This window comes from Zestomonas insulae (assembly GCF_016901015.1).
Lineage (GTDB): Bacteria > Pseudomonadota > Gammaproteobacteria > Pseudomonadales > Pseudomonadaceae > Aquipseudomonas > Aquipseudomonas insulae.
In genome coordinates this window covers 280,603-338,273 of record NZ_JAFEUP010000006.1, presented here as the reverse complement: position 1 = coordinate 338,273, position 57,671 = coordinate 280,603, and the positions used below count along the sequence as shown (strand labels likewise).

41 protein-coding genes (2 of these 41 only partly in view) are annotated in these 57,671 nt (G+C 66.3%); 7 read left to right on the top strand and 34 right to left on the bottom strand.

Going from position 1 to position 57,671, the window contains the following annotated elements:
- The 6 genes from JQX08_RS22435 to JQX08_RS20000 all read right to left on the bottom strand — a co-directional run.
- Positions 1-1,395, bottom strand: the 5' portion of a protein-coding gene (locus JQX08_RS22435) for an SDR family NAD(P)-dependent oxidoreductase (protein WP_205350186.1). Its footprint begins 423 nt before the window's first position; only the first 1,395 of its 1,818 coding nucleotides appear in the window; its start codon is at positions 1,393-1,395; the stop codon falls past the left edge of the window.
- A 40-nt stretch (positions 1,396-1,435) separates the two neighbouring features.
- Entirely contained in the window at positions 1,436-2,587 is a 1,152-nt protein-coding gene (locus tag JQX08_RS20020) for an acyl-CoA dehydrogenase family protein (protein WP_205350185.1), read from the bottom strand.
- 25 nt (positions 2,588-2,612) lie between these two features.
- Positions 2,613-3,758: an acyl-CoA dehydrogenase family protein gene (locus JQX08_RS20015; protein ID WP_205350184.1), complete on the bottom strand. Its 1,146-nt coding sequence runs from the start codon at positions 3,756-3,758 to the stop codon at positions 2,613-2,615.
- Positions 3,759-4,030: 272 nt separating this feature from the next.
- On the bottom strand, positions 4,031-6,700 hold the full coding sequence (locus tag JQX08_RS20010) for a winged helix-turn-helix domain-containing protein (RefSeq protein ID WP_205350328.1): 2,670 nt from the start codon (positions 6,698-6,700) through the stop codon (positions 4,031-4,033).
- A gap of 209 nt (positions 6,701-6,909) precedes the next feature.
- Complete coding sequence (locus JQX08_RS20005; protein WP_205350183.1) at positions 6,910-8,052, bottom strand: acyl-CoA dehydrogenase family protein; 1,143 nt, start codon at positions 8,050-8,052, stop codon at positions 6,910-6,912.
- 185 nt (positions 8,053-8,237) lie between these two features.
- Positions 8,238-8,966 carry a hypothetical protein gene (locus tag JQX08_RS20000; protein ID WP_205350182.1) on the bottom strand — a complete coding sequence of 243 codons (729 nt, stop codon included), beginning with the start codon at positions 8,964-8,966 and terminating at the stop codon, positions 8,238-8,240.
- 467 nt (positions 8,967-9,433) lie between these two features.
- On the opposite strand from JQX08_RS20000, the gene JQX08_RS19995 reads away from it, so the two are divergent.
- The gene (locus tag JQX08_RS19995; RefSeq protein ID WP_205350181.1) at positions 9,434-10,759 is read left to right on the top strand and encodes an MFS transporter; all 1,326 of its coding nucleotides are present in this window, start codon (positions 9,434-9,436) and stop codon (positions 10,757-10,759) included.
- A gap of 33 nt (positions 10,760-10,792) precedes the next feature.
- Here the strand turns inward: JQX08_RS19995 and JQX08_RS19990 are convergent, their stop codons facing one another.
- The 9 genes from JQX08_RS19990 to JQX08_RS19950 form a co-directional block, all read right to left on the bottom strand.
- Positions 10,793-13,456 (bottom strand): winged helix-turn-helix domain-containing protein, encoded by a 2,664-nt coding sequence (locus tag JQX08_RS19990; protein ID WP_205350180.1) that lies wholly within the window; start codon positions 13,454-13,456, stop codon positions 10,793-10,795.
- 273 nt (positions 13,457-13,729) lie between these two features.
- Entirely contained in the window at positions 13,730-15,088 is a 1,359-nt protein-coding gene (locus JQX08_RS19985) for a DUF1329 domain-containing protein (RefSeq protein WP_205350179.1), read from the bottom strand.
- A gap of 352 nt (positions 15,089-15,440) precedes the next feature.
- On the bottom strand, positions 15,441-15,896 hold the full coding sequence (locus JQX08_RS19980; RefSeq protein ID WP_205350178.1) for a MaoC family dehydratase: 456 nt from the start codon (positions 15,894-15,896) through the stop codon (positions 15,441-15,443).
- 142 nt (positions 15,897-16,038) lie between these two features.
- Entirely contained in the window at positions 16,039-17,178 is a 1,140-nt protein-coding gene (locus JQX08_RS19975; protein WP_205350177.1) for an acyl-CoA dehydrogenase family protein, read from the bottom strand.
- Positions 17,179-17,191: 13 nt separating this feature from the next.
- Positions 17,192-18,385 (bottom strand): acyl-CoA dehydrogenase family protein, encoded by a 1,194-nt coding sequence (locus tag JQX08_RS19970; RefSeq protein ID WP_205350176.1) that lies wholly within the window; start codon positions 18,383-18,385, stop codon positions 17,192-17,194.
- A 12-nt stretch (positions 18,386-18,397) separates the two neighbouring features.
- Positions 18,398-19,585 carry a lipid-transfer protein gene (locus JQX08_RS19965; RefSeq protein WP_205350175.1) on the bottom strand — a complete coding sequence of 396 codons (1,188 nt, stop codon included), beginning with the start codon at positions 19,583-19,585 and terminating at the stop codon, positions 18,398-18,400.
- 165 nt (positions 19,586-19,750) lie between these two features.
- Positions 19,751-20,557, bottom strand: coding sequence for an enoyl-CoA hydratase/isomerase family protein (locus JQX08_RS19960; RefSeq protein ID WP_205350174.1), 807 nt, complete (start codon positions 20,555-20,557; stop codon positions 19,751-19,753).
- A 59-nt stretch (positions 20,558-20,616) separates the two neighbouring features.
- Positions 20,617-21,759: an acyl-CoA dehydrogenase family protein gene (locus JQX08_RS19955; protein WP_205350173.1), complete on the bottom strand. Its 1,143-nt coding sequence runs from the start codon at positions 21,757-21,759 to the stop codon at positions 20,617-20,619.
- 307 nt (positions 21,760-22,066) lie between these two features.
- Positions 22,067-24,769, bottom strand: coding sequence for a winged helix-turn-helix domain-containing protein (locus JQX08_RS19950; RefSeq protein ID WP_205350172.1), 2,703 nt, complete (start codon positions 24,767-24,769; stop codon positions 22,067-22,069).
- A gap of 360 nt (positions 24,770-25,129) precedes the next feature.
- On the opposite strand from JQX08_RS19950, the gene JQX08_RS19945 reads away from it, so the two are divergent.
- The 4 genes from JQX08_RS19945 (at position 25,130) to JQX08_RS19930 (ending at position 30,027) form a co-directional block, all read left to right on the top strand.
- Positions 25,130-25,903 carry an enoyl-CoA hydratase/isomerase family protein gene (locus JQX08_RS19945; protein ID WP_205350171.1) on the top strand — a complete coding sequence of 258 codons (774 nt, stop codon included), beginning with the start codon at positions 25,130-25,132 and terminating at the stop codon, positions 25,901-25,903.
- A gap of 98 nt (positions 25,904-26,001) precedes the next feature.
- Complete coding sequence (locus JQX08_RS19940) at positions 26,002-27,246, top strand: thiolase family protein (RefSeq protein ID WP_205350170.1); 1,245 nt, start codon at positions 26,002-26,004, stop codon at positions 27,244-27,246.
- Between the two features lie 69 nt (positions 27,247-27,315).
- A complete protein-coding gene (locus JQX08_RS19935; protein WP_205350169.1) occupies positions 27,316-28,224 on the top strand; it encodes an SDR family NAD(P)-dependent oxidoreductase in 909 nt (302 codons plus the stop codon).
- 231 nt (positions 28,225-28,455) lie between these two features.
- Positions 28,456-30,027, top strand: a complete 1,572-nt coding sequence (locus JQX08_RS19930; RefSeq protein ID WP_205350168.1) for an AMP-binding protein — start codon at positions 28,456-28,458, stop codon at positions 30,025-30,027.
- A 134-nt stretch (positions 30,028-30,161) separates the two neighbouring features.
- On the opposite strand, the gene JQX08_RS19925 is transcribed toward JQX08_RS19930, so the two are convergent.
- The 10 genes from JQX08_RS19925 to JQX08_RS19880 form a co-directional block, all read right to left on the bottom strand.
- The gene (locus JQX08_RS19925) at positions 30,162-31,508 is read right to left on the bottom strand and encodes a DUF1214 domain-containing protein (protein WP_205350167.1); all 1,347 of its coding nucleotides are present in this window, start codon (positions 31,506-31,508) and stop codon (positions 30,162-30,164) included.
- 146 nt (positions 31,509-31,654) lie between these two features.
- Entirely contained in the window at positions 31,655-32,716 is a 1,062-nt protein-coding gene (locus JQX08_RS19920) for an NAD(P)-dependent alcohol dehydrogenase (RefSeq protein WP_205350166.1), read from the bottom strand.
- A gap of 71 nt (positions 32,717-32,787) precedes the next feature.
- Complete coding sequence (locus tag JQX08_RS19915) at positions 32,788-34,245, bottom strand: acyl-CoA reductase (RefSeq protein WP_205350165.1); 1,458 nt, start codon at positions 34,243-34,245, stop codon at positions 32,788-32,790.
- A gap of 3 nt (positions 34,246-34,248) precedes the next feature.
- Positions 34,249-35,679: a phenylacetate--CoA ligase family protein gene (locus JQX08_RS19910; RefSeq protein WP_205350164.1), complete on the bottom strand. Its 1,431-nt coding sequence runs from the start codon at positions 35,677-35,679 to the stop codon at positions 34,249-34,251.
- Positions 35,680-35,849: 170 nt separating this feature from the next.
- Positions 35,850-36,572 (bottom strand): TetR/AcrR family transcriptional regulator, encoded by a 723-nt coding sequence (locus tag JQX08_RS19905; RefSeq protein ID WP_205350163.1) that lies wholly within the window; start codon positions 36,570-36,572, stop codon positions 35,850-35,852.
- A 60-nt stretch (positions 36,573-36,632) separates the two neighbouring features.
- Entirely contained in the window at positions 36,633-37,745 is a 1,113-nt protein-coding gene (locus JQX08_RS19900; protein WP_205350162.1) for an acyl-CoA dehydrogenase family protein, read from the bottom strand.
- A 117-nt stretch (positions 37,746-37,862) separates the two neighbouring features.
- Entirely contained in the window at positions 37,863-39,011 is a 1,149-nt protein-coding gene (locus tag JQX08_RS19895; RefSeq protein ID WP_205350161.1) for an acyl-CoA dehydrogenase family protein, read from the bottom strand.
- An 81-nt stretch (positions 39,012-39,092) separates the two neighbouring features.
- Positions 39,093-41,549 carry an efflux RND transporter permease subunit gene (locus tag JQX08_RS19890; protein WP_205350160.1) on the bottom strand — a complete coding sequence of 819 codons (2,457 nt, stop codon included), beginning with the start codon at positions 41,547-41,549 and terminating at the stop codon, positions 39,093-39,095.
- Positions 41,550-41,573: 24 nt separating this feature from the next.
- A complete protein-coding gene (locus JQX08_RS19885) occupies positions 41,574-42,632 on the bottom strand; it encodes a WD40/YVTN/BNR-like repeat-containing protein (RefSeq protein WP_346727618.1) in 1,059 nt (352 codons plus the stop codon).
- Positions 42,633-42,830: 198 nt separating this feature from the next.
- Complete coding sequence (locus JQX08_RS19880; protein WP_205350159.1) at positions 42,831-44,549, bottom strand: DUF1302 domain-containing protein; 1,719 nt, start codon at positions 44,547-44,549, stop codon at positions 42,831-42,833.
- 314 nt (positions 44,550-44,863) lie between these two features.
- Between JQX08_RS19880 and JQX08_RS19875 the strand changes: the two genes are divergently transcribed.
- Entirely contained in the window at positions 44,864-45,610 is a 747-nt protein-coding gene (locus JQX08_RS19875) for an SDR family NAD(P)-dependent oxidoreductase (RefSeq protein ID WP_205350158.1), read from the top strand.
- Positions 45,611-45,759: 149 nt separating this feature from the next.
- Here JQX08_RS19875 and JQX08_RS19870 read toward each other — a convergent pair whose 3' ends face one another.
- From JQX08_RS19870 to JQX08_RS19830, 9 genes are all read right to left on the bottom strand, one after another.
- The gene (locus tag JQX08_RS19870) at positions 45,760-46,623 is read right to left on the bottom strand and encodes an MBL fold metallo-hydrolase (RefSeq protein WP_205350157.1); all 864 of its coding nucleotides are present in this window, start codon (positions 46,621-46,623) and stop codon (positions 45,760-45,762) included.
- Between the two features lie 135 nt (positions 46,624-46,758).
- Positions 46,759-48,342 (bottom strand): aldehyde dehydrogenase (NADP(+)), encoded by a 1,584-nt coding sequence (locus tag JQX08_RS19865; protein ID WP_205350156.1) that lies wholly within the window; start codon positions 48,340-48,342, stop codon positions 46,759-46,761.
- 215 nt (positions 48,343-48,557) lie between these two features.
- On the bottom strand, positions 48,558-48,995 hold the full coding sequence (locus JQX08_RS19860; protein WP_205350155.1) for an acyl-CoA thioesterase: 438 nt from the start codon (positions 48,993-48,995) through the stop codon (positions 48,558-48,560).
- A complete protein-coding gene (locus JQX08_RS19855) occupies positions 48,992-50,143 on the bottom strand; it encodes an iron-containing alcohol dehydrogenase (protein ID WP_205350154.1) in 1,152 nt (383 codons plus the stop codon). Before JQX08_RS19855 ends, JQX08_RS19860 begins: the two co-directional genes overlap by 4 nt.
- 207 nt (positions 50,144-50,350) lie before the next feature.
- Entirely contained in the window at positions 50,351-51,904 is a 1,554-nt protein-coding gene (locus JQX08_RS19850) for an arylsulfatase (RefSeq protein ID WP_205350153.1), read from the bottom strand.
- 231 nt (positions 51,905-52,135) lie between these two features.
- On the bottom strand, positions 52,136-53,503 hold the full coding sequence (locus JQX08_RS19845) for a DUF1329 domain-containing protein (RefSeq protein WP_205350152.1): 1,368 nt from the start codon (positions 53,501-53,503) through the stop codon (positions 52,136-52,138).
- Between the two features lie 20 nt (positions 53,504-53,523).
- Positions 53,524-55,263 (bottom strand): DUF1302 domain-containing protein, encoded by a 1,740-nt coding sequence (locus JQX08_RS19840; RefSeq protein ID WP_239482286.1) that lies wholly within the window; start codon positions 55,261-55,263, stop codon positions 53,524-53,526.
- 119 nt (positions 55,264-55,382) lie between these two features.
- Positions 55,383-55,754 carry a c-type cytochrome gene (locus tag JQX08_RS19835; protein WP_205350150.1) on the bottom strand — a complete coding sequence of 124 codons (372 nt, stop codon included), beginning with the start codon at positions 55,752-55,754 and terminating at the stop codon, positions 55,383-55,385.
- A 131-nt stretch (positions 55,755-55,885) separates the two neighbouring features.
- Positions 55,886-57,334, bottom strand: a complete 1,449-nt coding sequence (locus JQX08_RS19830) for an arylsulfatase (protein ID WP_205350149.1) — start codon at positions 57,332-57,334, stop codon at positions 55,886-55,888.
- A gap of 266 nt (positions 57,335-57,600) precedes the next feature.
- Between JQX08_RS19830 and qhpR the strand changes: the two genes are divergently transcribed.
- Positions 57,601-57,671: the 5' portion of an AraC-like transcriptional regulator QhpR gene (gene qhpR, locus JQX08_RS19825; RefSeq protein ID WP_205350148.1), read on the top strand. 940 nt of this gene lie beyond the right edge of the window; the window shows 71 of its 1,011 coding nt (coding positions 1-71); it begins with the start codon at positions 57,601-57,603; its stop codon lies off the right edge, out of view.

Sequence of the window (57,671 nt, the reverse complement as noted above, 5' to 3'; positions counted from 1 at the left end):
GCCAGCGCCCGGGGTGCCGGTGTAGAAGCTGGTGAACTCGTTGTAGTACAGCGGGGTGCCGTTCTCGTCGGTGGTGTGGATTTCCAGCACGCTGACCGAGCTCTTGCCTTTGTCCAGCGCTTCTTTCAGGCGCATGGTGTGCTTCAGCTTGGCCTTCGGCGGCAGCGGACGGTACATCTCGGTGTACTGCTCGCCATGCAGCCCCTTGGCGAACGGCAGCTCCAGGCCTTCCAGGGTCGGCTTGCCGGCGAGGACCGCCTTGAGGAACACCTGGGTGGCCGGCAGCACCGCCATGGTCGGCAGCACGCGGAACTCTTCGCCCTTGAACTCGTTGATGTACAGCAGTTCGGTGCGGTCCAGCGGATCCTTGGCGGCGCCCACGGCCAGTGCGTAGAGCGCAGCGTCGGTCTGGGTGTATTCGGTTTCCAGGGTCGCCACGGCGTTGGCGGCCACTTCCATGTCGACGTACTGGTTACCGCCGATGGCGTTGCCGGCCATGCGCTCGAACAACTCCTTGAAGCCTTCGCCGCCGTTGGCGTGGTGCACAGCCTTGTCATCGAAGCGGGTGATGCGCTCCCAGTTCTCGCGCACCAGCTCCGGGCTCAGCGAGTCGGTGTGCAGGAAGCGACCGTAGGAACGCTCCCAACGGTACTTGGCGTGGAAGCCGCCACCCACTTCGAACAGACCGCCGGTGTCCTGGCATTCTTCGCTGCACAGCCAGCCGACCAGCGGCGCAACGTCTTCAACCTTGAGCTTGGCGTGCAGCTCTTCCGGGAAGATGCCGCTGGCGATCACCATGCGCGAGGCAGCGATCGGGGCGATGGTGTTGACGCGGATGTTCTTCGCCGCGCCTTCGATGGCCAGCGAGTTGGCGAAGCCGATCAGGCCGGACTTCGCAGTGGAGTAGTTGCACTGGCCGAAGTTGCCGAAGATGCCGGCGCCGGAGGCGGTCATCACGATGCGGCCGTAGCCCTTGTCGCGCATGATCGGCCAGACGGCGTGGGTCAGGCGGAAAGCGCCCTTGACGTGGACGTCCTGGATCAGGTCCCACTGCTCTTCGGTCATCTTGTGGAACGAGGTGTCACGCAGGATGCCGGCGTTGTTGATCAGGATGTCGACGGTGCCGAACGCGGCCAGGGCGGTGGCGACGATCTTCTCGCCCTCGGTAACCGAGTGGTAGTCGGCGACGGCTTCGCCGCCCATGGCCTTGATCTCGGCGACCACGGCATCGGCGGCCTCGGAGGAGGTACCCAGACCGGCAGTGGTCACGCCGAGGTCGTTGACCACGACTTTGGCACCGCGGGCGCCGAGCAGCAGGGCATGGGCACGGCCAAGACCGTTGCCGGCGCCGGTGACGATGGCGACTTTGCCGTCAAAACGAATTTCTTGCGACACGATTGCTTCCTCCCCGTAACGGGATAGTGGTTAGCCGCCCTTACAGGGTGCGGGCGATGATTTCTTTCATGATTTCGTTGGTGCCGCCCCAGATGCGGTTACCGCGGGTATCCAGGTACAGGCGGGCGATCGGGTATTCGGTCATGTAGCCGTTGCCGCCGTGCAGCTGCAGGCACGCGTCGACCACCCGGCTGCTCAGCTCGGCAGTCCAGTACTTGGCGATCGAGGCGGTCTCGGCGGTCAGCTGGTCCTTGAGCAGCAATTCCATGCAGCTGTCGACGAACGAGCGGCCGATCTGCACTTCGGTCTTCAGCTGCGCCAGGGTGAAGCGCGAGTTCTGGAAGTCGAGCACCGGCTTGCCGAACACCATGCGCGTGCGGGTGTATTCGATGGTGTGGTCCAGCGCGGCTTCGGCCTGGGCCTGGAAGCCGGCAGCACCGATGATGCGCTCCCAGGCCAGGTCGTGCATGAGCTGGTAGAAGCCCTTGCCTTCCACGCCGCCGAGCACGTTCTCCACCGGTACGCGGCAGTCATCGAAGAACAGCATCGAGGTGTCCTGGGCGTGCAGGCCGACCTTTTCCAGCGGCTGCGAACGGGTGAAGCCGGCGCGCTCCTTCTCGACGATGATCAGCGAGATGTCCTGGGCGCCCTTGCCGCTGGTGCCGGTCTTGCACACCACGATGGCGAGGTCGCAGGACGCGCCGTTGGAGATGAAGGTCTTCGAGCCGTTCAGCACGTACTCGTCACCATCGCGCACCGCACGGGTGCGGACCGCCTGCAGGTCGGAGCCGGTGTTCGGCTCGGTCATGGCGATCGAACCGACCGCCTCGCCGACCACCATCTTCGGCAGCCACTTCTGCTTTTGCGCCTCGGTGCCGTAGTTGAGCAGGTAGAAGGCGACCAGGCCGTGCACGCCGAAACCGATCAGGCCGGTGGCGCCGACGCGAAAGAATTCCTCGCCGAAGATCATGTCGAACAAGCGGTCGGCACCGGGGCCTTCATATTCTTCGGGGATCGACGGCAGCAACATGCCCAGCTCGCCGGCCTTGCGCCAGACTTCGCGCGGCACGCACTTGTCCTTTTCCCACTGGGCGTGGAACGGCGCGACTTCGCTTTCCATGAAGCGCCGCACGGCGCGGCGGAACTCGTCGTGCTCGGAGCTGAACAGGGTGCGGGGGATTAGATATTCCATGGCGTATTCCTCTCGGCGAGCGGGATCAGAGCGTGCGCCCGACCAGGTCTTTCATGATGTCGTTGGCGCCGCCGGCAATACGCAGGACGCGGTGATCGAGGTAGTGACGGGCTACCGGGTACTCGAGCATGTAGCCGTTGCCGCCGTGCAGCTGCAGGCACTCGTCGACCACCTTGGTGTACAGGTCCGAGCAGAACAGCTTGGCGGAGGCCGCCGCTTCCGGCGTCAGGGTCCGCGCCAGGCACTGCTCCATGCAGCGGTCGACGTAGTTCTGCGCCACGGCCAGCTGCATCTTCAGATCGGCAAGCTTGAAGCGGGTGTTCTGGAACTCGAAGATCGGTTTGCCGAACACGGTGCGGCCGCGGGTGTAGTCGAGGGTGTGCTCGAGCACGGCCAGCGAGCCGGCGACGCTGCTGATGGCGATCGACAGGCGCTCCCAGGCGAGTTCCTTCATTAGGTGGATGAAGCCCTGTCCCGGCACGCCGCCGAGGATGTTCTCCTTCGGCACGCGGCAGTCTTCGAAGAACAGCATGGTGGTGTCCTGCGCGTGCAGGCCGACCTTCTTCAGCGGCTTGGATTTGCTGAAGCCGGCGCGGCCGGCTTCGACCAGGATCAGCGAGATGTCCTGGGCGCCCTTGCCGCTGGTGCCGGTCTTGGCCACCACCACCACTACATCGCAGTTGGTGCCGTTGGAGATGAAGGTCTTGGCACCGTTGATCACGTACTCGTCACCGTCCAGCACCGCACGGGTCTTCACCGCCTGCAGGTCGGAACCGGTATCCGGCTCGGTCATCGCCACCGCGCCGATCGCCTCGCCGACGGCCAGCTTCGGCAGCCACTGCTGCTTCTGCGCCTCGGTGGCGAAGTTCACCAGGTAGCCGGCGACGATGTCGTGCACGCCGAAGCCGATCAGCCCGGAAGCCAGGCCTGCGCGGTAGATTTCCTCGGTGGCAATCATCGAGAACAGGCGATCGAGGCCCAGGCCGCCATAGGCTTCCGGGGTGGTGGCATTGAGCATGCCGAGCTCACCGGCGCGCTGCCAGATGGCCCGCGGTACCAGATGATCCGTCTCCCACTGCTCCAGATGCGGAGCGCATTCCTCGGCCAAGAAGCGCCGCACGGTGTTGCGGAACTCCTCATGCTCGTGATCAAACAGGGTGCGTGGAATCATCGGGGCCTCTCCTCGGATCTGGTCTACGTCGCGGCAATGCCGCGATGGGCTGATGCCAAGATTGGAGGAGGTCGCTGGCGGACGTCCCCCTCGCGGAGGGGGGGATCAGCTGCCCCGCCAGCAGCGGGCTGGAAAGGCCGCAGGCGGCGGCCCCCTTCACTCGGGGAGGGCGGCCAGCAGGTGCGCTGGCTATCCTCGCGGCGCGCTGTCAGTCGGCGCCCGTCATGCCGGCGTCCACGCAACCCGGCGCGGCGGGCGCCGGCTGGTGGCGCTCAGATCACGTTGTGCTTGCGCGCCCAGGAGATGGCGTCGTAGCGGCTGGAAACGCCGAGCTTCACGTAGATGTTCTTGAGGTTCCACTTCACCGTTTCCAGCGAAATGTTCAGCGTCAGGGCCACGCGCTTGTTGGACATGGCCTGGTTGATCAGCTGCAGGATCGCCAGCTCACGCGGCGTGAGCAGCGGCTGCGCCGTCGGTCCGGCCGCCTCACCACCATGCCCGGACGGGTCGCCGCCATTGAAGCGACCGAGCAGATTGCTCAGGTACTCGCTCGGCGCACGCTCCGAGAGCGGTACCAGCAGACGCTGCAGGGCCGGCCCCTCATCGAGGAAGGTGCGCACCAGGCCCAGCTCGGCGCCCAGGCGCAGCGCCGCGACCAGCAACGCCTCGACGCGCTCGCCCTCGCGCAGGTCGGCGCGCGCCTGGGCTTCCAGCAACAGCGCCAGCACCGTCAGCTGACCGCGCTGGTAACGCTGCGCGTAGTCACGCAAGCCGTGCAATGCCTCCAGCGCCCGATCCGGATAGTTGTCAGCCAGGCAGATGCGCACCCGCGCCAGCGAAGCAATGGCGGGAATCTCGGCAAAGAAACCACTGGCCTCCTGGAAGGCCGCGGCGACCTGATCGATCTGGGTCAGCCGCTCCGCAGCAGCGTTGCGATCATGCAGCAGCAAGGCGAGCCGCGACTGCTCCGCCAGGCACTGCACCAGCGGACGCTGCAGGCCAAGATGGCGAAAGTGGCGAACTTGCCGGTCGAGGAAGGCCATCGCCACTGCCGGCGACTCCTGCAACAGGTCGAGGCGCGCGCGGCAGATGCTCGCCCGCTGCATGGTGTCGGGCATCGCCCATTGCAGCAGGCCATGGCGGTTGGCCAGGGTCTCCCGGGCTTCGTCGAGACGATCCTGCTCGCGGTAGACCTCCGCCAATGACGCCGCACCCAGGTAGGCACTGGCCGAGCGGTGGCCATGCACCGCCACCGCGCGGGCCAGTTGCACGACGCCGCTCTGCTCGGCATCGACCATGCGCCCCGCCTGCAGGTGGCAGGTGGTTCGCGCCCCTTCGCCAATCAGCGCCATTTCCGAGTCGCGTTCGCTTTCCGGAATCGGGTTCTCATCCAGGCAGCGCAGCGCGTCGGCGTAACGCCCGGCCGCGCAATAGGCGATGGCGAGCAGTGCCGGCGCGCCAAAGCGGGTCACCGAATAGTCCTCGGCCAGGGGCTCGAAGCCTTCGAGCAGCCCGATGATCGGATCGGAGCGGTCGCGCTGCACCTCGATGGCGGCCTGCACCAGGGGCAGTCGATGGAGAATGTCGGCCGGCTGCGCGGCGCCGCTCTGGCGGAACTGCTCCAGCCACAGCTCGGCCTTGGCCGGCCGCGCGGTCAGCGCATACGCCAGGCAACCGAGGAAAAACAGCCGTGGACGGGAGAACAGAATGTCCTGCGGCAGCCGCTCGAGCAGGCGCAACAGCGGGCTGAGTTGGTCGAGACTCCAGCTCGCCGGGGTGGCGCGCTCGATCATCTCGGCAGCAAAGCCCAGGTCCTCGCCCAGCGTGGCGTGGCGCACCGCTTCGGCCAGCAAGCCATGCGCGTCCAGCCAGCGCGCGGCGCGGCGGTGCAGCTCGACCAGCTCGCGCTGATGCTGGCGGGTCAGTCGGGCGGCGAGGAAGTCGCCGAACAGCGCGTGGAAGCGGTACCAGGGCTGGCGATCGTCGGACTCGACGCGGACGATCATCAGATTTTCCTCGTCCATGCGCTTGAGCAGGGCCGCGGCGTCCTGACAACCGGTCACCGCCTCGGCGAGCGAGGCGTTGAAACGCCGGCAGATGCTGATCCGCTCCATGAAGCCGGCCAGTTCGACCGGCAGGTTGGCCAGCACCTCTTCGGCGAGGTAGGTCTGCAGGTCATCGGAGCGCCAGCCGAGGTCGCGCAGCGTGGCGCGTGCATCCGGGTCACTGCGCAGCAGAATCAGGATCAGCTGCAGACTGGCCGGCCAGCCGCTGGTCAGCTCCTGAACCAGATGGACTTCCTCGGTGCTCAGCTTGAGCGCCGTCAGGTTGAGGTCGAGAAAGGCGCGCGTCTCGCCGAGGTCGAACGGCAGCGCCGCGCAGTCGATGTCCACCACTTCGTCGAGCAGCCGCAGGCGGCCGAAGCTGAGCGGCGGCGCGACCCGCGAGACGATGATGAAATGCAGGTTGGCCGGGCTGTGGTCGAGCAGGCGCTGCATCAGCTGGTGCGAGCGCTGGTCGGTGACGTGCTGGTAGTCGTCCAGCACAAGGAACAGCTCCTTGTTGATGCCGGCCGCGCCCTCGACGATAGCGGCCACCACCTCATCGATGAATTCCGGACGCACGCCTTCCGGCGGTATCCCCGAATCGAACGGAATGCCCAGGCGCTGCAGCGCGCCACGCAGGTAGGCGAAGAAGATCGACAGGTGCTTGTCGTCGACGCTGAGCGACAGCCAGGCCACATCGGCGCCGGTACGCATTACTTCCTGGCGCCATTGCGCCAGCAGCGTGGTCTTGCCGAAGCCGGGACTCCCCGTTACCAGCCCTACCCGGCGTTGCGCCATGCCCTGGAAGGCATCCAGCAGGCGCTGGCGCGGAATCGATTGAGTGCCGATGCGCGGCGGCGAAAATTTCGTCGACACCAGCTGCCGGTCGGTATGCATTTCCACACGAAGTCTCCCATCACGGCCCGCTCAACTGCAGACGATATCGCAGGACCAGGCGTACCGTGCCAGGCCGAATAGCGAAAGCATAGCCGTTGCCAATGCCTGCCTTGCGGACAGGCATCGCGCAAAAACCTGATATCCGTCAGCGATGATGAGCACCGTAGCCGAAGCCCAGCCCCCTCGAACAGAGGGGGCTCGGCTGCAGCTCAGAGACTGCGGGCGACCAGCTCGCGCATGATGTCGTTGGCGCCGCCGTAGATGCGGTTGACCCGGTTATCCAAGTAGTGGCGAGCCACCGGGTACTCGAGCATGTAGCCGTTGCCGCCATGCAGCTGCACGCACTGGTCGACCGCCCGCGAGTACAGCTCGGTGCACCACAGCTTGGCCGCCGCCGCCGCTTCCGGACTCAGGGTGTGCTCCAGGCACAGCTCCATGCAGCGATCGACGTAGGTCTGGCCGAGCGCGATCTCGGTCTTCAGGTCGGCCAGTTTGAAGCGCGAGTTCTGGAAATCGATGATCGGCTTGCCGAACACGGTGCGCTCGCGGGTGTACTCGATGGTCAGATCGAGCACTGCCTGGCTGCCAGCCACACCGAGGATGCCGATGCTCAGGCGCTCCCAGGCCAGCTCCTTCATCAGCTGGTAGAAGCCCTGCCCCTCTACGCCGCCCAGCACGTTCTCCTTGGGTACACGGCAGTCCTCGAAGAACAGCATGGTGGTGTCCTGCGCGTGCAGGCCAACCTTCTTCAGCGGCTTGGACTTGCTCAGCCCGACGCGATCGGCCTCGACCAGGATCAGCGAGATGTCGCGCGAACCCTTGCCGCTGTTGCCGGTCTTGGCCACCACTACCACAACGTCGCAGTTGGTGCCGTTGGAGATGAAGGTCTTGGCGCCGTTGATCACGTACTCGTCACCATCCAGCACCGCGCGAGTCTTCACCGCCTGCAGGTCGGAGCCGGTGTTCGGCTCGGTCATCGCCACCGCGGCGATCACTTCGCCGCTGGCCATCTTCGGCAGCCACTGGAGCTTCTGCTCTTCGGTACCGAAGTTGATGAAATAGCCGGCACAGATGTCGTGGACGTTGAAGCCGTTCAGGCCGGACAGGTTGAGGCGGGCAATTTCCTCGAGGCAGATCATCGAGAAACGATGGTCCAGACCCAGGCCGCCATAGGCTTCCGGGGTCACGGCGTTGAGCATGCCCAGCTCGCCGGCGCGCCGCCAGATTTCACGCGGTACCCGGCGATCCTCTTCCCACTGCTCGTGGAACGGCGCGCATTCCTCGGTGAGGAAGCGGCGGACGGTGTTGCGGAATTCTTCGTGTTCGTGATCGAACAGGGTACGTGGAATCATCGGATGGGCCCTGAAAGCGGATGGATCGACGCGCCGGCCATGTCGCTGGCGCTTCGCCTCACGATAGGTGGCTTCGCCGCCAATCCGCCCCCTCGTTGCGAGTAGGTACAGGCGCAGGCGGCGCCGCTGGGCTCCAGGCCGGGTCAGCCGCCAGCACAGCCGTGACGCGGCATGCGCCGGTCAGCTCACTCACTGACCGTCGCCGCGAGATCATCCAGGTCGCTGATTGCGCGGTCCAGGTAGAACGTGGCGCCGCCGCTGAGGTGGCCGTTGCCCTGCAGCAGTTGGGTGCGGACGAAACGATAGGTGTTGTCGATCTTGCCGAGCGCCGCGGCGTGCTGCGGGTAGCCGGCTTGCAGCCGCTCGAAGCGCTGGCTGACCTCGGCATCGAACTGCCGGACCTGCTCGCTGCTCAGCGCGAAGGGCTGCGGATCGGGCATCGGGTAACCGCGCAGCTGGTAGTCCAGCAGCAGCGCCGCCAGCGCCTGGCTCTGCGCGCCCAGCCCCTGCGCCAGGGCATCACCGCCGACCGTGCTGGCGTCCACCCGGGCGGTCTGTTGCAGCTCGGCACTCGCCTCCAGCAGTTGCCGCACCAGCGCCGGAAACTGCGCCCCGTCCTGGCGCGGCATGGCCTCCAGGGTCTCGAACAGCGAACGCATGCTCAGCAGCGGACGCTGCATGGTCGCCGAGCCGCCCAGCTGCACCACCAGCGTGTCGAGCGCCATGAGGTTGTGGTACACCGAGGTCAGCCCACGTGCGTCGGGCTCATCCTCGCGCGGATCGAAGTAGGCCATGGCACTGGCACAGAGCAGCTTGCTGCGGCTGCCGATTTCGCTCAACCGCTGGGCATCGAGGGTGTTTCCGCTGGCCAGCAGCGGCTGCAGCAGGCAGAGCAGTAGCAGGGTCTTTCGCATCGTCCGGTGTCCTTCTTGTTGTTGTGGCAGATCGACGACGAAACCATTGCTGAGGCGGCACAACGCCAGCTCAACGCGCGTAGGAGAAACCGGAGCACGCCCGGCGCACACCTTCCCTTTGTGGGGGGCACTCTGGCGGTCGCGACTCGATGCGAGGGCCGGCTGAACAGCCCGGCGGGGGCGGCGTGCAGGCCGGCGGAACGAGCGCGCAACGCCTGAGCCGCGCCACGGCCGGCACGCCCAGGCGGCCTGACGGCCGAACACGGAAGGTCTGCCCAACGGCTCCGCCAAAAGCCTGATTTTTCTCACCAAATCAGCATGTTAGCGATCATGGCGATCCGGAAAGGCAGGCCACCGGTCGTCCTTATACTCGCCCTACGGCTTCAAAAATGTATTCCGTCAGCGCTGCGGACCGCCGTCACGCCCCAGCCCAAGAACAACAAGCGGGCCACCCGCAGGAGCGACACATGAGCGACACCCTCGAGCAATACCCGACCACCGCCACCGCGCCGCCGCTGGTGAAAAGCGTCTACGCCAAGGTGCTCTGGCGCCTGATGCCATTCCTGCTGCTGGCCTTCATCGTCAACGCCATCGACCGGGTCAACCTGTCCTTCGCCAAGCTGCGCATGGCCGAGGACATCCTGCTCAGCGATGCCGCCTACGGCATCGGCGCGGGAATCTTCTACCTCGGCTACATCCTCTTCGAGGTGCCGAGCAACCTGTACATGCAACGGGTCGGCGCGCGCGTCACCCTGACCCGCATCATGGTGCTGTGGGGACTGGTGACCGTGGCGACCGCCTTCGTCACCAGCGCCAACCAGCTGATCGCCGCGCGCTTTGTCCTCGGCATCGCGGAAGCCGGGTTCTTTCCCGGGGTGATCCTGTACATGACCTACTGGCTGCCGGCCTCGCTGCGTGGCCGGGTCACCGCCGGGTTCCTGATGTCGGCGATGGTCGCCGGGATCATCTGCGGGCCGCTGTCCGGGGTGATCATGACCCACCTGGACGGCTGGCTGGGCTTCAAGGACTGGCAGATGCTGTTCATCCTCACCGGCGCGCCGACCATCCTGCTCGGCGTGTTCGGCTGGTTCTGGCTGACCGACCGCCCCGAGCAGGCCACCTGGCTGAGCGATGACGAGAAGCGCCAGATCACCCAGGCGCTGGCCAGCGAACCGCACACCACGCACAGCCACTTCGGCGGCGTGCTGCGCGACCCGCGCCTGTACATCGCCGGGCTGGTGTACTTCTGCATCTATAGCGGCTCGAACACCGTGACCTACTGGATTCCAACGCTGATCCGCGGCTTCGGCCTGGAAGACCTGAAGCAGATCGGCGTGCTCGCCGCCCTGCCCTTCCTCGTCGCGTTGTGCGCCATGTACCTGCTGGGACGCAGTTCCGACCGGCACATGGAGCGCCGCTGGCACCTCGGCCTGACCATGCTGGTCGGCGCCGGCAGCTTCGCCCTGCTCGGCCTGGTGCAGGGCAATGTGGTGCTGTCGATCTTCCTGATGAGCCTGGGTGCCGCCGCCGCGCTGTCGGCGATCCCGCTGTTCTGGACGATCCCGCCAGCCCTGCTGAGCAGCGCCGGGGCGGCAGGCGGCATCGCGATCATCAGCAGCCTCGGCAACCTGGCCGGGGTGCTCAGCCAGGCGGCCGTCGGCGCGATCAAATCGGCGACCGGCAGCCTCTATCTGGCCTTCGATGTGATGGCCGCGGTGATGGTGCTGGGTGCGCTTTTGCTGCTGATCGGCATCCCGGCGCATCGCCTGCGCGACAGCCGCACCCCGCGCTGAGGGGCACACCGCCGGCCCCGCAGGGCCGGCGGCTCATTCGATCAGGTCGTGTTTGCGGGCCCAGGAAATCGCGTCATAACGGCTGGAAACGCCGAGCTTGGCGTAGATGTTCTTCAGGTTCCATTTCACTGTTTCCAGCGAGATGTTCAGGGTCAGCGCCACCAGCTTGTTCGACATGGCCTTGCCGATCAGCTGCAGGATCGCCAGCTCGCGGGGGGTCAGCACCGCCGGCGCGGCGGCACCATCCGCCTCGACGGCATGCGCCAGCTTGCCCTGGCCGAAGCGCGCCAGCAGCATCTGCACGTAGTCGCGCTGCCTATCCGACGGCAGCTGCTCGGCCACTGACGCCAGCAGGCGTTGCACTGCCGGGCCCTCGTCGAGGAAGGTGCGCACCAGCCCCAGCCGCTCGCCAGCCTCGATGGCCTGCAGCAACCACTGCGGTTCCTGCGCGCTGGTCTGCGCCAGCAGCAGCAAGGCGGTGACCTCCCATTGCCCACGGTGGTACTCGGTGGTGAACCGCCGCACGGTCGCCAGCGCTTCGAGCGCCTGCTGCGGTAGTTCGGTGGCCAGCAGCAAGCGGGCCCGCGTCAGCGCCGCCAGCGCCGGAATTTCGGCCTGAAAACCGCGCGCCTGCGTATAGCTTGCCGCCAGCGCATCGAGCCGCGCGGCATGCTCCTCGGCGAGCGCGCGGTCGTTGCCGAGCAGCGCGATACGCACCTGTTCAGCCAGGCAGTGCACCAGACCGCGGTCCAGCCCCAGGTTGCGGAAATGCCGTTCCTGCCGCTCGAGGAACGCCAGCGCGGCGGCAGCCGACTCCTGGACCAACACCAGGCGCGCCTGGCAGATGCTGGCCAGCAGCATGCTCTGCGGCATCGCCCACTGCAGCAAGCTCTCGCGGTTCGCCAGGATCTCCCGCGACTCGTCGAGGCGATCCTGCTCGCGGTACACCTCGGCGAGGTTGGCGGCGCTCAGGTAGGCGCTCACCGAGCGATAGCCATGCACCGCGATCGCCCGCTCCAGCAAGGCAACGCCCACCCGCTCGGCATCCGCCATGCGCCCCTCGAGCATGAGGCAGAGCATCCGCGAGCCTTCCGACACCAGCGACAACTCGCTGTCGCGATCGGCCTCGGTGATCGGGTTCTGATCCAGGCAGCGCAACGCCTCGGCGTGCCGCCCCGCCGCCGAATAGGCGATGGCCAGCAGGATCGGCGCGCCATAGCGGGTGACCGGGTAATCGTTGGACAGCGCCTGGAAGTGCTCCAGCAGACCGATCACCGGGTCGGTGCGATCACGCTGGATTTCGATAGCCGCCTGCACCAGTGGCAGGCGGAAATCCTCGTCGGCCGGCTGTGCGGCGCCGCTGCGGCGGAACTGCTTGAGCCAGTCCTCGGCCTTCGCCGGCCTGGCGGTCAAGGCGTACGCCATGCAGCCGAGAAAGACCAAGCGCGGCCGGGAGAACAGCACGTCCTGCGGCAGTCGATCGAGCAGGCGCAACAACGGGCCGAGTTGCTCCAGACTCCAGGATGCCGGGGCCGCGCGCTCGATCACCAGGGCGGCGAACTCCAGGTCACCGCCCTGGGTGGCGTGCCGCACCGCCTCGGCCAGCAAGCGATGCTCTGCCAGCCAGTACGCCGCGCGCCGATGCAGCTCGTTGACCTCGGCCGGATCGCGGCGCTCGAGGCGCGTGGCGAGGAACTCGCCGAACAGCGGGTGAAAACGGTACCAGGGCTGCCGCTCCTCGGACTCGACGCGGAAGATCAGCATGTTCTCTTCGTCGAGCCGCTTGAGCATGCCCTGGGCGTTCGCGCTGCCGGTCACCGCCTCGGCCAGCGAGGCATTGAAGCGCCGGCAGATGCTGATGCCCTCCATGAACGCGGCCATGTCGGCCGGCAGATGGACCATCACGTCCTCGGCCAGGTAGGTATGCAGGTCGTCGGAGCGCCAGACCAGTTCGCGCAGCGTGCCGCGCGCCTGGGCATTGCTGCGCAGCAGGATGACGATCAGCTGCAGACTGGCCGGCCAGCCGCTGGTCAGCTCATGAATGAGTTGCAGCTCTTCGGTGCTCAGTTTCAGCGCCGGCAGGTTCTGCTCGAGGAAGGTGCGGGTTTCCCCCGGCTCGAATGGCAGACCGCCGCAGTCCAGCTCCACCACCTGCCCCATCAGGCGCAGCCGGCTCAGGCTGAGCGGCGGTGCGACGCGCGAGGCGATGACGAAATGCAGGTTGTCCGGGCAATGGTCGAGCAGCTTCTGCATCAGCTGGTGGGCGCGCGGATCGGCGACGTGCTGGTAGTCGTCGATCACCAGGTAGAGCTCCTTGGTCAGACTGCCGGCGCCATCGACGATGGTGGCGACCATCGCATCGATGAACTCCTGGCGCGCCGACTCCAGCGGAATACGATTCTCGAGCGGAATCCCCAGGCGCTGCAGCGCACCGCGCAGGTAGGCGAAGAACACCGAAAGGTGCCGGTCGTCGGCACTCAGCGACAGCCAGGCCACCTCGGCGCCCTCGCGCATCATCGCCTGGCGCCACTGCGCCAGCAGGGTGGTCTTGCCGTAGCCCGGGCTGCCGATGACCAGGCCGACCCGGCACTGAGCCATCAGCTGCAACTCGTCGAGCAGCCGCTGCCGCGGGATGGTTTGCGTGCCGATGCGGGGCGGCGAAAACTTCGTCGACACCAGCTGCTTATCGATATGCATGTCCGATCCCACTCTTCACCCCTTCACTGACCCACTGCCCCCGGCACAGGGCGTCGGCCGCGCTCGAACCCGGCGAGTGCGGCGCCGCACGTTCCAGCATAGGCCAGCGCGCTTGCCGTCCTGCCGCGAATCGCGGCAGCTACCAAAATGGACGAAGAGCCAGCGCTGAAGATGGGCCGTTTGGGCGGCTCACCGAGCGATGGCTCGATCGTTGGGTTGCACAATGAACATGCGGAGCCGCTGGCGGCTCCGCATGAGTCACGCCTGTTGCGCTCAGCGAATACCGGTACCTGCCAGGTTATCCGGAGTCCACTTGCTGTCCGGCTCGAGGCTGTCGGTGACCTTCAGACCGTATTTACCCGGCCACAGGTTGAGGTAGTAGGTGCCGGCGATGACGTCGTAGTGACCGACCGGGGTGTTGTTGACGCCACCCTTGTCGTACAGCGAGGTGATGTAGGAGAAACCTGGGCGCCACAGTTGACCACGACCGTCGTACTGATCGACCGCCAGGGCAGCCCAGCTGTCCTCATCGACGTAGTAGGTGCGCTTCGCATAGATGTGGCGCTGGCCTTCCTTGAGCGTGCCCTCGACCACCCACACGCGGTGCAGCTCCCAGCGCACTACGTCGGGGTTGATGAACTTGGGACCGATCATCTCGTCCGGGTTTTCGTTATAGGTGAAGCGGTAGGTGTTGTAAGGAACGTACAACTCCTTCTTGCCCACCAGTTTCCAGTTGTAGCGATCCATCTTGCCGCTGAACAGGTTGGTGTCATCGACAGTAGACATACCCGAAGTGGTCGGGTTCGGCGTGTCGTAGGCCAGGTCCGGCGCGAGGCGCACGCGGCGCTGTCCGGGCAGATACTGATAGGCACGGCGACCGAGGTTGGTGTAGTCGACCGGTTCGGCAGTCTGCAGCGACTCGCCGGCGCGACGAGCCGGGCCGCTGTAGTTCGCGCGGGCACGGGTCAACAGGTTTTCATCGGCCGGGCGCGAGACATCGTAGAACGCTCCCTCGGTGGTCCACATGCCCTGGGTAGAGATCACCTTGCGGCCGCTGGCGTTGACGTTGTAGGCGGTGAACTTGGGCATCACGAAACGCAGGCCCTGGTAGCGGGCGACATGGTTGAGCATCACCTCGTTGCCGCTCTGCGGAATCGGGAACGGAATGCCGCCACGCGCGTTAAGCATGGAGGTGCCGTCGGCGGTCACCGTGGCCCCGGTGGCGTTTTTCAGGGTTTTGTCCAGCACGGACTGCGGATAGCTCACGGTGCGGTGCGTCGGATAGACGTCGATACGGTAGCCCGGCTGGTTTTTGAGCAGCGCCTTGGCGCCTTCGCTCAGCTTGGCTGTGTACTGATCCATGTTCTTGGCATCGATCGAGAACAGCGGCTTCTCGTTGGCGAACGGGTCGGGACGAATGCCCGAACTCGCATTGAAGCCAGCCGGCGCCGTGGTCAGGCCACCGGTGTACTCGGGAATCGAGCCATCCGCATTGCCCGCCTTTTCGGCGCCAAAAGAAGTCAGCGTGGTGCCCAGTTTCTGGGCCTCGGTTGCCGACACTGCCGCATGGAGCACGCCTGCATGCGCCGCCAGCAGGCTGGCCGCGATCAGGGTTCTTGTGAGTTTAGTCATGTCTCCACCTTTCTAGGGTCTGAAATCAAGTGATGCACGCCTGCCGAAACAGCGTTACTCGGCAGGCGGGAGCACCTTCATCGATTGAACGAATCACACGAGTGGGCCATCGATGCAGGGCCCTAGTCTCGATTTGAGGGTAATGAGGGAATCGGTGCGGCCGCCCCTCCCAAAGTGGAGTAATAGGGGGGGAGGTAGCCCCGCGAAGGGCGCGTTTTCGCCGTCGCCGCGCGGCCGGCAGGAACAAAAAAGGCCATGACGCGGTTAACCCGCCCCATGGCCTGAAAAACGCAAATGTTGGTCCGTCGAGAAACGCCTCAACCCTCGACGCGTGCGCGTCTGCGCAGCTGACTCAGCCGAACACCCGCAGGATGGCTTCGGCCACGCAGGCGGGCTTCGCCACGCCCTCGATCTCGACGGTCATCTCGTAGGTGATCTGCGCGCCGTTACCCGGCAAGGCTTCCCACGTCTGCACCTTGAAGTGCGCGCGCAGGCGGCTGTCGACCGGCACCGGTTGGACGAAGCGCACCTTGTTCAGGCCATAGTTGACGCCCATCTTCACGTTGCGGATTTCGAAGGCATCGGTCATGAAGGTTGGCAGCAGGCTCAAGGTCAGGAAGCCGTGCGCAATCGGCTTGCCGAACGGCCCTGCGGCGGCGCGCTGCGGATCGACGTGGATCCACTGTTGGTCGCCAGTGGCCTCGGCGAAGGTGTTGATGCGCTGCTGGTCGATGGTCAGCCAGTCGCTGGTGGCGATCACTTCGCCCACCTGGGGCTGCAGCTCGGTCAGAGTCTCAAAGCTTTTCATCGGTATGCACTCGAATGGATTGGATGCAAAGGGTGTTGGTTATGTCCCCGTTACGGTTCTGTAGGAGCGAATTTATTCGCGATGCAGGCAGCCCCCATCACGGATAAATCCGCTCCTACGAAAAGCACACAGGGAGGCGCGACTAGACGCCCAGCTCGACCTGCAGCGCCGCCGCGCACAGCGCCTCGTGGGTGTCGCTGCTGCCGAGCAGCAGTTCGGCGACCACGGCGCGCTTGTAGTAGTGGCCGACCAGATATTCCTCGGTCATGCCGATCCCGCCGTGCAGCTGGATACCCTGACCGCAGACGACCTTCGCCGCCCGGCCAATGAGCATCTTGGCCGCCGACAGGGTCTTCAGCCGCGCCGGCTCGGCGTCGTTGGCCAGCGAAGCGAGTGCCGCGTGCAGCATCGAACGCGCCAGCTCCAGCTCCGCCGCCATGTCGGCCATACGGTGCTGCAACGCCTGGAAGGCGCTGATCGGCACGCCGAACTGCTTGCGCACCTTGAGGTACTCGGCGGTGACTTCGAGGGTCTTTTCCATCGCGCCGATCAGCTCCGCGCACAGCACCAGCGTGCCGTTGGCCAGGCCCGCGCGCAGCGCGCCGAGGCCTTGCCCGGCTTCGCCGAGCAGCGCATCAGCGCTTACCCGCACGCCCGCGAAGGTCAGCTCCTCGACCCAGCTGCCGTCATGCAGCGGCAGCGCCTGACGGGTCAGCCCGGCGCTATCGCCATCGACCAGCAACAGGCTGATGCCTGCGGTGCCATCGATCCGCGCCGAAACGATGAACGCCTGTGCGTCGACCGCACCCAACACCAGCGACTTAGTGCCGTGCAGCAAGAAGCTATCGCCGCTGCGCTCGGCGCGCAGCGCGACGATGTCCGGCATGCCGCGCGACGCCGGCTCGCTGTAGGCCAGGGCGAGGCGATAGCTGCCGTCGGCCAGCTGCGGCAACAGCGCTGCCTGCTGGGCCGGCGAACCGGCGGCGACCAGGGTCTGTGCCGCCAGCACCGCGCAGCCCAGATAGGGCTCGAGCACCAGGCCGCGGCCCAGCTCCTGGGCGATGATCACGCTGTCCTCCAGCGTGCCGCCGAGGCCGCCGTACTCTTCGGGCAACGCGGCCATCAGCCAGCCGTTCTCGGCGAACAGCTGCCAGTTCGCCGCGCTGCCGTTGCGCCCGCTGTGCAGCAGGGCGGTGCGCGCCTCGAAGCCGTATGCCTTGTCGACGTAGCGGCGCACGCTGTCCTGCAGCAGCTGCTGCTCGGACGTCAGTTGGAAATCCATGCCTGCTCCCCTCTCAAAATTGGAACAGCATCTTGGCGATGATGCCCCGCTGTACCTCGCTGGTACCGCCGTAGATGGTCGATGCCCGGCGCAGGAACATGTCGTTGGCAATGCCGCGGGCCAGCGCCTGCAGCGGATAAGGCTGCGCCGGCGCCGCTTCGTGCGGATGCGGATAGGCGATGGCGCCGTAGTCGCCGAGCGCTTCGAGCTGCGCCTCGGTGATGCGCTGCTGCAACTCGGTGGCGCGCACCTTGAGCATCGAGCCGAGCACGTGCGAAGCCGGGTCGTGCAGTTGTTCCAGGCGCGCGACGCGCTGCACCAGCATGGTGATGGCCTGCAGCTCGGCATCCAGACGGGCCAGCTTGAGGGCGAACGCTGGCTGCGCACCGAGCGCCTGCTCACCGACGCGCAGCGCCGTGGCGAACTGGCGCAGCTCGCGCATGTAGCGCTTGAGCTCCGGCAGGTCGGCCGTGGTGGCGTGCTCGTTGTTGAGCAGGAATTTGGTGATGTTCCAGCCCTGCCCTTCGGCACCGATCAGGTTCTTCACCGGCACCCGCACGTTGTCGAAGAAGGTCTCGTTCAAGTGGTGCGCATCGTCGATGCTGCGGATCGGCCGCACCGTGACGCCCGGGGTCTTCATGTCCACCAGCAGGAAGCTGATCCCCGCCTGCTTCTTGCCTTCCGCGTTGGTACGCACCAGCAGGAAGATCCAGTCGGCGTCATGCGCGTAGCTGGTCCAGATTTTCTGACCGTTGATGATGTAGTCGTCGCCATCGCGCTCGGCGCGAGTGCGCAGCGAAGCCAGGTCGGAGCCGGAACCCGGCTCGGAAAAGCCCTGGCACCACAGGCGTTCGCCACGGAAGATCGCCGGCATGTGCTCAGCCTTCTGTTCCGGAGTGGCGAAGGCGTTCAGCACTGGGCCGAGCATCTTCTGCACGAAGCCGTCCTGGGTCGGCGTTCCGGCGGCGCTGCACTCGTCGTCGAAGACCAGGATCTGCGGCACCGACCAGCCGGTGCCGCCGTGTTCCGTGGCCCAGTACGGCGCGCCCCAGCCCTGCGCATCGAGCAGCTGCTGCCAGCGCTGGATCTGTTCACGGGTCGAGCGCACACAGCGTTGCAGGCCTTTCAGCTCGGCCGGCACCTGGGCGATGAACTGCCGGACGTCCTGGCGGAACGCCTCGAGGCCGGCATCGGGTTGAAAGTCCATAGCGGGCCCCCGTCAGTCTTTGCGGTACATGGTGACCACGGCCGCACCACCGATACCGATGTTGTGCTGCAGGGCGATACGCGCGCCTTCGACCTGGCGCTGCTCGGCCTGGCCGCGCAGCTGCTGGACCAGCTCGGTACATTGCGCGAGGCCGGTGGCGCCAATCGGGTGGCCCTTGCAGAGCAGGCCGCCGGACGGGTTGACCACGAATTTGCCGCCGTAGGTGTTGTCGCCGTCATCGACGAACTTCTGCGCACCGCCTTCCGGGCACAGGCCGAGCGATTCGTAGGTGAGCAGCTCGTTCTGCGCGAAGCAGTCGTGCAGCTCGACCACGTCGACGTCCTGGGCGCCGACGCCGGCGATCTCGTAGACCTTGTTGGCCGCCGCGCGCGACATCGAGTAGCCGGCCACGTCACGCATGTCGCCGGAATTGAAGGCTTCCGGGCCATCGGTGGTCAGCGCCTGACCGGCGATATACACGCTGGCATCCAGGCCGTGCTTCTTCGCGTAGGCCTCGCTGCACAACACCACCGCACCGGCGCCGCAAGTCGGCGGGCAGGCCATCGAACGGGTCATCACACCTTCCCACATCACCTGCTCGGCGAGCACGTCCTCGACGGTGACGATCTTGCGGAACACTGCCTTGGGGTTGTTGGCGGCATGGCGGCTGGCCTTGGCGCGAATCTTGGCAAAGGTTTCCAGCGGCGTGCCGAAGCGTTTCATGTGCTCATAGCCGGCGCTGCCGAAGATGCGCAGCGCCGAGGGGATGGCTGCCGCGCCCGGCACGTGGTTGTCGCACTGATCGAGGAACAGCTCCAGTGGGCTGGGACGGTCGGCGAAGGAGCTGGGGATGGCACCGGGGACCATCTGCTCGAAGCCGAAGGCCAGCACGATGTCGGCCATGCCGCTGGCGATCGCCTGGTTGGCGAGGAACAGCGCGGTCGAACCGCTGGCGCAGTTGTTGTTGACGTTGATCACCGGGATGCCGGTCATGCCTACGTTGTAGAGCACGCGCTGGCCGGCCGTGGAGTCGGCGAAGACATAGCTGGCGTAGGCCTGCTGGATCGACTCGTAGCCGACGCCGGCGTCGGCCAAGGCGATACGCACCGCCTGCTCGCCCATGATCGGGTAGGTTTCGCTCTGGCCCGGCTTGGTGAATGGAATCATGCCGACACCGGCGACCACGACTTTCTGCGTCATGTCTTTACTCCTCTCGTTTTTCTGTAAGCCACCAGCCCAGCGCCGGCCCTGGTGAGCAAGGCTGGCGGGCGGTGAGGCGACGAATTTCAGGGTAGGGCTGGAAAGCGCCAGCTGCCCCTCCCCCTCCAGGCAATCGAAGGGGGGGGGGAACCGTAGCGGCGCTACTCAGGACGGGCGCGGCACAGACGGCGGATAGAGCGCCGGTTCCTTGGCCATGAAGCGGCGCAGCGCCTCGGCGTGGTAATCGCTGGCCACGCACAGCGATTGCGCCGCCGCCTCCAGCTGGGTCATCGCCGCGCGGTCGGTCTCGAACGAGCGGTTCAGGATGGTCTTGGCCATGCCCAGCGCGCGGGGCGGGGCGTCATCGAAGCGGCGGGCGAACGACAGCGCCTCGTCCAGCAGACTCTCCGCCGGCACCACCGCCTGGGCGATGCCCAGCGCGACGGCCTCCTCGGCGGCGATTGGCCGCGCCGAGAAGATGATTTCCTTGGCCTTGGCCAGACCGACCAAACGCGGCAGGACGTACATCATCGCCAGGTCCGGGACCAGGCCAACGCCGATAAACGACGGCATCAGCCGCGCGCGCGGCGAGACGAAGACGAAGTCGGCGGCCAGCGCCATCGAGAAGCCGGCGCCCACGGCGACGCCGTCGACCGCCGAGATCACCGGCTTTTCCATATTGGCCAGTTCGGCGAACCAGTCCTGCGAGTCGAGCACGATGTCGCGACCGATAAAGGTCTTCTCGTTGTCGTTCGCCTCGCCCAGGTAGGCCCCGGAACAGAACGCGCCGCCGGCGCCGGTCAGCACCACCGAGGCCACCGAGCGGTCGCCGCGCGCGCGGCGTACCGCTTCGGGCAGCGCGGCCATGACCGCCTCTTCCAGGGCGTTGCGGGTCTGCGGCCGGTTGAGGGTGATCACCGCGGTCTTGCCGATCTTCTCGTACAGCACCGCGGCGTTTGTCGGGTTACTCATGATCCTGCTCCCTCACGGTTGGATCGACCCGGCCGCACGCGGGCGGCCGGGCGCGGCGATTACAGGTTGCGCGAGATGATCAGCTTCTGGATGTGGCTGGTGCCTTCGTAGATCTTGATCACCCGTGCATCGCGGTAGAAGCGCTCGACCGGGAAGTCGTTGAGGTAGCCATAGCCGCCGTGGACCTGGATCGCATCCGAGCAGACCTTCTCGACCATCTCGCTGGCGAACAGCTTGATCAGCGAGGCCTCCTTCGGGCAGCGCACTCCGGCCTGGCACAGACGGGCGGCGTGCAGCATGTACACGTGCGACACCTCCACCTGGGTCGCCATGTCGGCCAGATCGAACGCCACGCCCTGCAGATTGATGATCGGCGCGCCGTAGGCTTCGCGCTCCTTGGCGTACTTCACCGCGGCTTCCAGGGCCGCGCGCGCCACCCCGTTGGCCAGTGCAGCAATCGCCACCCGGCCTTCGTCCAGCCCGGCAATGATGTGCTTGTAGCCGGCCCCTTCGGCGCCCAGCAGGTTGCTCAGCGGCGCCCGGCAGTCTTCCATCTGGATCGCCGCCAGGTTGGCGGTGCGCTGGCCCATCTTTTCCTCGTTGCGGGTGACCGCGAAGCCCGGGGTGCTGGGGTCGACCATGATCAGGCTGACACCTTTCTTGCCGGCGTCCTTGTTGGTGACGGCCACCACGATGGCCACGCCGGCTTCGCCGCCGTTGGAGATGAACTGCTTGCTGCCATTCAACACATAGTGATCGCCATCGCGGCGCGCCGAGGTGCGGAACGCGGCGGTATCCGAACCGGCGTGCGGTTCACTGAGCAGGAAGCAGCCGATCTTTTCGCCACTAATCATCGCCGGCAGCCATTGCTGCCGCTGCTCCTCGGTACCGTCGCGGTAGATCGACAGGGCCACGGAGTTGTGTACATGCAGGGCGGTGGCAAAGCCGGCATCGACCGCGGCAAATTCCTCGATGGTCAGGCAGTACTCGACGAAGCTGAGGCCGACGCCGCCGTACTCTTCGGGGATGTGCATGCCGAGGAAGCCGAGTTCGGCGATCGCATTCAGCTCCGCCCGCGGCCAGGCGCCCGTGCGATCGCGCTCGGCGGCAGTCGGCGCGACCACCTCCTGGGCCACCTTGCGGGCGGAATCGCGGATCATGACTTCCTGCTCGCTCAGGAACGCTGCAGATGTATCGCTCATTGTCTTCCTCGTCTGTCTGGGGGCTCGTCCACCGACACAGCGCTTTGCTGCGCGGCCTGATCCGCGGCGGCGCCATAAGGCCACTGGCCACGGAAGGCCGTCGGTTCGTCCACACCTACAGAATGAGATGACTACCTTCAGCGTCGCTCCTTCCCTATTGGGAGGGGCGATAGCCCCCCCGGATAACTTCCCAGTTCAGGTTGAACACGGCTGCCTGGAAGAATCTGTAGGAGCGAATTTATTCGCGATGCAGACGTGCCCGCATCGCGGATAAATCCGCTCCTACAAAAAGCTCGGAGAGATGGGCCTACTTGATCAGGCCCTGCTGGCGGGCCGCGGTGATCGCGCCGTAGCGGCTCGACACGCCGAGCTTGGCGAGGATGTTCTTGACGTTCCACTTCACCGTGCCGAACGTCAGGTTGAGGGTCAGGGCGATGCGCTTGTTGGACATCGCCTGGGAGATCAGGCTGAGGATTTCCAGCTCGCGCGGGGTCAGCACCGCCGGCTGGCCGCTGCTGGCGTCGCGCGCCAGCGCCGCACCCGCCGCGCCCTCCTCCGCCGCCAGGTGCGCCAGCAGATCGGTCAGGTACTGGCTGGTGAAGGCGTCCAGCGGCAAGTCGGCGCGCAGCTGCTCGAGCAGCTCCATCGCTTCGCTCTCGTCGAGCAGGGTGCGCACCAGGCCGAGTGTGGCGCCGGTCTGCAGGGCCTCGGCCAGCTCGGCGGCGGCGGCTTCGCGGTCATCCTGCATGTCGTGGGCGATGGCCGCGAGCAGGTTGGTCTTGACCATGGCCCGGCCGCGCCCATGCAGCTCACCAAAGCTCCGCACCTCGGCCAGCGCCAGCAGCGCGGCAGCCGGGTCGCGGTCGGCAATCGCGGTGCGCGCGCGCACCGCCGCGGTGATCGCGGCGATCTCACCGTGGCCGCCGGCGCTGCTGCCCTGCTCCGCCAGGGCCTGCAGACGTGCCAGCAGCTCACCGGCCTGGCGCCGCTCACCCATCGCCAGCAGCAGGGCGGCCTGCTCGGCAATCATCGCCGCCTGCGGCCGGCTCAAGCCGAGCAGGTGAAAGTGCGCCGCCTGGTCTTCGAGGAAGCGCAGGGCATCCTGCGGCTCGCCGCGCAGCACTTCGATACGCGAGCGGCACAACGAGGCGCGCGCCATCACGTCCGGCATCGAGAACTGCAGAATGCCCGAGCGGTTGGCCAGCACCGCCAGCGCGTCATCAATGCGATCGAGCTCGTAATAAGCGTCGCTCAGCGTCGAGGCGCACAGGTTGGCGGCCACCGAGCCACGCCCATAGCCAGCCTCGGCGCGCGCCAGCACGCCGGCGCCGATGCGCTCGGCCTCGCGCACGCTGCCGCGGGTCAGGTAGGCCAGCGCGCGGTTGCTTTCGAAGACCATGGCCATGTCGTTGTCGCGGTCGTCCGGGTTGATCGGGTTGTCATCGAACAGCCGCCGCACGTCCTCGAAACGCCCCATCGCCAGGTAGGCCACCACCAGCGCCGACAGGCTGATGTAGCGCAGCGAGCGATTCTCCACCGGCGCCTTGAGCGCCGGCTCGAGCAGGTCGATGACCCGCTTGAGGTCGTCGAGCTGCATCGCCACGGCGGCGTCAGCCAGGGCGAAGCGCGAGGAAATCGCCGGGTTCTTCGCCGCCTCGGTGCGGCGGATCTGCTCCAGCCAGCGCTCGGCCTTCTCCGGCCGCGCCGTGAGCGCGTAGGTCAGGCAACCGAGGACGAACAGCCGCGGGTGGGCGAACAGGGTTTCCTGCGGCAGGCGGTCGAGCAGGTGCAGCATCGGCCCGATGTAGGCCATGCTCCAGGTGGTGGTCGCGGCCTCTTCGAGGGCGCTCACCGCGTAGTCGAGATCGCCGCTCAGGTTGGCGTGGCGGATCGATTCGGCGAGGAAGTCGTGCTCGGCGAACCACTGGCTGGCCCGCCCGTGCAGCGCCTCGACCACAGCCTGGCCCTGCTGCGCCAGGCGCTGCGCGAGGAACTCGCCGAACAGCGGATGGAAGCGATACCACGGCAGGCGGTCGTCCGACTCCACCCGGTAGATCAGCAGGTTCTCGTCCTCGGCCAGGCGGATCAGCTCGGCGGCGCGCGGGTCCTGGGCGACGAACTCGGCCAGCTCGGCGTTGAAGCGCCGGAAGATCGAGATCTTCTCCATCAGCTCGACCAGTTCCTCGGGCAGGCAGGCCACCACGTCCTCGGCGAGGTAGGCCTGCAGATCGGACGACTTCCACAGCAGCGAGCGCAGCTTGGCGCGCTTGGCCGGGCGCACGCGCAGCATGGTGGCGATCGGCTGCAGGCTGGCCGGCCAGCCGCCGGTCAGGTCATGAATCAGGCGGTCCTCGTCGGCGGTGAGGGTCAGGCTGCTGAGGTTCTGCTCGAAGAACGCCTTGGTCTCGTCCAGGTCGAACGGCAGCTCGGCAAAGTCGATTTCCGCGACATAGCCCTGCATGCGCAGCCGGCCGAGGCTGAGCGGCGGAATGGTGCGCGAGGCGATCACGATGTGCAGGTTGGCCGGGCAGTGGTCGAGCAGCTTCTGGATCAGCCGATGCGCCGACGGCGCCTCGATGTGCTGGTAGTCGTCGATCAGCAGGTACAGCTCGCGACCGATCTCCTCCGCCGCGCGGGTCACCACGGCGACCACCGCGTTCATCGACTGGTCGCCGCCGTCGGCATTGAGCATCTCGCCGTCGATCTGGATGCCCAGGTGCTGCAGGGCCGTCAGCAGGTAGGAGAAGAAGCTCTGGAACTCCTTGTCGTCATGGCTGAACGACAGCCAGGCGACCTCGACCCCGGCCTTCATCAGTTCCTGCCGCCATTGCGCGAGCAGGATGGTCTTGCCGAACCCCGCTCCGCCAGTAATCAGCGTGACGGTGCTGTCCTGCGCCTCGCGCAGGCGGCCGAGCAGGTGCGCGCGCGGGATGTGCCGCGTGTTCAGTCGCGGTGGCGAGAACTTGGTCGCGACCAGCAGATTCTCGGAATTCATTACCGTGGTTTGCATCGATTGACTGCTCCGCCTTGCCCATCGGCCGCGCCACGCAGAGCCGACCGTCAACACCATCATGGCAGGTCCGGGGCGAGTCGCCCCGCCCGGCATACCGATAAAGCCGCCTAGCCTGGCAGGCCTGCGCCGACCCGCCCATGGCAATTCCCGCCATCCGCGCCGCCGGCAGGACGCCCGCCGCCACCCCGTGGATAGCGGCCCCGGACCACGCCGCAGCCCGATGGTAAGCCCGCTGCGCACGCCTGACACCCACTCCCCTCCCCACCCGTCCATTAAGGGAGGGGTGGGTCCGAAAGCGCCTGACGTAACGTCACATCTGACCCAAAACGCCATTTGCAAGCTGAGCGAGGATAAGAAATGAGCGAGTCGGTTTCCTTTGAAGTGAAGGGCCAGGTGGGCTGGATCACCTTGACCCGGCCGAAGGCCATGAACGCCCTCAACCGCGACATGCTCGATGCGATGATCGAGTGTCTGAAAGGCTGGGAACATGACGCCAGCGTGCGCGTGGTCGCCCTGACCGCCACCGGCCGAGCGTTCTGCGCCGGCGCCGACCTGAAGGCCGGCGGCACCCCTCAGCCGGGCGAAATGGACCTGCTGGACACCATCGTGGCGTTCTTCGACCGCCTGCGCGTCTTCCCTAAACCGGTGATCGCCGCGGTCAACGGCATGGCCCTGGCCGGTGGTCTGGAAACCGTGCTGTGCTGCGACTTCGTGATCGCCGCCGAGAGCGCCAGCTTCGGCGACGCGCACTCCAACTTCGGCGTGTTCCCGGGTGGCGGTGGCGCTGCCGTACTGCCGCGCAAGATTCCGGAGAACATCGCCAAGTACATGTTGTTCACCGGCGACGCCCTGCCGGCTGCGGACATGAAGCAATACGGTCTGGTCAGTGAAGTGGTGGCCGACGATGAACTGGTCGCCCGCGTCCAGGCGATTGGCGACAAGCTCGCCGACAAGAGCCCGCTGGTGCTGCGCAAGATGAAGAAAGTCTGTGACGAAGCCACCGACAAGAGCCGCGCCGATGCGCTGCGCCACGAACTGCTGGCGCTGCGCGACCACCAGCGCTCCTACGACATGGCCGAAGGCGTGCGCGCCTTCGCTGAGAAGCGCAAGCCGGCTTTTAAAGGTTATTGATCGGCAAGGGCTACTGATCCCGTCACTCAACCAATAGCCATGATCTCGCGAGCCCAACGCAGCTATGCCGACGCGCAGCAGATCGTGCAGGAGTAGAAATGGAAAACGTCTATATCGTCGGCGTGGGCATGACCAAATTCGGTCGCCACGTGGACAAAACCGTCAAGCAACTCACCGCCTGGGCCGTCGAAGACGCCCTGAAAGACGCCGGTTGCGACCGCAAGTGGATTCAGGTTGGCTTCTTCGGCAACTGCACCCAGGGCCACTTCGACGGCCAGCACATGATCCGTGGCCAGGTCGCCCTGCTGCCGCTGGGCCTGGACGGCATCCCGATCTTCAACATCGAAGGCGCCTGCGCCTCCTCCAGCCACGCCTTCAGCTTGGCGGTCACCCAGCTGCAAGCCGGTGCCGCTGACGTTGCCATCGCCGTCGGCGCGGAGAAGATGTTCTACAGCGACAAGGCCAAGATGTTCTCCGCCTTCGAGTCGGCCTGGGACATCGAGACCTTCGAGGACAACAAGAACTACCTGGCAGCCATGGGCAAGAGCATCGTGCCGCCGGAAGGTTCGCAGTCGAAGAACCCCTACAGCCCGTTCATGGACGTCTACGCGGCCCTCGGCCGTGGCGGCCTGATGGAGCGCTACGGCATCACCCAGCGCCAGCTGGCTGCCGTGTCGTCGAAGAACCACGGCCATTCGGTGCACAACGAGCGCTCGCAGTACCGCAACGCCATGAGCATCGAGGAAATCCTCGCCGCGCCGCCGATCACCTACCCGATCACCCTGCCGATGTGCTCGCCGATCTCCGACGGCGCCGCCGCGGCGATCCTCTGCACCGAGTCGGCGCTGAAGAAGTACGGCTTCGACAAGAACCGCGCGATCAAGGTGCTGGCCTCGGTGGTGCGCTCGGCCTCGGCACGCGCCGCTGAAGACTTCGACAAGGGCTGCACGCACCTGGCTGGCAAGGCGGCGTTCGAGCAGGCCGGGATCAGCCCGTCCGACGTCGACGTGGCCGAAGTGCACGACGCCACCGCCATCGGCGAGCTGCTCGCCATCGAAGCCCTGGGTCTCTGCGAACCGGGCATGAGCGGCGTGGATGCCGAGCGCGGCGACAGCGCGCTGGGCGGCCGTCTGCCGGTCAACCCGTCGGGCGGCCTGGAATCCAAGGGCCACCCGATCGGCGCCACCGGCATCGGCCAGATCTTCGAGCTGGTCGAGCAGCTGCGCGGTAACTGCGGCCCGCGCCAGGTGGAAGGCGCACGCATCGCCCTGCAGGGCAACGGCGGCGGCCTGTGGCGCGTCGAGGAATCGACCGAGCACGTCGGCATCTTCAGCCGCGCCTGATGACCTGAGGCGCGGCCCTCCCCGGCCGCGCCGCACCCTTCGCTACTCACTGAATTTGAGGTTAACAAGATGACCATTCGCTTCGACGGCCAAGTGGCCATTGTCACCGGCGCCGGCAACGGCCTGGGCCGCATTCACGCACTGGAACTCGCCAAGCGTGGCGCCAAGCTGGTGATCAACGACTTCGGCGGCAGCCGTGACGGCACCGGTTCTTCCACCGAGTCCGCCCTGGCCGTGGTCGAAGAAATCCGCCAGGCCGGCGGCACCGCCATCGCCAACGGCGCCAACGTCGCCGACTTCGCGCAGGTCCAGGCCATGGTCGCCCAGACCGTCGCCGAGTTCGGCCGCGTCGACATCCTGATCAACAACGCCGGCATCCTGCGTGACAAGTCGTTCGCCAAGATGGATCTGGCCGACATCCACGCAGTGATCAACGTCCATCTGATGGGCGCGATGAACTGCTCCAAGGCCGTCTGGGACGTGATGAAGGAGCAGAACTACGGGCGCATCCTGATGACCACCTCCGCCGCCGGCCTGTTCGGCAACTTCGGCCAGGCCAACTACGGCGCGGCGAAGATGGCCGTGGTCGGCCTGATGAACATGCTGGCCATCGAAGGCCGCAAGAACAACATTCGCGTCAACACCCTGGCGCCGATGGCCGCCACGCGCATGACCGAAGACGTGATGCCGGAAGCCCTGCTCAAGGCCAGCCGTCCTGAGCAAGTGACTCCGGGCGCCCTGTACCTGGTCAGCGAAAACGCCCCGACCAAGCTGATCCTCGGCGCCGGTGCTGGCGTGTTCACCGCCGTGCGCATGGAAGAGACCGCGCCGGTGCACATCGCCGGTGACGTCGCTCCGGAAGACGTGGAAGCCGCGATCGAGCAGATCACCGACTGGAGCAGCGCCGGCCCGCGTGACGATGCCAACGCCCAGGTCGCGCTGTTCGTCGACACCGCGATGAAAGCCCTCAACGCTTGAGGCGAGTGCAGATTCGGCGTTAGCTAGAATCGACAGCAAAATCCGCAGCTGAACACGCTGCGGATGGACTGGACGCCTGGTACCGGCCCCGGAAGCCCCCGAGCAGACCGCTCGGAGGGTTCCGGGGCCATCGTCCACTACCAGCATTCACAGCGAACGACTGCCGCTGGCACCGACTGCCATCCGCATGCCCCCAGCGGGCGCGCCCCGGCATTCGGGAAGGAGAACAAGATGACCACGATGAATTTCGCACGCACGGTAAGAAACCTGGCCGTGCGCTTCGCTGACCGGGAAGCCCTGGTCAACATCGAGCGCAACCGTCGCTACACCTTCCGCGAACTGCACCTGCTCACCAACCGCATCGTCAACATGATGCGTGAGCGCCTGCAGTTGCAGCGTGGCGATATCTACCTGTGCATCCTCGATAACGACAACCTGTCGCTGCTGCACGCCTGGACCGCCATGAAAGGCGAGGCGGCAGGCGCCTACACTAATTTCCGCGACTCGCTCGAAGAGCACCGCGGGCAGATCGCACTGATTAAGCCCAAGGTGGTGTTCCTCGAAAACAGCCTGCTCGATCGCTACTTCGACCTGCTCCGCGAACAGGGCATCACGGTGGTCTGCATGGACCCGCCAGTGATCCAGCAGAACGGCCTGCGTTACTTCTGGGACCTGCTCGAAGGGGTCAGCGACGCCACCCCCGAAGTGGCGCAGGACACGCAGAACGACGTGGTCTCCTACCGCTTCACCGGCGGGACCACCGGGGTCAGCAAGTGCGTGCCCTACACCATGGACAACTGGCTGGCGCTGCGCGACTCCATGTACATGGAGAGCGAGCAGCCCTACCAGCCGGAGACGCGCTTCCTGCACATGGCGCCGATCAGCCACGGCTCCGGCCTCGGCCTGCTGCCGACGCTGTTCCGCGGCGGCTGCACGGTGACCCAGAACATCCCGGACATGGTCCAGCTGTGCCGCAACATCGAGGCCGAACGCATCACCATGACCCTGCTGGTGCCGACCATGATCTATCGGCTGCTGGAAATGCCCGAAGCCACCAGCTTCGACCTGTCGTCGCTGAACAGCCTGGCCTATGGCGCCGCGCCGATGAGCCCGACCAAGCTGCGCCAGGCCCAGGAACGCTTCGGCAACATCTTCATGCAGATCTACGGCGCCACCGAGTGCCTGCATGCGGTGGCGATGCTCAGCAAGGCCGACCACCTGAACGCCAGCGACGAGCAGATCGGCTCGGCCGGGCGCATCGCCGCCGGCGCCGAAGTGATCATCGTCGACGACGACGGCCGCGAAGTGCCACACGGCGAAACCGGCGAGCTGTGGGTGCGCTCGCGCGGCACGGTATCCGGCTATTTCGACAACCCGGAGGCGAGCGCCAGCGAATTCGTCGATGGCTTCTGGAAATCCGGCGACCTCTGCTACCTCGACCAGGAAGGCTTCCTGCATCTGGTCGACCGCAAGAAGGACATGATCATCACCGGCGGCTTCAACGTGTACGCCGTGGAAGTCGAGGCGGCGCTCAACTCGCACCCGGCGGTGTCCAACTCGGCGGTGGTCGGCATCCCCCATGAGGAATGGGGCGAGGCGCTGCATGCCGAGGTGATGGTCAAGGCCGGCGAGGAGGTTTCCGCCGAGGCGCTGATCGAGCACGTCAAGGGTCGCCTGGGCCGCTTCAAGGCGCCGAAGTCGATCCTGTTCGTCGACGCGCTGCCGGTCAGCGTGGTCGGCAAGGTGCTGCGCCGTCAGGTGCGCGAGAAGTACTGGAAGGACAAGGCGCGACGCGTGTCCTGATCCGCAAGCTTTACCCTTGCTGCCCCGGGCGGCACCGGCGTTTCCACGAACGACGGTGTTTGCCCGGGGCTTTTTTATTGTGCGCAAAAAAAACGGCAGTCCGGGAGACCCGAACTGCCGTTGGCATGGATGACTCAGGAGCGCTTGATCACCGGCGGGTAGTAATCACCGCTGACCGCGCCGTTCTTCGGCCCGTAGAAGCGGAAGATCATGCGGTAGTTGTGGCCCGGCTGGGTCGGCAGCCAGTTGCCTTGCGGCGCGTCCTTGGGCTGTTCCGGGGCGAAGTACAGGGTCAGCGAACCGTCCGGGTTGTACTTCAGATCCGCCTGGTCGTTGAGCGAGAAACGGTTCAGCGGGTTGGGTAGCACCAGGAAGGTCTTGGAATCGGTGACGGTGATCGACCAGTAGTAATTCGCCAGGGTGTCCGGCAGTTGGTCGGCGGGGAACGTCACCGAGTAGCTCTGGGTGCTCTGCAGCGGTTGGCCCTGGTCATCCAGGGTGCCGCGGTAGTAGACCACTTCCTTCTGGTTGTTGGCCCAGATGCCGCCGTAGTTGACCAGGGTACGGGTCAGGAAGTCATTGCCGTAGACCCCGGAGGTAGCCGGGCGAGCCCAGCCATTTTTGGCGGTGCCGTGGCCCATTAGCGGCGAGGCCTTGGCGATGTTGGCAAAGGCAACGGTGCGGATCGACTTGTCGATGCGCGCGCGCTCGGCCGGGTCGGCGATGGCCGCGGCAATGGCACGCACATTGGCCTGCTGGGTTTCCATACCGGGGTTGATGTCCGGCTCCTGCAGCGCCACGGTCGCCGAGTCGAAGGCTTCCACACCGGGCAGCTGGCCGGCGGCGAACATCAGGGTTTGCGGCACTTCCGGAAGTTTCGGTGAGCCGCTCGGGCGCATCGTGAACTGGTGCTGCAGACGCTCGGCCTCGCTCCAGTCCTTGCCCAGCTCGACCCGGCTCAGCACCCGCAGGGTGCGCGCCGGCACATCGATGCGCTGGGTACCGGCCGGCAGGCTGACCTTGGCGTCCTTCAGGCACACCGCGAACTCGCCGTCCGGATGCTTGGGAAACTCGCGCTCGTTGATGTTGGCCAGGGTCTCGCCCCAGCCGTTGAGAAACTGCACGGTGTAGTAGCGATCAACCACCTTCGGCACCGAGACCAGCGTGCAGCTGTTCTCGTCGATCCCGACCCAGGCCTCGGAATAGGCGACATCCAGGTTGGGGTTGGCCCAGGCCACCGCGCCGGGCTTGCGGTGATGCAGGGTGTTCCACTGCAGGCCGTCCTTGAAGTCCAGCTGTTGCTGGCGGGTCACCAGCAGGCGGCCGAACAGGTAGATGTAGGCGTCGCTGATGTCTTGATCGGTGATCGCCGCGGGGGCTGCTGGAGTGGTTTGCGCGAGGGCGAGCGGCGCCTGCAGGCAGGCTGCCACCAGCCAGGTTGCGGCGGCAGCGCCAAGGGCGGTAGGTAATCGCATGGACATGAACATTCTCCGTCGAAAGCAATCGGTACGACCTCTAGGATCATAGCCAGTTAGCCTGCATCGGATCGCTCTCGCCCCCCTCCCTTTGGAGTGGGCAGTGCACCGGGCAGCGGCGCTCGTCATGCGGCGCCCCTGCCCGGTCTGCGTCAGTCGACCTGCACGTCGGCCAGCGAGGCCATGTCGATGACGAAGCGGTACTTCACGTCGTTCTTCTCCATGCGCTCGAAGGCGGCGTTGATGTCCTGCATGCGGATCATCTCGCAGTTCGGCAGCACCTGATGCTCGGCGCAGAATTCCAGCAGCTCCTGGGTCTGCGCCAGGCCGCCGATCAGCGCGCCGGAGATCGAGCGGTTGTTGCGCGCCAGCAGGCCGCCGTGGATCGGCTCCAGCGGCTCCAGCGCACCGACCAGCACCAGCTTGCCGTTACGGGCCAGCAGCATCAGGTAGGGATTGACGTTGTGCTTGCTGGGGATGGTGTCGAGGATCAGGTCGAAGCGGTTGGCCGCGCCCTTCATCGCTTCCGGATCGCTGGACAGCAGCACGTGATGCGCGCCCAGCGCACGGGCATCGTCGGCCTTGCTCGGCGAAGTGGTGATCACCGTAACTTCCGCACCCAGCGCGGCCGCCAGTTTGACCGCCATGTGGCCGAGACCGCCGAGCCCGACCACTGCGATGCGGGTGCCCTGCTTGACGCCATGTTCGCGCAACGGCACCCACACGGTGATCCCGGCGCACAGCAGCGGGCCGGTGTAGCGCAGGTCGAGCGCCGCCGGCACGCTGAGGACGAACTCTTCGCGCACCACGATGTGCTGCGCGTAGCCGCCGAGGGTGACGTCGCCGGTATGGCGGTCGCGGCCGTTATAGGTCGCGGTCATGCCCTTCTCGCAGTGCGGCTCCTGATGCGCTTCGCAGGCCGCGCAGTGCTGGCAGCTGTCGACCAGGCAACCGACCGCCACGCGGTCGCCGACCTGGTAGCGGCTCACCTGGCTGCCGACCGCGGTGACGTGGCCGACGATCTCGTGACCGGGCACACAGGGGAACACGGTGCTGCCCCAGTGGTTGTGGGCGAAATGCAGGTCGGAGTGGCAGACGCCGCAATAGGCGATCTCGATGGCCACGTCATCGTCGCGCAGCACGCGGCGCGCGATGCGCATCGGCGCCAGCTGTGCGTGGGCTTCGTGGGCGCCATAGGCAAGACAATCAGTCATGACAGTTTTCCTCAGACAAAGAGTGCAAACGTAGAAAACGAAACGGCCCGGCATGCGCCGGGCCTGGGGCTTTAGATCGAAGGTCGGAGCCAGGGCGCCGCCGTGGTTTCCGGCGAGGCGATCTGGTTGGAGATCCACTTGCCCATGCGCCGCATCGGCTCGAGCGAGTCCTGCGGGGCGGCGAACTTCATCGCCGCCGCGTAGCCCAGCGAGACGATGCGCTGTGCGCCGTAGAGCGGCAGGACGTCCTTCAGCTGGTCCTTGATGCTCTCCGGGTAGACGCCGACGGTCTGGGTGTAGGAGTCCACCGCATCCATCATTTCGTCGAGCGAATCGACCGGCACCAGGTTGGCGGTGCGGTCGTCGAGGCTGGTGGAGAAGGACACCGGCTCGGGAATCTGCGAGCAGATCACTGCGCCTTCGCCGTCCTTGCCGCCGATGACCTTGTACCACTCGTCATCCAGGCGCAGCGCGTCGACTTCCGCCTTGAGGCGCTGGTCGTAGCGCTTGGGCGCGGTGGACAGGGTGTTCGGCAGGCCGAGCATGGCCTCGTAGACGTACTGGCCGAAGGTATTCAGGCGCGCCAGGCCATCCTCGTCGGTGCCGCTCTGCACGTAGATCACCCGGGCGCAGACGCAGCCCTTCTGGTTGATCGCGCCGATGTCGGCGGCCAGGCGCACGGCGGCCTCGCGCATGCTCGCTTCGCTGGCGAAGGTGGCCTCGCCAATGATCGATGCGCTGCGCTTCGGGTCGAGGGAGATCAGTTCGAGGCCTGGCTGGATGTACTGGGTGACGTGCTTGATCGAGGCGAAACCGCCCCAGGCGACGATCTTCTCCAGGTTCTGCGGCTGGTACAGGCGCTGTTCGAGGGCCTGGTCGCCACCTTTCCAGTAGGCCACGGTGAGGTGCTTGGTCAGCGGGTGGTCCGGTGCCATGTCGATCATGGTGCGGGCGATGGCCAGTGCGGTGAACGGGTCGTTGGACGGTGCCTTGATGATCGCGTCGCTGCGCAGGACCATGTTGCGGATGATGGTCCACAGCGACAGCGACACCGCGTTGCCGGCGACGATGTGCAGGGTGCGCGCGCCGAAGCAGCGCACTTCCAGTTCGGTGCCGTCGAGCAGGGTCTGCTTGACCCAGCCTTCCAGGTAATCGACGCCCACGGTGGTTTCCACCATCTCGCGGATGAACTCACGCGTCAGCATGTGCTGCAGGCCCATGTACGAGGCCCGGACGATGGTCGGGGTGGTCGGTGCGGTCAGGTAGGACAGCTCGCAGGCTTCCTGCAGGTAGCGGTTCTTGCTGTATTCCAGGCGTTCGCCGAGGGCCACGCAGTAGTCGAGGATGTCCTCGAAGCTCAGTTCGTACAGGTCGGCCAGCTTGGCCGGATTGCCCAGTGGCAGCTTGTCGATGTACTTGTGCGCATCGGGGGTGAGGAAGGCCAGGTCACCGCCACGGCCACCCACTTCGATCAGGTTGTCGGTGATGACTTCGCCGCGAATGATCAGCGGCGCGATGGGATGGGTCATGGATCAGCCCTCGAAGGTATTCAGGAAGTCCATCGCCTCGCGATGGGACTGTTCGGAGGCGGCGCAGGTGATCTTGTCGTCGCCGCCGTTCTTGTCGCTGTAGCGCTGGATCGCGCCGGCCACGTAACGGCTCGGCCGGCCGCAGGCGCAGGGCTTGTCCCACTCCACGGTGATCTCGTCGCCGGTGATGAAGCCGCCCCAGCGCAGGTCGGCGCCGAGGTCGAAGAACGCCGCGCGGCCGGTCTGCCGACCTTCACGGGGCAGCGACTTGCCGGTTTCCGGGTCGAGCACGAAGGGAATCGCGGTGTGCGCGAAGTGGTAGTTGCCGTGCTCGCACTTGGCGTGCGAACCGCTCGGCGTTTCCGACATCGCGTAGGTCTCGTTGATCTTGTTCACGCCGGTGAAACGCATCACCTCTTCGCGCCAGCCCTCGGGCTGCACCACGCCCTTGGCACCGCCGGTGGTGGCGATCCACGAATCGGGGTGGAACACGCCCTCGATGCCGCGTTCCAGACCGGCCTTGGCCATGTTGTGCAGGAGGTTCCAGGTGCCGCCGATGTACACGCGCTTGCCCTTGAGTTCGCGGGTCATCTCGTCGAAGAAGTTGGCCAGGTGCTGCGGCATGTCGGCCTGCAGCTGATCGAAGGCCTTCTTCTTGGCCAGCAGCTCGGGGCTGATCACCAGACGGTCGAGGGTGCCCTTGGCATGTGCCGCGCGGACCTTGGCGCCGAGGTGCAGCACGTCGCTGGACAGCGTCGCCGGGTAGGCGGCATGGAAGTTGTCCAGGCTCGGCAGCACCGTGCGCATGAGCATCACGTTGCCGCGCAGGTGGCTGAGGTAGCCCTTGCGGTAGTAGGGATAGGCGGAATGCATGTCCACCGCCGGGCTGTCCGGGCCAGTCATGCCCCAGGCATACAGGCGACGGATCTGCACGGATTTCTCGAACTCGCGGAAACCCAGCGGCAGGAACGACAGGGTGCCGGAAGTGCCGGAGGTGTGGCTGAGGCACAGCTCGGGTACCGCTTCGTCCATGGTCTCGAACCAGTCGTCGAGGCCCTGGCAACCGCTGACGTCGGTGGCGAGGATCTTTTCACCGATTTCCGGGATGACCAGCCGGCTCAGCCACTTGTTGATCGCGGTGAAGTTGTTCTTCTCCAGCAGCGATGGCGGGTAGGACTTGAACACCGTGTGCTCGAACAGCAGCGGCACCAGATCCTCGAGTTTCTCGATGCGCTCGACGCCCTCGCCATCGGCGAGCTTCTTCAGCACCGGAATGCTGTCGCGCATTTGCGCGAAGCGGCGCTGGAGTGCCGCCAGTTGCAGCGCATCGACCTCGTCGCGCGGCAGCTGATTCCAGGTCTCGAAGGAGTGCTCGGCCAACTCCGCAGGGTTGGTCAACAGCAGTTCGACCTTCTCGTCGATTGTTCGTGTCATGCGCAGAGCCTCCTCGAATTCGCTCGTTCGCGTGTCGAGGGGAACGCTCCCCCATCGCCACCGTAGAGCCAGTGTAGGGAGCCTCGGCGCCGATTAGTTCCGGATTCAGTCACCCGAAAAAATCGCCTAACTATTTGTTTTAGATGGCTTTTTAAAACACAGACCGGCGGTCAGCGGCGCGTTTCCAAATCCGGGGTGGTCAGCAGCGCATGGATCATCCGCGCCAGCAGGCGGACGGTGTCGGGGGCCACCAGGTACTGCGGCCGCTCGAGCAGCAGCGCGCGCGGGATGGCCACCACCGCCTGATAGGCGAGGAAGCCAGCCTTCTCCCGATCGCGCACCAGCACCTCGCTGGAAAAGCGCTCGACCAATGCGGGAATCACCATCGCCGACCAGAAGCGCTCCGCCTTGACCAGGTCGAGGCGCACCAGCTCGGCGTGATAGGCGGCCTTGATGCTCAGCTCCGAATCGATCTGCATCCAGCGGTGCAGGGCCGCCAGTCCGCAGCTGAGCACCCGTTCGATGCCGTCGAGCAAGGTGGCGGTCGCCGGCAGACTGGCCAGGCTGGCGATCCCCTCCTGGCGCGCCTCGTCGCGGTAGTCGTCGAAGATCGCCCCGACCAGCGCTTCGATGGTCGGGAAGTACTCGTAGATCGAACTGATGGCGACCCCCGAGTAGTCCGCCAGGCGGTACACCGACAAGCCGCCGCGACCGTCCTGCTCGAGGATGTCGCGGCCGGCTTTTTTCAGTGCCTCGACCAGGGCGACCGAACGCGCCTGGCGCGGCAGTTTGCGCTGCCGGGCGGTGAGTTCGACCAGCAGCACGTCGCCGCCGGCCTGGGACGGGGTGTCCTTGAGCGCGGCGGCATCGGTTTGCAGGGTACGGTTGAGCATGACAATCAGCGCCTCATGGTGTCGGCGCTCGGCGGCAAACCGCCAAGCCGGCCGGCGGGCTCACAGCGACGCGCCAAGCGCGTCGGCGATCCACTGTTTGTGGCAATCGGTGGTGCCGCCGGAGATCGACAGCAGCAGCGCCTCGCGCGCCAGGCGTTCGATCTCGCTGTCGCGGCCCGCGCCGCCCTGCACCTGCATGGCGGCGTGACAGACCCTCACCGCCAGCTCGCAGACCAGCCACTTGGCCATCGACACCGCGGTGCCGCCGGCCTCCTTCTGGGCGATGGCCTGGAAGCACATCAGCCGGGCGGCTTCGATGAAGGTGGCCATCTCGGCGAGCCGGGTCGCCACCTGCGGAGCGACCTGCAGGCCGGGGTGCAGCGCGTGCAGGTGGGCCAGCGCGGCGTCGAGGGCCGCGCGCATCAGGCCGAGCGCCAGCAGGGCGATATCGGCATGCTGCTTGGCCAGCAGCCGCCGTGCGCTGTGCAGCCCCGCTTCGCCGATCCAGATGCGATCGACGCTGAGCACCCGCACCGCGCTGAAGCTGATCTGCGCGGCGGGCTGACCGTTCACCGCGACCCGCTCGAGCTTGCGCGACAGATAGCCGTGGTCCTTGCGGTCGACGATCAGATGCCACCGCGCGCCCTGCTCAGCGCTGGCAGCAACAATGAGGAAATCGGCGAAATGGCCATTGGCGACCCAGCCGGCCTCGCCGGACAGCACGACACTGTCGCCGTCCGGCACGGCATGGATCGACGGATTCAGCGCCGCGTCGGCATCACCCAGGCAGAAGCCGGCGCACGCGCGCCCCGCCAGCAGGTCGGCGAGGTAGCGATCGCGCAGGTGCGCCTGGGTTGCCGGCAGCTCGGCGAGAACCGTGGCCGCCGCGCGGTTGGTGATCACGCACCAGGCGATGTCGAGCGAGACGACGCTGAGCTCCTCGAACAGCATCGCCTCGGTGCTCGGCGACAGGCCTAGGCCACCGAGGCTCTTGGCCACGCTGGCGCCGGGCAGGCCGAATTCGGCGATCGCCTGGGTGATGTCGAGCATCCGCTCTTTGGGAATCGGCCGGTCGCGGTAGCCGCGCGCGATCGGCTCGATCTCCGAGGCGAGGAACTGGCGAAAGCTGTCGATCACAAACCGCTGATCTGCGCTGGGACTCTCAACATTCATGGCCCGATTCCTCGTCAGGGCGGTGTCCTGCAGCCCGGTACGATCCAGGTCCGGATAAGGGTAGGAAGCACCGCCAGGCCCGTCCCCTCGCCTTTCGAGGGGGCCGCCCGCAGGCCGCTAGCCGAGGCTGCGCGAGATGATCAGCTTCTGGATGTGGCTGGTGCCTTCGTAGATCTTGGTCACCCGCACGTCACGGCAATAGCGCTCGACAGGGAAGTCGTTTAGGTAGCCGTAGCCGCCATGCACCTGCAGGGCGTCGGAGCAGACCTTCTCGGCCATCTCGCTGGCGAACAGCTTGGCGATCGAGGCCTCCTTGGCACACTGGACCCCGGCTTCGCACAAGCGCGCGGCATGCACCACGTACTGGTGCGACACGTCGACTTTCATCGCCATTTCGGCCAGGTCGAAGGCCACGCCTTGCAGGTTGATGATCGGCGCGCCGTAGGCCTCGCGTTCCTTGGCGTAGGCGACCCCGGCGTCCAGCGCGGCACGCGCCACACCGGTGGCCACCGCGGCGATGGCCACTCGGCCCTCGGACAGCGAACCCATGATGGCCCCGTACCCGGCCCCTTCGGCGCCGAGCAGGTTGTCCAGCGGCACGCGGCACTCCTCGAGCTGGATCTGCGCGACGTGCGCCGAACGCTGGCCGAGCTTCTCCTCGATGCGCGCGACGACATAGCCGGGATGCTCGTGCGGATCGACGATGAACAGGCTGCTGCCCTTCTTGCCGGCGGCCTTGTCAGTCACCGCGAGGACCAGGCCGACGCCCGCTTCGTTGCCGTTGGAGATGAACTGCTTGCTGCCGTTGAGCACGTAGTGCTCGCCCTCACGGCGGGCACTGGTACGGAACGCCGCGGTGTCGGAGCCGGCCTGCGGCTCGCTCAGCAGGAACGCGCCGATCCGCGAACCGTCGGCGATACCCGGCAGGTACTTGCGCTTCTGCGCCTCGGTGCCGAGCCGGGCGATCGACATGCCGGCGGAGTTGTGCACATGGATCAGCGTGGCGAAACCGGCGTCGGCGGCGGCGAACTCTTCGATGGCCAGGCAGTACTCGACGAAGCTCAAGCCCGCGCCGCCGTACTCCTCGGGGATCAGCATGCCGAGAAAACCCAGCTCGGCGGCCGCCGCCAGTTCAGCGTGCGGCCAGGCACCGCTGCGATCCCGCTCGGCCGCGGTGGCCGCGACCACCTCGAGCGCGACCTTGCGCGCCGAGTCGCGAATCATCAGTTCTTGTTCGCTCAGAAAAACAGAGGAGGAATCGCTCATCGTTACACCTTGTACATTTCGCTTAATGGGTAGAAACCGAGCACCGGCCGGCGCGCAGGCGGCGCACCGGCACGGTCCTCGTCAGAGACATTGGGCGGCCGGCACCTTGCGCTGCACGTTGGTGGTCGCCTGCACGCGGGCGGCGTCCGGCGTCGCGCTGCCGCGCAGCAGGAAGTGCGAGAGCGCCGGGATGAGCACCAGGGCGCCGAGCATGTTCCAGAGGAACATGAAGGTCAGCAGGATGCCCATGTCGGCCTGGAACTTGATGGGCGAGAAGGCCCAGGTGATCACCCCGGCGGCCAGCGTCACACCGACCAGCGCGACCACCTTGCCGGTGAAGCGCAGCGCGTAGCAGTACGCCTCGGCGAGCGACGCGCCGGCACGCTGGCGGGCCAGCTGGATGCTCAGCAGGTACAGCGCATAGTCGACGCCGATGCCGACGCCGAGGGCGATCACCGGCAGCGTGGCGACCTTCACGCCCATGCCCAGCGCGACCATCAATGCCTCGCAGAGCACCGAAGTAATCACCAGCGGCACCACGGCGACGATCACCGCGCGCCAGCTGCGGAACGTGACGAAGCACAGCACGATGACCGCCGCATAGACGTACATCAGCATGGTGAAGTTGGCCTTCTTGACCACGATGTTGGTCGCCGCCTCGATGCCGGCGCTACCGGCGGCGAGCAGGAACTGGTGCTCGGGGGTGCTGTGCGCGGCGGCGAACGCCTCGGCGGCCTTGACCACCCGATCGAGCGTCTCGGCCTTGTGGTCGGCCAGGTAGGCGACCACCGGCATCACCGAGCAATCGGTGTTGAACAGCTCCGGGTTGGTGGTGCTGGCGGTACGCGCCGCGTAGTTCAGCACGTCCTGGTTCGGCGGGATCGACAGCCACTTGTTGCTGCCTTCATAAGAGCCGGCGGTGATCTTGCGCACCGCGTCGGCCAGCGACACCGTGCTCTGCACGCCGGGCACCTGCTGCAGCGCCCAACCCAGGCGGTCGGCCTCGATCAGCGTCTGGTACTCGAGGCAGCCTTCCGGGGCGGTCTTGACGATCACCGCGAACTGATCGGTCGACAGCGAGTACCTGTTGGTGATGTAGGCGTTGTCGAGGTTGTAGCGCGAGTTCGGGCGCAGTTCGGAAACCCCGGCATCGAGGTCGCCGATCTTCAGCTGGGTACTGACCATGAAGCCGCCAACCAGCAGGACCAACGATGCCGCGAGCGCCGCCAGCGCCCAGCGCCGTTCGGTGAAGCGCACCAGCAGTTTCCACACACCGCCGAGTTCCGCCTCGTCGGCACGCAGGCTGCGCTGCGCCGCCTTCTGACTGACACCGGTGTAGGAGAGCATCACCGGCAGCAGGATCAGGTTGGTGAACACCAGCAGCGCCACGCCGATGCTGGCGGTGATTGCCAGGTCCTTGATGACCGGAATGTCGATCATCATCAGCACCGCGAAACCCACCGCGTCGGCGGCCAGCGCGGTCAGCCCGGCGAGGAACAGGCGGCGGAAGGTGTAACGGGCGGCGACCAGCTTGTGGGTGCCACGACCGATGTCCTGCATGATGCCGTTCATCTTCTGCGCGCCGTGGGACACGCCGATGGCGAAGACCAGGAACGGCACCAGAATCGAATAGGGGTCCAGCTCGTAGCCGAGCCGGGCGATCAGGCCGAGCTGCCAGAGCACCGCCACGCAGGAGCAGGCCAGCACCAGCAGGGTGCTGCGCAGGCAACGGGTCCAGGCAAAGATGATCAGCGCGGCGATCACTGCCGCGACGGCGAAGTAGAGGATCATCTGCACCAGGCCGTCGAGCAGTTCGCCGACCACCTTGGCGAAGCCGACCAGACGGATCTCGACCTGCGCACTGCCCTGCTCGCCGGAGAACTTGCTGCGTACCGCTTCCAGCTGCTTGGACAGTTCCCAGTAGTCGAGCACCGCCCCGGTGTTCACGTCCTTATCCAGCAGCGGCAGGAAGATCATGCTCGAGCGGTAATCGTTGCCGACCAGGCTGCCGAGCAGTTGCGCGCGGCCGATGTTCTGTTTCAGCTGCTCGATGTTCTCCGCCGAACCGGTGTAGTTGTCGGGCATCACCGGACCGCCGGTGAAACCTTCCTCGGTAACTTCGTTCCAGCGCACCACCGGCATCCACAGCGACTTGACGTTGGCGCGGTCGATACCCGGAGTGAGGAACAGCTCGTCGTTGATTTCCTTGAGCGCCTGCAGGTAGTCCGGCGCGAAGATGTCACCGCTCTTGTTCTCCACCACCACGCGCACCGCATTGCCGAGACCGGCAAGTTCGCTGCGGTTGTCGAGGAAATTGCGGATGTACGGCTGGTGGTGCGGAATGGTCTTCTCGAACGCCGCGTTGAACGTCAGCTTGGTCGCATCCCAGCCCAGCAGCAGCGTGGCCAGTGCACAGAGGATCACCACCAGCAGGCGATGGTTGAAGATCAGCCGCTCGAGCCAGCTGCCGGACTTGCGGTCGAACGCCTTCAGGTCGCGGATCGTCTGCAGGTTGTCGTCGAATTTGTTGGTGTTCATTACCTATCCCCAACGGATCTGTTGTTACTGCAGGTTTTCCACGCGCACGCCACCGATGCCGGCCAGCGCGATAGCGCCACCAGCAGCCGGGGCCACAGCGAAGTTCGGGGCGACACGGCGCGGCTTGACCGGCGCGAAGCTAGCGCCCTGGTCCCGCGAGCGAAGGATTTGTCCGGCCTGGCTGACCAGCACAAGGGAGCCGTCGCCGAGCGCGGTGCCGGCAGTCAGGCCGGCATGCACATGGGTCTCGACCTTGCTCCAGCTGGCGCCACCATCGACGCTGCGATACGCGTTGCCGCGCAGTCCGTAGACCAGCACCATGTCGCGATTGCCGAGCAGACCGAACAGCGTGCCCTCGTAGGGCAGCGCCACCGGCTGGAAGCGCTGGCCGGCGGCATCGAGCTTGAGCACCAGGCCCTGCTCCCCGACGATGAACAGCGAGCCGCCCGCCGGACGGATGCCGTAGAGGTGCATGCCGCGCGGGTTGTCGATGCGGTCGAGCCACGGCGTCCAAGTCTTGCCACCGTCCTCGGTGCGCAGGATCAGGTTGAACGCGCCGACCACGAAGCCCTTCTGCTCGTTCTCGAACCAGACATCCAGCAGCGGCTTGTCGGCGCCCTGCGCGGCAAGGGACTCCGCCTCCTGCTGCAGGCGCTGCGCCTCTGGGTCGTCGGCGTTGGCCGCCGCGCCGTAGCGCTTGCTGACCAGTTCGGCGATCTGCCGGCCGTCGAGCTGCTTGTTCCAGGTCACGCCACCGTCGGCGCTGTGCAGGATCACCCCTTCATGGCCGACCGCCCAGCCCTGCTGGGCGCTGGGGAACGCCAGGGCGGTCAGGTCGGAACTGACCGGAACCTGCGCCTGGCGCCAGGTCTGGCCATCGTCGGAATAGAGAATGTGGCCGCGCTGCCCGGCGGCAATCGTCCGACCACCCGCCGCTGCCAGTGCATTGAGCGGAGAAAGCAGCGCCTTGGTACTCGGCGCGGCGGCCAGGTCCATGGGCGAAGTGAACACGGGTTGCGCGACGGCCGGACCGGCCAGCGCGGCGAGAATCGCAAGCCGGGTGCAGATACGTTTTACCAGCACGTTTGTACCCTCGAATCGGTGCGCCTAAGCGCCTACTGCGGAACGGCAAGAGCAGGACCATCCTGCTCGGAGCCAATGAATCGGCGTCCCTGTCATGCCGGCGTGAACCACGCATGGAGAAAAGCCATCGCCCCACCGCGGGGACGGTGAGGCGAAGGCCCCACCCGGCAGCCAGCGGCCGGGTGGATCGCGCTGAGGTCAGAGCGTGGTTTTGAAGGTGAAGAACACCGCGCCGCGGTCTTCCAGGGCCGACTGAGCGCCACTGGTGGTGCGCAGGGAGCCATTGGGGTTCTTCGAGATGTCGCCAAAGTAGTCGACATACTTCAGGTCGAAGCGGTAGCGGCTGTACAGGTCCAGAGCCACGCCGACCGCGTAGCTGCCGGCATCTTCGTTGCCGCCGGAGGCGACTGCGGAGTTGCCGTTCAGGCCGCGCGAGTAGCTGAGCGGCAAGGACACGTCGCCACCCGGGAACACCTGGTACCAGACCGGCGTGAAGTTCACCGCCGCGCCATAGGCACTGCGAGTCACCGCATCGATGTTGAGCGGGTTGGACTTGTACAGGGAGGTCCCTTTGAACACGTTGTTCGGGTCGTCGGTGACCGACAGCCAACGGCTCGCCGTCAGCTCGGCCGACCAGGAAGCGCCGTCGTACACCGCCGTCGGGCTGAGCGAGCCGATCGCGTTGAGCACCCCGTGCAGGGTGTCGCCGCGGGCACCGAGGACATCGCCATCGTCCGGCAGCCGGGCGGGCGAGGTCACCGTCACCGCGCCGCTGTTCAGCGGCATGTTGCGGCGATAGTTGAGGTCCGCACCGAAGCTGATGCCGCCGACTTCCTTCGACAGGCTCAGGCCGTACATGTCGATGTCGTCGCCGTAGTTCGCGAAGTATTTGCAGGACGTCGTGGTGCAATTAAGCGCGGGCGATCCCACCGTAATCATCTGAATGAGCTGCGGCTGGGTGTCGGAGAAGTTGCGCACGTAGAAGCCGAGGGTGCCGTCCAGCCACTCCGGGCTCCAGCGCGCCATCACGCCCCAGTCGCCACGGTCCTCCGGCTCGATATCGTCGCCATGCCCGACACGCCTCCCCCCCAGAACGAGGGACTCGCCGCCCTGCAGGAAGGCGTCACTGAAGCCCAGGTAGGTACCGGCCTCCGGCACGCGCGAAGGACGCCACTCCAGGAAGTACTGCGCGGCAAAGGACAGTTCGGAGGTGGCCTGCAATTGCGCGGAAATCTGGGTGCGCGGCAGGTACAGCTCCTTGGCTTCCACGCCCGGCAGCGCCAGGGCCTTGGCCTGGTCGAGCGGCGCCTGGCCGTAGGAGATACCATGGATCGCGCCGCTACCGAGCAGCGACTCGCCCCAGTTGACCGTGTGACGGCCGAAACGGGCGTTCAGCGGCATGTTGCCGAGGTCGAAGGAGCCGAACACGAAGGCATCCATGATCTCGCCGGACGGCCCGCGGTAGTAGCGCGTGGCGTAGTTGCTCAGACCTTGTGCCGGCCGACCATCTTGCAGATGGTTGGAGGTCGCGGTGTTGTCACCATCCAGATCACCTTCATAGGCCTGGTCGTACCAGCTCGCCGCACTGACCCGCGCGCCGTACTTGCCCTTATAGACCAGGTCGGTCTCGGTGAGGATGTCGAGACGGTTGGCAACCATGCTGTGCTTGTTGAAGTTGCGATCACCGTCGTCGTTGTTCGCGTTGCCGAGAATGGCCTTGGACTGGCTGTCCAGACGCTGACCGATGTTGTAGCGCAGCGTGTTATCGAAGCGCAGCTGCAGGTCCTCGTTACCGGTATCGATCTCGAAAGCCCCCACCTGGCCAGCGGCCGCAATGCACAGCGCCAATGCCGTCAAACGCAGCGCAGAGGAGCTGACAAGCTGAATCTGTTTCGACTTGTTCTTGTTATTCGTCATCTTGGGTGTCTCCTATCTCGCCAAATCACGACTGCGCGCCGACTCCCCGCTCAGTCAGATGAACCTCAATCAACGGATCGAGCGTCACTAGCCTGCCAGCGGGATAGGAATCCTCCCCCTCCCACTGAAGGGGGATTTGCCAGCATCCGAATTGAGGGGGCGGAGCGGCACAAGGCCCGCATCCAGAGCCACCGGGCCAGGGCGCCCGGGCACTTGCGCAGGTGGGGGTTGGCCACCCCCTCTTATGGGAGGCCCGGCGTCCGCGGCCATTACCTACCATCGCCGCGAACCCTCAGTGCAAGAGAGCCCCTTTCATGAAACTGGACAACAAAGTCGCGATCGTCACCGGCGCGGCATCCGGACTCGGCCTGGCCACCTGCCAGGCCCTGGCGGCCGCAGGCGCCACCGTGGTCGGCTTCGATCTCGACCAAGAGAAACTCAGCGCCGCGCTCGGCCCGCAGCTCAAAGGCATCGCGGTGAACGTGGCCGATGAAGCCAGCGTGCAGGCCGGCATCGACGCGGTGCTCGAGACGTACGGGCAGATCCATATCGCGGTGAACTGCGCCGGCATCCTCGGCCCGTGCAAGACCTTGTCGAAAGGCCAGCTGTTCCCCAGCGATCTGTGGAACCGCGTGCTCGCCGTCAACCTCACCGGCACCTTCAACATCATCCGCCACGCCGCCTTGGCGATGAGTGCGAACGACCCTGAAGACACCGGCGAGCGCGGCGTGATTATCAACACCGCCTCCGGCGCGGCCCGCGAAGGACAGATGGGCCAGGCCGCCTACAGCGCCAGTAAGGCCGGTGTGATCGGCATGACCCTGCCGATCGCCCGCGACCTGGCCGAACATGGCATCCGTGTGGTGACCCTGGCGCCTGGACTGTTCGAGTCCGGCATGTCGGCCGGCATGCCGGCGAAGGTCTCGGAAAGCATCGTTGGCAGCCTGCTGTTCCCGCGCCGCATGGGCCTGCCGAGCGAGTTCGCCGCGCTGGTGCAGCACGTGATCGAGAACGCCTACCTGAATGCACTGACCCTCGACATCCAGTGCGGCACGCGCTGAGCGCGCAGCCGAGCAACCGGCGGGGCCATAGGCGCCGCCGGGCTGTTCGAGGGTAGTGATTGGCAACGCAGTGCCGCAGGCGAAGCGCAGCTAGCGGATTCGCCACTGCCATGCGGGCTACTGCCGACTAACGCGACGGCGGCAAGCGCTCAGCTGTCGAGCCGAGTGAGCTCGGCGTGTTGGTCGAACGGCTGGTAGCGCGATTGCCGATCGCGATTGACCCTGAGCATCGCCACCTCGGGATCGCGGGCCAGCACCAGCCGGCCGCCGATCGCCACCAGGTGGTCGAGCAGGCGTTCCTTCTCCTCGACCAGGCATTCGGGATTGCGGTCCAGCGCGCTGGTCACGTCGAGCCGCAGCCAGGGTGCACCGGGCAGCAGGTCGCCAGCGAAGATCACCTTGCCGGCGGGCATGTCGATCTCTGGCAGCAACTGCCCCGGGGTGAAGCCATCGCTGCTCTGCAGGTGCCAGCCGGGGCCCAGCAACGCCGAGCTGCTGCGGTCGATCAGCACCAGGCGCCCGCTGCTTTCCAGCTGGCTAATGAGCGGCGCGACGAACAGCGCGCGGTCCAGCGGATGCGGGCGCTGTGCGCGCAGCCAATGGCGCTCGCCGACCAGGTAACGCGCGCGCGGGAACAGCAGGCGCGGCAGCTCGCCGCCGCGCAGCGCAGCCTGCAGCTCCGGGGGCAGCCGGGCTTGCAGGTGGGTGAGCAGTACCAGGTGGACATCCTCTTCGCGCAGCCCGTGCCGCGCCAGGCTGTCGAGCAGACCGACGCTGTGCGGTTGGCAGCGACAGGCGCGCGGCAGCGGTGCCAGCAGGCTGTCGCTGCCGGCCAGCACCAGGATGTTCTGCTGTTCTTGCTGCACCAGCAGCGCACGCGAAGCCAGGCTGATCTGGTTGTTGTGATCGGGGGTCATCCAGGCGGCCCACAACGGCCGGGGCGTCGCGCCGAACATCACCCCACCGTCGAGTCGCCGGGGCTGGCCGGCGAGGGTGGAAAGCCTACGGTTCACGACCTTTACCTCTTGCAGCAACACACCCGCGCCACGCGGCGACGGGTCTTTCAGGCTGGCCACGATAGCGGCCGGCATGCGCCAGGCGCCCCTCCCGTGATGAGGGGCGCTGACGCATGCCGCTAGCGCGCGGGGCTAGCGCTGCACGGGCTCGCGGCTCGGCACCCCATCCAGCAAACGCAGCAGGCCGAGCGGGTTGGCGTCCTGCAGGGCTTCCGGCAGCAGTTCATCGGGGTAGTTCTGGTAGCACAGCGGGCGCAGGAAGCGGTCGATCGCAACGGTGCCGACCGACGTGCCGCGGGCATCCGAGGTGGCCGGATAGGGGCCGCCGTGCACCATGGCGTCGCAGACTTCCACGCCGGTCGGGTAGCCGTTGACCAGCAGGCGTCCGGCCTTGTGCTCGAGCAGCGGCACCAGATGGCGGAAGCGCTGCAGATCGCCAGGCTCACCAATCAGCGTCGCCGCCAGCTGGCCGCGCAGCGCCTGCAAAGCGCGCTGCAGCTCGGCGGCATCGGCCACTTCGACGACCACGGTGAGCGGCCCGAAGACTTCTTCCTGGAGCAATTCGTCGCCGCTCAGCAGCAGGCTGGCGTCGGCCTGGAACACCTGCGGCTGCGCCTGCCGGCCGGCTTGCGCCGCGCCTGCCAGATGGCGCACGCCGGGGTGCGCATGCAGGGCCGCGACACCGTGCTCGTAGCTGCGCAGGATGCCGGCGTTGAGCATGGTCTGCGCCGGCTGGTCAGCCATGCGCGCGGTGAAACGCTCGAGGAAGGCACTCAGTTCTGGCGAACGGATGCCGAGCACCAGGCCCGGGTTGGTGCAGAACTGTCCACAGCCGAGCACCACGGAGGCGGCCAGCTCTTCGGCAATGCGCTCGCCGCGCTGCTGCAGTGCCTCGGGTAGCAGCACCACCGGATTGATGCTGCTCATCTCGGCGAACACCGGGATCGGCTGCGGGCGCGCCGCGGCCAGATCGCACAGCGCGCGACCACCCTTGAGCGAGCCGGTGAAACCGACCGCCTGGATCGCCGGATGCTTGACCAGCAGCTCGCCGACCCCACTGCCGTAGATCATGCTGAACACCCCGGCGGGCATGCCGGTGGCCAGTGCGGCACGGACAATGGCACCGGCCACGTACTCGGCGGTGGCCATGTGGCCGCTGTGCGCCTTGACGATCACCGGGCAGCCGGCGGCCAGCGCCGCGGCAGTGTCACCACCGGCGGTGGAGAACGCCAGCGGGAAGTTGGCGGCGCCGAACACCGCCACCGGGCCGACGCCCAGGCGGCACTGGCGCAGATCGGCGCGCGGCAGCGGCTGGCGCCCGGGTTGCGCGCGGTCGATGCGCGCGCCGAGGAAATCACCGCGGCGCAGCGCCTGGGCGAACAGGCGCAGCTGGTTGCTGGTGCGCGCCCGCTCGCTCAGCACGCGCGCCGGCGGCAACGCGGTCTCACGGGTCACGGTGGCGAGGAAGCTGGCGTCCAGCGCGTCCAGTTCAGCGGCGATGGCGTCGAGGAACTCGGCGCGTCGGGCCGGCGCCAGGCTGCGGAACGCCGGGTAGGCGGCCTCGGCGCCCCGCGCGGCGGCATCGACTTCTTCTGCGGTGGCCTGCACGAAGCTGCCGGGCAAGGCTTCGCCAGTGCCGGCATCGAAGCTGTTGAGCAGAAGGGTGCCGGCAGCGCTGCGCACGCCGGCGATGAAGTTGTAACCGGTCAGGGACATGGCATTTCCTGCAGGCTGAAAGGGATAGAAAAAGCTATGTCCGTAGGAGCGAATTCATTCGCGATGCAGGTGGCACGGAGCCGCCCTCTTCGCGGATAAATCCGCTCCTACAAAACGCCCGCGTCCAGGCACCCGTTACCGGAGACATAGCCGTAGAAAACTCGACGTCCCCCGCCAGCCACGTGGCGGCGACCGGGGCGCCAGCGAAGCGACAACTAGTCGACCAGGGTGAGCAGCTCGTCGCGCACCAGCTGGGGGATGGCCACCGGCTTGTTGCTGGCCCGATCGACATACACGTAAACCACGTAGCCGAGTGCCGACGCCTCGCTCTCGCCGTTGCGGAACACCCCCAGCTCGTAGCGCGCGCTGCTGTTGCCCAGGTGGGCGATGCGCAGGCCGATGGTCACCTGATCGGGGAAGGTGATCGACGAGAAGAAGGTGCAGCTCGACTCGACGATCAGGCCGATGACCGGGCTGTTGTCGATGTCCAGGGTGCCCTGCTCGACGAGGAACTGGGTGATCGCCGAATCGAAGAACGAGTAGTAGACGACGTTCTGCACGTGACCATAGGAATCATGGTCGCCCCAGCGCGTGCCGAGGGTGTAGGAACGGCGGAAGTCCTCGCGGCGAGGACGGGGGGCTTTGTTGCTCATAGAACTTCTCGGTAGATGGCGCGGACGTCGTCCAGCTGGACCTCGCGCGGGTTGTTGCCGAGCAGGCGCTGCTGCTTCATCGCATCCACCGCCAGGCTCTCGATATCGGCCTCGCCGATGCCCACGTCGCGCAGGCGGGTCGGCAGCTGCAGCGCGCCGGCCAGGCCGCCGAGGTGATCGGCCAGGGCGCGGGCCTTGTCGTGGTCGCTGCCGGTCAGGTTCGGCAGCACGATCTCGGCGAGTTGCGCGTACAGCGGCGCCACGCTGTCGAGGTTGAAGCGCATCACCGGGCCGAGGACCAGGGCATTGGACACCCCGTGCGGCACATGGAAGCGCGCGCCGATCGGGTAGGCCAGCGCATGCACGGCAGCCACCGGTGAGTTGGCGAAAGCCATGCCGGCCAGGCAGGCACCCATCAGCATATTTTCCCGCGCGACCAGATCGGCACCGTCACGGCAGGCTTGCTGCAGGCTGCCGGACAGCAGGCGCAGCGCCTCGCGCGCCAGGCAGTCGGAGATCGGGTTCTTCAGATTGCGACTGGTGTAGGCCTCCACCGCGTGGACCATGGCGTCGATGCCAGTCGCCGCGGTGATATGCGCCGGCAGGCCGAGCGTCAGCTCAGCGTCCAGCACCGCCAGGTCGGGCAGCAGGGTCGGCGAATAGACCACGTTCTTTTGGCCCTCACCGGTGGTAACCACCGACACCGAGGTCACCTCGGAGCCGGTACCAGCGGTGGTCGGCACCAGGATCAGCGGCAGGCGTTGCCCCTTGCTGACGTTGATGCCGTAGATCTGGGTCAGCTCCTCGCCACCGCGAATCAGCAGGGCAGCGAGCTTGGCGGCGTCCAGTGAACTACCGCCGCCAAAGCCAACCACGCAGTCCGCGCCGCAGGCCTTGCCTGCTTCCACCGCGGCGAGAATCACCGACTCAGGTGGATCAGCCTGCACCTCGGCGAACACCTGCACCGGCACGCCGGCCTCGGCAAAGCCGGCCAGCACGCCGTCGAGCAGGCCCGCGGCGACGACGCCGGCGTCGGTGACCAGCAGCACCGAGCTGCCGCCCAGGCCACGCACGTGGGTGGCGAGACGGGTGGCGGCACCGCGCTCGATGACCATCGAGCGGGTGGTATTGAATGCCATCGATAGCATGGGAAAGAGCCTCAAATGGATGACTTCGGCAACCTTCACGCGGCAGTGCCGCGGAGTGTTCTGTTCATCACCATATAGGCTCGCCATCCGCACCAGCCCCCTCCCTCCGAGGGGGAAAACGGCCGAGGCACACAGCGGCGCCAGCAAGGCTGGCGCTGGTTTGTGCCTGCCCCGGCTAGCGCATTCCGAGGCAGGTTGGGAGGGGCGTTACTGAGCGCTGGCCGGGGCCTTCTGCAGGCTGCTCAGCGCACGCTTCAGGGCGAGGCTCTGGTAGTTGATGTTGGCCGGATTGAGGCTAACGCCCTCCTGGAATGGGTACTGCGGGATGGTCGCCATGAACTTCTGGATCTCGGCCTGAACCGGCACGAACAACCACATCTGGTCGCCCTTCCAGCGGGTGAACAGGCTGGATTCGCGTTGCGCGGTTTCGAACGGGTCGGCCTTCAGGTTGACGATCTGCGGCCAGTTGGTGACCTTGCGCGATCCCGAGCCGACCGAGCCTTCGGTCTGGGCGAAGCTGATTTTCCAGTCCTTCCAGCGCAGCGCGTTCAGCTCGCCGGCCTGGGAGAAGTAGAAGTACTCCTCGCGCGGGCTGTCCTTGGCCTCACCTTTGAAGAACGGCAGGAAGTTGTAGCCGTCCAGGTGCACCTTGAACTGCTTGCCATTCAGCTCGCTGCCTTTGGCCATCTCGGCGACCAGATTCGCGTCACCGGCAGCGGCGGCCAAGGTCGGCATCCAGTCGTTGTGCGCGATCAGGTTGTTGTAATGGCTGCCGGCTTTCAGCACACCCGGCCACTTGACCAGCAGCGGCACGCGGTGACCGCCCTCGTTGCTGCTGCCCTTTTCGCCATGGAACGGCGAGGTACCGCCATCCGGCCAGGTGGCTTTCTGCGCGCCGTTGTCGGTGGTGTAGATGACGATGGTGTTGTCGGCGATGCCCAGCTCGTCGAGCTTGTTGAGCAGTTGGCCGATCTGGCCGTCATGTTCGACCATGCCGTCGGGGTACAGGCCGATGCCAGTCTTGCCGTCGATTTCCTTCTTCAGGTGGGTCCAGGCATGCATGCGCGTGCTGTTGAACCAGACGAAGAACGGCTTGTCGGCCTTGTGCGCCTTGTCGATGAAGTTCTCGGTGGCTTGGACCACTTCGTCATCGATGGTCTCCATGCGCTTGCGGTTCAGCGGGCCGGTGTCTTCGATCTTGCCGTCGGCATAGCTATGGATCACCCCGCGTGGGCCGTACTTTTTGCGGAACGCCGGGTCCTTCGGATAGTAGTAGCCCTCCGGCTCTTCCTCGGCATTCAGGTGATAGAGGTTGCCGAAGAACTCGTCGAAACCGTGCTTGGTCGGCAGGTGCTTGTCGCGGTCACCCAAGTGGTTCTTGCCGAACTGGCCGGTGGTGTAGCCCTGCTGCTTCATCACGTCGCCGATGGTCGGCGCCCAGTCAGGGATGCCGTGCTCGGCGCCGGGCATGCCGATGGTCAGCAGGCCGGTGCGGAACGGATGCTCGCCGAGGGCGAAGGCCGAGCGGCCGGCGGTGCAGGACTGCTCGCCGTAGGCGTGGGTGAACAGCGCACCCTCGTTGGCAATGCGGTCGATGTTCGGCGTTTCGTAGCCCATCATTCCCTGGTTGTAGGCACTGAGGTTGTAGTAACCCACGTCGTCGCCAAAGATCACCAGGATGTTCGGCTTGTCCGCCGCATGCGCACCCAACGCGGCGCCTGCCAGTGCCAAGGCACTCAGCAGTTTTGCTATACCCGCCATATCGAAGTCTCCGGTTCGATTCGAATGAATGGCCGGGCGACGATCGCCGCCCTGCCCTAGCCCATGGACAGTAGGCGGGTCCGGGGGCTCCGGCACCCCTCCCTCGGAGTGGGTGAGGTGAGCCTGGCCATGCCGACCGTCGGAGGTTCGCCAGAATGGACAACGTGGCCGGCGAGGTTGCCCTCGCGCGACCACCGCTGCAGATGAAGCCTGGCTCGTCGCAAATGACGGCTAGCGCAGACCGTCGGTGCGCAGCGCCGCCGGGGTGAAGTCGAAGTACTTCGCGGCCTGGCCGTACTTGGTGGTGCTCGGCTCCTGGTTGCGCATGCCGAGCGCCAAGTAGCGGCCGGACATCAGATCGTAAAGGGTCTCGACCGCCAGGTAGGACGCCTGCTGCTGGTAGTGGTACAGCGCATGGCCTTCGGCGACGCGCCACAGCTGGCCGCGGCCGTCGTAGTGGTCGACCTCGGCGATCTGCCAGGTGTCCTCGTCGACGTACATGTGGCGCTTGGAGTAGACATGACGGGCACCGGACTTGAGGGTCGCCACCACTTCCCAGACCCGGTGCAGCTCGTAACGGGTGTGGTCGGGGTTGATGTGGCCGGCCTTGACGATGTCGTCGTAGCTGAGTGTCGGCGACTCCAGCGCGTAGCTGTTGTAGGGGATGTACAGCTCCTTCTTGCCGACCAGTTTCCAGTCGTAGCGATCCGGCGCGCCGTTGAACATGTCCAGGTTATCCGCGGTGCGCAGGCCGTCGGCGGCGGTGCCCGGGCCGTCGTAGGCGACCTGCGGCGCACGCCGCACGCGGCGTTGGCCGGCGTTGTAGATCCAGGCCATGCGCGGCTCGGTGATCTGGTTGAGGGTTTCATGGGCGAGCACCGCGGTACCGGCCAGACGCGCCGGCGCGGTGACCCGCTGCTTGACCATGTACAGCATGCTGCCCTTCTTCTCCGCCGGGAAATCGGCGACCTGCTCGGGGTACACCTGCTCTTCCTCGAAGCGGACCGGCGTGTAGGCGCCGTTCACCTGCGGGGTGACCTGGATGTAGCTGCGCCAGTAGTTGCCGCCCACGTAGCGGGTGATGTGGTTCCACAGCACTTCGACGCCATTCTTGGGGATCGGGAAGGCGTAGTAGCCGCTCTTTTCGAAGCTGCTCAGGCCGTCGCCACCGTTGATCGGCTGCACCTGCAGCGCGCTTTTGCGCGCCGCGTCCTGAATCGCCGTCGGCACCGTGGCGGTGCGATGCGAGGCATACACGGGAATGCGGTAGCTCTGCGGGTAGCGCTTGAACAACGCCAGCTGGCCATCGGTCAGCTTGTCGCGGTACTGCTCGGCGTTGGCGGCGGTAATCACGAACAGTGGCTTTTCGCTGGCGAACGGGTTGGCGAGGAAGCCGCCGGACGAAACCGTGCCGGCGTCCTTCGGCAAGCCGCCGGTCCAGGCCGGAATGCTGCCGTCGGCGTTGCCGGCCTTCTGCGCGCCGAGCGGTGTGAGGGCGGCGCCCAGTTGCGCGGCTTCGTCGGCGGAAACTGCGGCCATCACCTGACCAGCCAGCAGGCTGAGCGCCAGGATGCAGCCTTTGTAAAGAATCTTGTTCATGCTCTTGCTCCTGGAAAAACTTAGAAGTTCACGCCGAGGCTCAGCGAAACGAAGTCGCGGTCGACGTCGGTGTTGAAGTCGCCGCCGAAGTTGTTGGTGTAACTGAGGCTGGCCGTGTAGGTGTTGCGGTAGTCGGCGTCGAGGCCCAGACCGACCGACTTGGCGCCCTCGTTGAACACCGGGCCGTAGCCGTCCACGTCATGCGACCAGAACACGTTCGGCGCCAGGTTCACCCCGGCGAACACGTCGCTGTACTTGAGGTTGGTAAACGCGCGGTAGCCCCAGGAATTGGCGGTGTAGTAGCCGTGGCGGCCACCCTGGACGATGTCGCCGTACACCGAGTCGCGGCCGTAGCGCTGGGTGTCCAACGACTCCAGACCACCGACGTGGGTGAGGCCCACCTCGACCGCCACGCTCAGCGAGGTGGCGCCCAGCACCGGGTCGAACAGGTGCAGGAAGCTGGTCTGCGCCTGGGTGACTTCCTTGCGCTTCCAGCCCTGCAGCACCTGGCCCTCCTCGGCCTGCACGGTCGGCTCGATGTCGGAGCCGGTCAACGCGCGGAAGGTCGGGTTCAGTGCGCCGCCGAACAGGTCGGCGGTGTTGATGCCGATCGGCGCGTTGGGCCGGTAGCTGATCTCGCCGCTCCACGCGGTGCCGGTGGGCAGCTCGGTGGCGAAGCTGGCGCCATACAGGTGGATGTCTTCCGGGTAATCGAGGAAGTAGCTGGTGTTGCCGGCACCGGTGGCCAGGCCCAGAGCGAACTGCAGATCGGGGTCGCCGAGCGCAGCGAAGCCCGGATCGTTGTTGATGAAGTCGGTCACGCCGCTGGCGGTGCGCAGACTGAAACGCGGCGCGCGCGAGTGATAGTTCATGAAATAGGCGCCGTACTCCACGCCATCACCCAACCAGCGCAGGGCCATACCGTACTGACCGCTGTCACGCGGGTCGTTGTTCTTCTCGCGGCGGATGATCACCCCTTCCGGATCGCTGACCCCGAAGCCCAGGCCCGCGGCCGCGGCGATCGGCTCGAGCGGGGCGACGCCGGCCATGCCGCCGTTGAGGTTGTTGTTGCAGCCCTTGGCCACCGGGTCGGCGCCGAAGAAGGTGCCGCAGTTGTCCAGGGCGTAGGGCTTCCACTCCAGCTGGTAGAACGCCTCAAGGCTGAGGTTATCGCTGAGGCCCTGGGCCAGGTAGAACATGTTGACCGGGATCAGGCCTTCCTTCAGCTCGGAACCGGGGCGGCGCAGGGCGGCGACGTCGAGCGGGTTGATCGAGTTGATCGAGTTGCCGATGAACAGGCTCTCGCCCCAGCTCACCACCTGCTTGCCGATACGCGCGTCGCCGGGGTGCTCGGCCAGCTCGTAGCGCTGTGAGACGAACGCATCGAGGATCTGCGCGCCGGACGAGCGCGCCGACATCTCGCGACCGTCGTCGCTGATCTGCTTGAACGGCCGACTCTCGTCCTGCAGCTCGAAGTCGTACCAGTACTTGCCGCGCACGAACGCGCGGGTGTCGCCGTAGCTCAGCTCGAGGTCGTGCACGCCCTTGAATATCTTCGAGAAGGTCTCGCCCTTCTTGAAGTTCAGCCGCCCGTCGTCGCCGGACGAGGAGAAGCCGCGGCCGCCGTTGGTGCTGTCGATCAGTTTGCTGCTGGGGTCCTCGGTGGCCCAGCTGGCGCCAATCGACAGGGCCGAGTCGAACTGCCCCTGCAGCTCGCCGAAGGTGAACGGCGCGCCGAACGCCGCGCCGGAGGCGGCCATGGAAATCGCGCTGGCCAGCAGGTAACGCCGGAAGTGTGTGTTGTGCACTGGAGGTGTCCTTCTTGTTGTTGTCGCTCTGGCAGCCGGTTGGCAGGCGTGCCGATTCAGATGGCCGCGGCCTAGCCGGCCTGCTGCAGGAAACACAGCACGGCCTGGCGCTCACCGGCATTGCGCAGGCCGCCAAAGGCCATCGCCGTATCGGGGAACATCTTTGCGGGGGAGGTCAGCCAGCGATCGAGCTGCTCGACGGTCCAGGTGCTGTTCGCCCCGGCCAGGTCCGTCGAATAGGTGAAGCCAGGCACCGAGCCGATGCGCCGGCCAACCACGCCGGCGAGGTGCGGGCCGACGCGATCGGCATCGAGGGCGTGACAGGCGGCGCACTTGCTCTGGAAGGCCTGTTGGCCAGCAGCGACGTCGCAGTCGGCGGCCTGGCTGGCAAGGCTGAGCGCCAGCAGCGAGGGGCCGGCCAGCGAGCGGATCAGGTGATGCATCTTGAGGTTCCCCAGCAACTATTGGCGGTGAACCTAAGGTGACATTCGAGGCGTTTTGCTAATCGCTGGGCAGCGCCAGAGATTTGCCATTGAGCGCCAATCGACTCCGACTGGCGCTCAATGGCAACCGGTCATTGCGGCGGGCTGTAAGGATCGGGCGTGCCGGCCTCAATCGGCGGGTATTTTTTAAAGCTCGCCTTGAGCTGGCCGGCGATGCTCATCATGCGCGGCACCGCCCAAGTGTTTTCCACCGTCACGCTGTGCTCTTCGCGCAGGTCGGTGAGCAGGTTGTACAGGCGCGGCAGCGGCAGCACCACCGCCGGGTCGTACATGTTGTCCTGCTGGATCAGCTGCAGCTTCCAGTTGCGCCACTTGATGGCCGACAGCCGATCGGCGACGTAGGCCGGGAAGCCCTCGCGGTTGGAGTTCGCCTGCTTGCCGGTGAGGAACGCCAGCTGATCGACGCCGTCCACCGCGCGGTCGCTCGGCACCTGGGCGCCGCCGACCTGCGCCAGGGTGGTGTAGAGGTCGACGATATGGACGATCTCGTTGCTGACCTTGCCGGCCGGCACCTGACCGGGCCAGCGCATGATGAACGGCGCGCGCAGGCTGGCTTCCATGGCGGTGAAATAGGTGCCGCGCCACGGGCCGTTGGCGCCTTCCCAGGGGTGGGTGGCCTCGCCGCCGTTGTCGCTGGCGAGGATCACCAGGGTGTTCTGCTCGACGCCGGCGGCCTTCAGCGCATCGAGGATCTGCCCGGCACGGTGGTCCACTTCGGCCAGGGCGTCGGCCCACGAGCCGTTGCCGGTCTTGCCGACGAACTCGGGGTTGGGCAGCGTCGGCATGTGCACCAGGGAGAACGGGATGTAGGCCAGGAAGGGTTTGCCGGCGGCCGCATTGCGCTTGATGAAGGCGGTGGCGCGCTCGGCGATCTCGGCGTCGAGATTGCGCTTGCTGGCCAGGTCGAGCTTCTTCACCTGGCGTGCGGCTTCGCCCTTGCGCGCCTCGTAGATGTACTGCGGCGGCATCAGCTTCTCGTCCCAGCCCTGCTTGCTGCCAATCGTCGGTCCGCCATCGACGCTCTCGTCGGCGTGCGACCACATGGCTTCGTCGTAGGTACGCGGCACGCCATACCACTCGTCGAAGCCCTGGTTGGTCGGGAAGCGCGTCTCGCTGCTGCCCAGGTGCCACTTGCCCCAGATGCCGGTGGCATAGCCCTTGGCCGAAAGCAGCTCGGCCAGGGTAACTTCCCAGAGGGTCAGGCCTTCCGGCGAGCCGGCACCGGACACCTTGTAGGTGCCGGAACGGATCGAGAAGCGCCCGGTCATCAACGCCGAGCGCGACGGCGTGCACTGCGCCTCGACGTTGAAGTTGGTCAGGCGCACGCCCTCGGCGGCCAGCTGGTCGATGCGCGGCGTCTCGGCGCCGCGCAGGATGCCGCCGCCATACGCGCCCAGCTCGCCATAGCCGAGGTTGTCGTAGAGCATGATGACGATGTTCGGCGGAGCCGTTGCCGCCCAGGTGGCGGGCACCATCAACAGGGCGCCGCAGAGCGCCAGACAGGACAGACGGAATTTCATGGGACTTCCTCCAGGCGCTACCCGCGGGTGGAAAAAAGTTTAGGCAGCATGCCGGGACGGTAACCGCACCGGAACCAAACACGCTCGCCCTTCGACGCCAAAGAATTGCTTTTCGACGCCATTTCGCCCGGCTGCTGGCCCGCCCGTTGCTGGCGGTATCCCGCTTTGCTACGGTGCCGGCGCTGCGGCTTGTGCAGGTCGTCGATCTGCGCACATGCTGGAGCTCATTCGCACGAAGAACCGGCCGGGCCAGGAGCCCTTTCGTCATGTCCCGCCTGAAGAACACCGTCTACGTTGAAGCGCTGCTGCAGCGTTACGCCGACATCTTCCGCCCGTG

Coding starts and splice junctions, on each gene's coding strand:
- JQX08_RS19875 (WP_205350158.1), top strand. CDS start 44,864: ATGAAACTGGACAACAAAGTCGCGATCGTCACCGGCGCGGCATCCGGA.
- JQX08_RS19840 (WP_239482286.1), bottom strand. CDS start 55,263: ATGGCCGCCTCCGGCGCGGCGTTCGGCGCGCCGTTCACCTTCGGCGAG.
- JQX08_RS19960 (WP_205350174.1), bottom strand. CDS start 20,557: ATGAGTAACCCGACAAACGCCGCGGTGCTGTACGAGAAGATCGGCAAG.
- JQX08_RS20010 (WP_205350328.1), bottom strand. CDS start 6,700: ATGCATACCGACCGGCAGCTGGTGTCGACGAAATTTTCGCCGCCGCGC.
- JQX08_RS19845 (WP_205350152.1), bottom strand. CDS start 53,503: ATGAACAAGATTCTTTACAAAGGCTGCATCCTGGCGCTCAGCCTGCTG.
- JQX08_RS19990 (WP_205350180.1), bottom strand. CDS start 13,456: ATGCATATCGATAAGCAGCTGGTGTCGACGAAGTTTTCGCCGCCCCGC.
- JQX08_RS20020 (WP_205350185.1), bottom strand. CDS start 2,587: ATGGAATATCTAATCCCCCGCACCCTGTTCAGCTCCGAGCACGACGAG.
- JQX08_RS19910 (WP_205350164.1), bottom strand. CDS start 35,679: ATGACACGAACAATCGACGAGAAGGTCGAACTGCTGTTGACCAACCCT.
- JQX08_RS19950 (WP_205350172.1), bottom strand. CDS start 24,769: ATGCAAACCACGGTAATGAATTCCGAGAATCTGCTGGTCGCGACCAAG.
- JQX08_RS19915 (WP_205350165.1), bottom strand. CDS start 34,245: ATGACCCATCCCATCGCGCCGCTGATCATTCGCGGCGAAGTCATCACC.
- JQX08_RS19985 (WP_205350179.1), bottom strand. CDS start 15,088: ATGACTAAACTCACAAGAACCCTGATCGCGGCCAGCCTGCTGGCGGCG.
- JQX08_RS19890 (WP_205350160.1), bottom strand. CDS start 41,549: ATGAACACCAACAAATTCGACGACAACCTGCAGACGATCCGCGACCTG.
- JQX08_RS19995 (WP_205350181.1), top strand. CDS start 9,434: ATGAGCGACACCCTCGAGCAATACCCGACCACCGCCACCGCGCCGCCG.
- JQX08_RS19980 (WP_205350178.1), bottom strand. CDS start 15,896: ATGAAAAGCTTTGAGACTCTGACCGAGCTGCAGCCCCAGGTGGGCGAA.
- JQX08_RS19965 (WP_205350175.1), bottom strand. CDS start 19,585: ATGACGCAGAAAGTCGTGGTCGCCGGTGTCGGCATGATTCCATTCACC.
- JQX08_RS20015 (WP_205350184.1), bottom strand. CDS start 3,758: ATGATTCCACGCACCCTGTTTGATCACGAGCATGAGGAGTTCCGCAAC.
- JQX08_RS19920 (WP_205350166.1), bottom strand. CDS start 32,716: ATGACTGATTGTCTTGCCTATGGCGCCCACGAAGCCCACGCACAGCTG.
- JQX08_RS19930 (WP_205350168.1), top strand. CDS start 28,456: ATGACCACGATGAATTTCGCACGCACGGTAAGAAACCTGGCCGTGCGC.
- JQX08_RS19865 (WP_205350156.1), bottom strand. CDS start 48,342: ATGTCCCTGACCGGTTACAACTTCATCGCCGGCGTGCGCAGCGCTGCC.
- JQX08_RS19895 (WP_205350161.1), bottom strand. CDS start 39,011: ATGAGCGATTCCTCCTCTGTTTTTCTGAGCGAACAAGAACTGATGATT.
- JQX08_RS19855 (WP_205350154.1), bottom strand. CDS start 50,143: ATGCTATCGATGGCATTCAATACCACCCGCTCGATGGTCATCGAGCGC.
- JQX08_RS19925 (WP_205350167.1), bottom strand. CDS start 31,508: ATGTCCATGCGATTACCTACCGCCCTTGGCGCTGCCGCCGCAACCTGG.
- JQX08_RS19880 (WP_205350159.1), bottom strand. CDS start 44,549: ATGACGAATAACAAGAACAAGTCGAAACAGATTCAGCTTGTCAGCTCC.
- JQX08_RS19940 (WP_205350170.1), top strand. CDS start 26,002: ATGGAAAACGTCTATATCGTCGGCGTGGGCATGACCAAATTCGGTCGC.
- JQX08_RS19955 (WP_205350173.1), bottom strand. CDS start 21,759: ATGAGCGATACATCTGCAGCGTTCCTGAGCGAGCAGGAAGTCATGATC.
- JQX08_RS19975 (WP_205350177.1), bottom strand. CDS start 17,178: ATGGATTTCCAACTGACGTCCGAGCAGCAGCTGCTGCAGGACAGCGTG.
- JQX08_RS19850 (WP_205350153.1), bottom strand. CDS start 51,904: ATGGCGGGTATAGCAAAACTGCTGAGTGCCTTGGCACTGGCAGGCGCC.
- JQX08_RS19835 (WP_205350150.1), bottom strand. CDS start 55,754: ATGCATCACCTGATCCGCTCGCTGGCCGGCCCCTCGCTGCTGGCGCTC.
- JQX08_RS19945 (WP_205350171.1), top strand. CDS start 25,130: ATGAGCGAGTCGGTTTCCTTTGAAGTGAAGGGCCAGGTGGGCTGGATC.
- JQX08_RS20000 (WP_205350182.1), bottom strand. CDS start 8,966: ATGCGAAAGACCCTGCTACTGCTCTGCCTGCTGCAGCCGCTGCTGGCC.
- JQX08_RS20005 (WP_205350183.1), bottom strand. CDS start 8,052: ATGATTCCACGTACCCTGTTCGATCACGAACACGAAGAATTCCGCAAC.
- JQX08_RS19935 (WP_205350169.1), top strand. CDS start 27,316: ATGACCATTCGCTTCGACGGCCAAGTGGCCATTGTCACCGGCGCCGGC.
- JQX08_RS19905 (WP_205350163.1), bottom strand. CDS start 36,572: ATGCTCAACCGTACCCTGCAAACCGATGCCGCCGCGCTCAAGGACACC.
- JQX08_RS19860 (WP_205350155.1), bottom strand. CDS start 48,995: ATGAGCAACAAAGCCCCCCGTCCTCGCCGCGAGGACTTCCGCCGTTCC.
- JQX08_RS19900 (WP_205350162.1), bottom strand. CDS start 37,745: ATGAATGTTGAGAGTCCCAGCGCAGATCAGCGGTTTGTGATCGACAGC.
- JQX08_RS19830 (WP_205350149.1), bottom strand. CDS start 57,334: ATGAAATTCCGTCTGTCCTGTCTGGCGCTCTGCGGCGCCCTGTTGATG.
- JQX08_RS19970 (WP_205350176.1), bottom strand. CDS start 18,385: ATGGACTTTCAACCCGATGCCGGCCTCGAGGCGTTCCGCCAGGACGTC.